This is a genomic window from Shinella sp. WSC3-e (assembly GCF_945994535.1).
Taxonomy (GTDB): Bacteria; Pseudomonadota; Alphaproteobacteria; order Rhizobiales; family Rhizobiaceae; genus Shinella; species Shinella yambaruensis.
On the sequence record NZ_OZ000538.1, the window covers coordinates 57,672 to 113,126 of the forward strand.

A 55,455-nucleotide genomic window follows, 5' to 3' on the forward strand; every position below is an offset into this window, starting at 1 on the left:
ATATACGCAAGGTGCCGTCATCCTTGCCATGACACATGTGCTCCTGCCATTCGCGATCCTGCCTATCCAGGCAACGCTCCGAAGTTTGCCGGCCGATCTAACCAGGGCAGCCGCCAATCTTGGTGCCAGTCCTGTGCGGTCCTTTTTCCTGATTACCCTGCCGCTCAGCCTACCCGGCGTTTTTGCTGGAATGATCCTGTGCTTCGTTCTGGCCCTCGGGTTCTACATCACGCCGGCGCTCGTCGGCGGCCCCAACTCCATGATGATGGCAACACTGATCGGGCAGCAGACACTCGTCGCCGTTGATTGGCCATTTGCAGCCGCTCTCAGCACCGTCCTTCTGACCGTGACGCTGCTTCTTGTCGTCGTCTTCCGCAAAGCGCTGTCGCACAACAAAGGATTCAACGGTGTCCACTAATCAAAGTACACGACGCGCAATCGCCGGTGAACTCGGTCTCCACCGGGAGCCCGTTCTTGAAGCGCTTTATCCGCGGCTCATCCGCCTCGTGGGGTTGGCAGCGGTGGCACTCATCCTGTTTTTCCTCATCTTGCCGACAGTCATCATCATACCGATGTCGCTGAATGAATCCGCGCACCTATCGTTCCCGCCATCCGGCCTGACGTTCAAATGGTATCTGGCTTACCTATCGGACCCTGATTGGCTCGCCGCCACGCTGTTCAGCCTCAAGATCGCCGTTTGTACTGCCGTCACCTCCACGTTCATCGGCACGGCGACTGCGTTGTCCCTTGTCAGGGGTGACCTCCCGTTCAAAGGGTTTGTACAAGCCGTCGTAATCAGCCCAATGATCGTTCCCCATGTGGTGCTCGGCGTTGCGCTCTATCTTGTCTTCGCCCCTCTGGAGTTGACGGGTTCGCTTCCAGGCTTCCTGATCGGTCACACCGTGCTTGCCGTGCCCTTTGTCGTGATTACCGTCTCGGCATCGTTGCAAAGACTGGATCCGGCGCTCGAACTGGCGGCGGCAAGCTGTGGGGCATCACGGATACGGTGCTTCATCCACGTGACGCTTCCAAATATTGCGCCCGGCATTGCCGCCGGTGCTGTCTTTGCCTTCCTTGCCTCGTTTGACGAAGCCACCGTCGCCTTCTTCATCTCCGACATTGGCGGCAAATCGATTGGACGAAAGATGTTCGAGGACATCGACTTCAATCTGACCCCCGTCATTGCCGCCGCTTCGACGGTCATCGTGGCAGCATCCCTCTTGCTCATCGGTATCGTTCATCTTGCCTCACCCTCAAAGACATCTCAAAACAATCAGGAGAAAGAACAATGATCACCAAACTCGGATTTCGCACCACAGCTTTAGTCGCGTTGGCCACTACGATATTGGCGACCACGTGCAGCAGCGCCCTGGCGGGCGAACGTGTTGTCATCGCATCGACCGGCGGCGCATATGATCGCGCTCTGAAGGAAGCCTGGTTCGATCCGTTCACCAAGGAAACCGGCATCGAGGTGGTCGTGGTGTCTGCGACGAATGCAGAGATGCGCGCCAAGGCATCGGCAATGGTGAAGTCCGGCAATGTGACCTGGGATCTTTACCTTGACGGAGAGATCCAGGCTGGGTCCGAAGCGCACAAGGCCGCGACCGAGGATTTGTCGGAATTTTGCAATCCCTACAAGGACCGGGCCGACCTGGTGGCGAATGCATGTGAACCGGGGGGTGCACTGCTGCAGTCGACGGCCACGTTGCTCGCCTACCGCTCCCGAGCAGAAGCGGATGCGACACCTGAGACATGGGCGGATATGTGGGACACCGAGCGTTTTCCAGGTGGCCGGGCGTTCCCCAATTTCGATGATCCATGGCGGGTGCTTGCGGCCGCACTGCTGGCCGATGGTGTGAAGAAAGAGGAGCTCTTTCCGCTCGACGTCAATCGCGGCTTTCGCAAGCTCGACGAGATACGGGATTCCGTTTCTCTCTGGTGGAAGACCGGCGACCAAAGTGTCCAAGGCTTCCGCAACGGCGATTATGACCTTGGGCAAATCTGGCTCACCCGCGCCAAGGCGATGGCAAACGAGGGTCTGCCGATAAAGTGGTCCTATAAGGCCTCCTTCCTTGTCGGCGATCGCATTGCACTCGTGCGCGGCGCCCCGAACCGCGAGAACGCGCTCAAACTGATGGCATTCTGGCTGGATAATCCAGCCGCACAGGCCAAAGCCTGCGATGTCCTTTCCTGCACGCCACCGAGCAAGGATGCCATCGCCTTGATGTCCGATGAAACGCGTAAATCCATGCCCACAGCAGGTGACATTTCCGACTACGTGATCGTGCCGGATGCAGAATGGATCAATGCCAACGCATCGCAGTTGCTTGAACAATGGAACAACTGGGTCCGGTAACCTGACCGCGCGGAAAGATAGGCCCGCGTCGGAACTGACCAATCGCATATCGATATGCCTTAACGCATCCCGACTCTGCAGGTGTCAGGTCTGGGGCACCTGTGGAGTCACCCCATGAACCCTATTGTCCTTGTTGCAACCAAAGATGCGGACTTCTCCCTGTTCCTTACTCATATTCTCGCGTCGGGAGGATTTCGGGCGTTGCCGATTGCGCCCGATATCAAAGAACTGGAAATGAACATCGGTGCGTCCAAAGCCTTGATTCTCGATAGCACCGACATCGATCCGGCGCTTCAACTTTGCCAAAAAGCACGCTCTCGCAGAACAACGGCGAACGTCGCAATGATGGCTTTCATTCGCCCGCAACATGCCGGTTACTATCTAAGATTCCTGAGATCGGGCGTTGACGAGTGTGTCTTGCGGCCGCTGTCTCCCGATTTGATCCTCTATGGTTTACGCGCAAGCATCGAGCGGCGAACCAGGCCATTGGTGGCATCATCGCATGAACAGTGCGAGGAGATCGGCGCACTCTGGCTGGATCGCTCGACACGGATGCTGCGGGGCAGGTTTGGCAAAGCGGCACTCAGCCCAACGGAATATAAGATACTGCGGCGTATGCTGGCTTCTCCGGAACGCGTCCTTACCCGCAGGGACCTTATTCTGGCAGCTTGGCCGCCTGGCCAGCATGTGGAGGACAAGACCGTCGATGCCCATATATCGAATATTCGCAAGGCTGTTCTCAAGGCGAGCGGAGAGAAGATGATCGAGACGGTCAGGTCGAACGGCTTCATCGTTTCCCTTCGAAAGACCTGATCCACGCAGCCCGCTTCGCGAAAACATATTGTTTTATTTGAGATATCTTCGTCGTTTTCTCGACCCGCTCCAGCAATCTTCCCGATGCATCAGACATCGGGAAAGAACAGATGAGCAAAGTCGTACCAGGCAAAACGCCGCAAGTTTCGCTCCGCAACACCTCGACGATGATCGATCTCGCCTCGTCGAGCTTCGAGCATGCCCACTACCAAGGCGTGATGGCCGTCTATGCGACCCCTTCGCATGATCGCCTTGTCCATATCCAGCCTGGCGACCAGGCGGTCATGGACTTTGTGCGCTGCTCCTATCTCGGATTGGACAACCATCCGGATATTCTTGATGGCGCCCGCAAGGCGATCGCCAATTCCCGTGCCTTCCATTGGTCTTGCGCGCGGACCCGTCTCAACTTCGATATCCTTGGGCACCTGGAACGTCAGCTATCCGATCTGTTCAAGGCGCGTGTCTTGACGTTCACCACGGTTCTTGCCGCAAATATGAGCGCGCTTCCGATCCTTGCATCCGGCCATCTGACGGCTGGGAAGAAGCCGCTCGTTGTCTTCGATCGACTTGCGCATGCCACTTTGGCGTTTCACAAACCGGTGGTCGCGCAGGATACGGAGGTCGCGACCATACCACACAACGACATGGCGGCCTTGGAAGCCCTTTGCAAGAGCCATCGCCCGATCGCCTATGTTTGTGACGGCGTCTATTCCATGGGCGGCAACGCTCCGATGGACGAATTGCTGCGCTTGCAGGAACGCTATGGGCTGTTCCTCTACATTGACGATGCTCATGGCATTTCCATTCACGGTGACAACGGATCGGGCTTTGCCCGCTCAGCCATTCCCGACCTTGGCGAACGCACGATTGTTGCCGCATCGCTGGGAAAGGGGTTTGGCGCATCCGGGGGCATCCTGATGCTTGGGACCGCTGCGCAAGAACTCCTGTTTCGTCGGTTTGCGGTTGCGCATGCGTTCTCCGCATCCCTAACGACGGCAGCGATTGGTGCTGCGTTCGCATCGGCTGCAATCCATGCATCACCCGAACTTAGTCTTCGCCAGCAGAAACTTCGTCGAAACCTTGAACTGCTCGATGGGCGCTTGAAGGGTTCCGGACAATCGTCCACCCTTCCCATCCGAACGGTTCGTTTTGGTGATGAGATGATCGCAGTTGCGGCCGCGCGGGAATTGCTTCGACGTGGTTTCTACACGTCGGCGATTTTCTTCCCAACGGTGGCACGGGGCGAAGCAGGGCTGCGCATCTGCCTGACATCGGCACATTCCAGCCAAGATATCGATGCGCTTTGCGATGCCATCGAAGAGATCAGGGCCGAAATCGACAGCAATGGAAGTGATCCTTTGCATTGAGTGGCGGCGTTTTTCAGGAATGCCGCTCGTTCGGACACAATATCAAAACACCACTCGTCGCATTCAATGGGCTGATTGACGGTATATTGACATGGCCGCTCCCCCAGCCGGCAAAGGTTCACGCCACGCCTGATCGCAATCATCCTCCATGGCGATAGATCATTCCTGCAGTTCTCCTGTTCCGTTTTCTGCAGCTTTGCAGAAAAATTGGTTATATTTCTCAAAGCGTTCACCACGCAGGTCCGCAAAATCCTATGATCACCGCACCGTTTGTCCAGACGATCAAATTCCCTCCGCCCCCGTTTTCAGGACCTTCAGACAACTTTGCAAACTATTGTCTACCTCAACGGCGGCAAAAACTTGAGGACTGCCATGCCAATAGAAACTGCGGCTGATCTCGTGCAAATCCTCGCCAATAGCGTTCAGAGCAGAGGCTTGGATGCCCACGCTTTGACGAAACGGACCGGCATTTCGGAAGAACGATTGAAGTTAGTCCAATGCGGCGCCTGGCAATCCCTGACCGTGAAGGAAATTGCGCTTATCATGGATGCGCTCGGGCTTGATTTAGGAGCTCTCTGATTTTGCGCCAGTATCCGATTTGCACCCTGTTCCTCCCTGGACCGGCTTCGCAATTTTACGCGGACGGGCGAGCAATTCCTTGCACGCCGCTTTTTTTGTCGAGACTGGCTTCGGTCTGCCTCATCGCCTCCTGGCGCTCCTGTGTTCGATGGCGGAAGAAAGCACTGTGTTGATTTTCAAAAGGGTTTGATTCGTATTTCCACTTACCACAACTCCACCCGCCGCCCCCTAAATGGTCGCGTACAATGGGTAATTTCGGCGTGATGGCAGGTTGCAGCAAACTGAAAATCTGGCTCAGAATCTGCTGAAATTCAACGCCTATCGGGCAAAGACAAAGGGCAAGGTCGAGCGGCCGTTCCGTTATATCCGCGAGGACTTCTTCCTCGCCCGCTCGTTCCGCAATCTCGACGACCTGAACGCCCAGCTCCGGCACTGGCTGGATAGCGTCGCCAATTCGAGAAAGCACGCCACCACCTTGCTCGTCATCAACGAGGCCTTTGCCGACGAGCGACCGCACCTGCGACCTTTGCCGCGACGCGGTCGTCATTGCGCAAGCAAGGTAGTCGGGTCGACCGAAGACGCTGATCCTTCAAAGGTGGATTGACCAGGCGGACGAAAGCCATGCTGATCTTCGGATGCACCGGCCTGCCTGGCAGCACACGTCTATTTGTGAAATGCCGGATCGCCGAGCAGTCCACACGACGGGTGAAGAGTTGTACGCCATCGAGACGGTCAGGTCGGAGAATATCCCCGATGGGTGCTACGGCGTGCTGCGCGCCATCGGCAATACCGGCAATCTGGAGCCAGCCGTTCTCTATATCCATCGCGACTGGCTGCTGCTCAGCAGCGAGGAGCCAAGGGATTTCCCTCTTTACTGCCAACGCCTCGCCTTCTTCTCCGAGGTGCCGGAGCATGAGACGGTTGCGGAATTGTTCCTGCCGTTGAAATAGGGCGGGTGGATGGCGGCTTGCGCCTCCTATGATCGTTGAAAGCGGGCGAACCGTTGCCCGCTCCCTTACCGACGTTCGCAATAACTTACGCTAAACGACCGTTTTTGGGAGCAAGTGAGTGTTTCGCCAAACTCTGAAATGAAGGCGCCAGGCTATCGGTCCGACACACCCCTCAGACCGCTCCGACGTAGTCTTGAGCGGTTTGGAGCCGGGCGATGTCCTGGCGCGGCGGCGCGCCGAACAGGCGGCGATACTCGCGGCTGAATTGTGACGGGCTGTCATAGCCAACGGCAAATCCGGCCGACCCGGCGCTCACGCCGCTCGCCAACATCAGGCGCCGCGCTTCCTGCAGGCGCAACTGCTTCTGATACTCCAGCGGGGTCATCCGCGTGATCGCCTTGAAATGCTGGTGAAGCGACGAGGGACTCATGCCCGCCGAGGCCGCGATCTCGTCGATCCTCAACTGGGTCTGGAAACTCTTGCGGATCGTGGCGATGGCGCGGTTGATCTGGTTCAGGCGGCTGTCGGCGGACGCCATGTGGCGCAGCAGAGGCCCGTGCGGCCCGGTGAGCAGCCGATAGAGGATCTCGCGCTCGACCAGCGGCGCCAGCACGGCGATGTCATGGGGGCGATCGAGCAGCCCGACCAGCCGGCAGGCGGCATCGATCAGGTCGGGATCGCCCGGATAGACCGCCAGAACCGGAAGATCGTGCCGAGGTGCCGTGCCGCGTTCGTCCACCAGGAGATCGGCAAGCGCCGCCAGGTCGAGATCGATCTTGCAGCAGAGATACGGCATCTGCGGGCTTGCCTCGATCACATGACCGACCAGCGGCAGGTCGACCGAGACGAGCAAATAGCGCGAGGCGTCGTAGACCACGCTGTGCTCGCCCAGCGACACACGTTTTGCCCCCTGGGCGATCAGACAAAGCGAGGCTTCGTAGACAGCCGGCACGGGCGCGCTCGGCTCATTGGTTCGTATCAGCGACAGCCGGCGCATGGGGGTGCCGCACATGCCCGTCTCCGGAGCATGGCGCATGATCAGCTGTGCGAGTTTGGCGATCATCTTCATGCGACATTGATCGACCATGACCGGCAAGACCGCAAGCCTCTTGTGCCATTGTTGGAGGATCGTGCAAGGAGTTCGGGCGATCGCGCTACCGCCATGTGCTCTGGCCGCACCAGAATGATGCCCGTTATCCCAAGCGAAAGGAACGACAATGACGGTAGTCAACGAAAAGATTGTGCTCATCACCGGCGCCTCCAGCGGCATAGGCGAAGCGACGGTGCGCGAACTGGCGGGAGCCGGGGCTAGGCTGTTCATCGGTGCACGCCGGGCCGAGCGGCTGAAGGCCCTTGCCAGAGAGCTCGGCGAGCGCGTCGCATGGCGCGAGCTCGACGTCACCGACGCGGCGAGCTTCGAGGCGTTCGTCGACGCCGCCGAACAGCGGTTCGGAGGCATCGACGTGCTTGTCAACAATGCCGGCGTGATGCCGCTGTCGCCGCTGGCCGCGCTCAAGCGGGACGAATGGAAGCGGATGATCGACGTCAACATCCACGGTGTGCTCAACGGGATCGCCGCAGTGCTGCCGCGCTTCGTGGCGAAGGGGAACGGCCATGTGGTGAATGTCGCCTCGGTCGGTGCGCATCTCGTCCTGCCGACGGCAGCGGTCTATTGCGGAACGAAATATGCGGTGTGGGCGATCACCGAGGGGTTGCGGCAGGAGCATGAGGACATCCGTTCCACGATCATCTCTCCGGGTGTGACCGCGACCGAACTCGGCGACGACATCAGCGATCCGCAGGTCGCCGCGGCGCTCAAGGATTGGCGACAGAAGTCGCTCACTCCGGACGCGATCGCCCGTGCCATCCGCTACGCGCTTGAGCAACCGGACGGCGTCGATGTGAACGAGGTCATCGTGCGGCCTACCGCCGCCAATATGTAGGCCTGCGACGACGTGATCATGAAGGCTTTCGGATGTGCCCGTGGGTTCACCCGAAAGCCACTATGAAGGCGCTTTACCGACTGGTCGGATTAAATAGCCCTAGATTTGTAGACGCCTTCTTTCCTAATTTTGAGGCAAGAAGAGCATCATGAGCAGATCGAATTTCAACGAAGATTTTAAGCGTGACGCTGTGCGTCAGATCACGGAGCGAGGCTAGGCCCTCACGGAAATTTATGGTGAGGCGGCACATTTACTATTGCCGCAACCGGTAATGCCCATAAACTTTGACACAATAACAACCTATTGTCGATCCTGCCTAACGGGCTTAAAGAAATGCTGTCGGCAGACCGTCGCCCATGTGTTCGCTGTGAAAACCGGAGAAAGATATGACGACCTTTTCTTACAAGGGCTACCTTTCGACCCATAACTCGAATGGCAAGGCCACGAAGCTGAAATCGACAAAGCTTGAGGTGGTGGCCACCAGCAAGGAGGCGGTTTTCAGCTATAAGCGCGCCGATGGAAAAGAAGGCATCACAATCACCAGCCCCGCTATCGAGCTACGCATAGACGGCAAGGTTTATGCTCCCAAAAAGCTTGATGCCGACATCACGCAAATCGCGTGGCGGGATGGTAGCGGCACAAAAGGTGTTGCGAATATCCTTGTTGTCGATCTTGGCGATCAGCAGTTCACCATGCAGATATCGGGAAACACCATTCCGACCTTCACCACCGCCGGAAAGTACAATTCCTTCGTAAATTCCATTACCAGTGAGAAACCGCTGACGTTTGGATTTTTCGGCCCCGGCGAAAAAATCCCCCTCGATCGGATTATGAAGCCATCCGTCACGGAAAACGACCGCATTCTAGGCACGAACGGCAAGAACACCTACGATGGCGGCGCGGGGAACGACCAGATTTCCGGTCAGGGCGGCAACGATATTCTTAAAGGTGGTGCTGGAAACGACAAGCTCTACGGCGGCGCGGGCCGTGACGAACTCCATGGCGGAGCGGGCAAGGACGTCTTCATGTTCAAATCGATCAAGGACTCCACGGTCGCATCGTCGGGGCGTGATACGATCAAGGATTTTTCCAGCAAGCAGGGCGACAAGATCGATCTGAAACCCATTGATGCCGACACAACGACCAAAGGCAACCAGACCTTCGAGTTTATCGGAACGAAGGCTTTTTCAGGTGATGCGGGGGAGCTGCGCTACATCAAGAAAGGTGGTGATACCTTCGTGTTCGCCGACGTAAACGGCGACAAGAAGGCGGATTTCTCGATCCTTATCGACGCAAGTCTCACGCTGAAAACCACAGACTTCATTCTATAGCGCTCGCGGTCGAATGCTGCTGTCATTGCTATGCAAAGCTTCCGCTAACATAAGGTGGGCGGAGTCTTTTTTTCATTTCTTCTAGCACTACTTTGGCAGAAGTGTGATTTTTGGGATTCCCTCGGCGTCGAATGCGTGATTCATGGGGAGCCAGCTTTGATGGAGGCTGGCGGTGGATGGGGATTGGCAGAACGATCTGGAGCGTTGGCTCGCGCCGTATCTGAGGGGTCTCGGTAACAAGACACGGCGCCGAATGTGTCCGGCCTATATTGCCGGCTTGATTGGCCCCGGTGACCGCAAGAGCATCCAGCCCATGGCGGCGCGCATCGAGGAGGTCAGCTACGACCGGCTGCACCATTTCATTGGCGCCGGCGTCTGGGACAGCGCGCCGCTGGAAACGACGCTGTGGCAGCAGGCCGATGATCTGGTCGGCGGTGAGAAGGCCTGGCTGATCATCGACGACACCGCGTTGCCAAAGAAGGGCAATGCCTCGGTCGGCGTCGCCCCTCAGTACGCCTCGGCCCTGGGCAAGAATGCAAACTGCCAGACGCTCGTATCGGTGACGTTGGCATCGAGGGAAGTGCCTCTCATGCTGAGCCTGCGGTTGTTCCTGCCGGAAAGCTGGACGGGCGACACTGCTCGCATGATCAAGGCCGGAGTGCCCGAGGAAATGCGGCAGCCCAGGACGAAGCCGGAGATAGCCATCGAGGAGATCGATCGGGTCATTGCCGCAGGTGTGCGCTTCGGCTGCGTGCTTGCGGATGCCGGATATGGTCTCTCGGCGCCATTCCGGCAGGCATTGACCGCACGCGGGCTTTGCTGGGCCGTCGGCGTTCCAAAGCATCAGAAGGTGTATCCCGCCGATGTGCAATTGATCTTCCCGGAGGCGGCCTGCGGGCGACCGCGCTTGCGTCACGTGCCCGACGTCAAATCGCTTCCAGCCCAGGCGGTGCTCGAAGGTGCGAAATGGCGCCAGGTCAGCTGGCGCCGGGGAACGAAAGGGCGTCTGGTCGCGCGCTTCGCCGCCGTGCGCGTCCGCATCGCCGATGGTGCGCCACAACGCATCGGCTCCTCAGGAGCGCAACACATGCCTGGTGAAGAAGCCTGGCTGGTGGGCGAGCATCGTTCGAACGGCGAGCGTAAATACTATCTCTCAAACTTGCCCGCAGACACGTCAATCAAGGACTTGGCCGGTGCGATCAAGGCACGCTGGATCTGCGAGCAGGCGCATCAGCAGCTAAAGGAAGAGCTCGGCCTCGATCACTTCGAAGGCCGTTCCTGGACCGGTCTCCATCGCCATGCACTGATGACAATGATGGCCTACGCCTTCCTGCAGACCCGCCGTCTCGCTCAAGCAGGACGGAAAAAAAAGACCCCTCGGGCCACCGCCTCAGCCCAGCCTGCCGGCAGTTCGCCAGGCTATCATTGACCGCCTCTCGCGCCCACCACCAACCTGCTGCCCTCACTGTGGCGGCAGTCTCTCCGGAGGAGAAATCACACTTCTGCCAAAGTAGTGCTAGCGCTCGTGGACAAAGGCGGCTGCTGGCCTATATCGCAGTCTCCAAATACGGCGACGGCCTTCCGCTTTACCGGTAGGAAGCGATTTATCGTAAGCCCACGGTGAATGCCGCCTTGTGAGGTGGTGCTGAACATCGGAAGTCCTAGTGCAAACACTAGGTTCAGGACCTATTAATTTGGAATGATCTGTGATTCACGGTGTCTGGGAGGATGCCGTGATGGGTGATTTGTTTCTTCTGAGCGAACGCCAGATGGCTCGGATCGAGGCGTATTTTCCACTGTCGCATGGGGTGCCGCGCGTTGATGACCGGCGCGTGGTGAGCGGGATCGTCTACGTGATCCGCAACGGCCTACAGTGGAAGGACGCGCCCAAGGACTACGGTCCGCACAAGACGCTCTACAACCGCTTCATCCGCTGGAGCCGGCTCGGCGCATTCGATCGGATCTTCGAAGGCCTCTCCGGCGAAGGACCCAAACCGGAGCGCATCATGATCGATGCCACGCATCTGAAGGCGCATCGCACCGCAGCGAGTCTGCTCAAAAAGGGGCTGTTCCCTGTCGTATCGGGCGAACCAAAGGCGGGCTGAACTCCAAGCTCCACACCGTCTGCGATGGTGAGCGCCTCCATTGCATAAGTGCGAACCATATCGCGCAATGCGTCAGCATCCCAATGGCTGCGCCCCAGCAGCGATTGCATTCGATAAGGGCGCGCCCGTCCTGCCTGTTCAGCCAGCGGCTTACGCTTATCCAGAAGTCGGAACGAGGACTGCACAGACAATCTGCAAGCCTCTTTCGACAATGTGCTCTCGTTCATGCCTCGTTGATCAACCGATGGCTTTGTACATCTTTGGCAGCTTGATTGCTCTCAAGCAGTATACGCCGATAGTCCGCTCGGAAATGCAGAATTCCCGTGTAGCCCATTGTTTGCACAAAGCGAACGACAGTGCTTTGGGAGGTCATGGATTTCCGTCCGAGCGTCGCCGCGCTGTCGAACGCCATCGCCCAGGGATCCGAAAACAACAGATCTGCCAAGCGAACGAAAGGCGCCGGCATCTGCTTGTGCTGTGTGGCGAGACGCGACAGCAGTTCGGACAGATTTCGGGGTCGGCTTGATGCGTATATCGATTTGTCCATCATTGTCGAACGAGCGTGAAAGCTTGTCGAAACCTTTCGGCGGCGAGCTCGTTGTCTTGCGACGGCCAGGCTTCCAGGCCAATGGTGCCGCGATATCCCATATCGAACAGCGCGCGGGCGATTGCCGGATAGTTGATCTCACCCGTTCCAGGTTCCTTCCGGCCCGGTACGTCCGCCACCTGTATCTCACCCATATAGGGCAGAGCCTGACGGCAAAGCTCGATCAGATTTCCCTCCCCGATCTGTGCATGATAGAGGTCGAGGTTGAGTTTCATTGCCGGGTGATCGACTGCCGAAACAAGCGCCAGGGTATCTTCGGCACGGGCGAAGGGCGTTCCGGGGTGGTCGACCTGCTCGTTCAGGTTCTCGAGTATGAAGACGACACCATTGCGGTCCCCAAGGTCGGCAAGGCGGCATAGCGTATCATAGGCCTTGATCCACATCGGTCCCGTTGCTGGCCCCGGATGGGCGACGACCGGCAAACCCTTGCCGTCGAGACCCGTCCCATGAAGGTTGAGCCGCGGGCAGCCCAGCTTCTTCGCCACCGAAATTGATTCCCGCGCAGTGGCGATCAACTCCTCCGCGCCATGGCTGTCGGCAAGCGTGCCGCGGATGTAGCCGGTCATCGAGGAGAACGTCGCACCCGATCGGGCCAACTGGTCGATGTCATGCCGTGTCCAGTCCCAGATTTCGACCTCGAAGCCCAGGGATGTAAGGCGCTTGAGACGCTCGACGATCGGCAGTGCTGCAAAGACCATTTCCGCGCAGACGGCAAGAGTGAAGGGTGACGAACGACCGGGATGAGAAGATTCCATTTACACTCCGCTTTAAAGGAAAGAACGAAACCGGCGACTATCGCCGTCGTCCGTTCGAAGAAGACAATTTTAGACAGTTCCCTGCAGCTCTTCCGACAGGCGCTGGAGTTCCTTGCCTCCAGCCATAAGTGTCTGCACTTCCTCGATCGAGGTCTCCGCCTTGGCGAAGCTGCCGACGGTGCGCCCGCGGTTCAAAATGGTGAAGCTGTCACCGACGGCGAAGGCGTGTCGCACATTGTGCGTGATGAAGATCACGCCCAAGCCGCTCTGGCGTACCTTGTCGATGTATTTCAGAACCATCGATGTCTGAGCGACACCGAGCGCGGAGGTCGGTTCATCGAGGATGAGCACTCGGGCACCAAAATAGACGGCGCGCGCAATGGCAACACATTGGCGCTCCCCGCCGGAAAGCGTGCCGACATTCTGCCGTGGATCGCGAACCGCGATCCCGATCTTGCGCATCTCCTCGGCAGTCACCGCGTCGGCCGTCCGGCTGTCGAACTGCCGGATCGGCCAGAAACCCTTGCGGATTTCCCGGCCCAGGAAGAAATTGCGCGTGATCGACATCAGCGGGATAAGCGCGAGGTCCTGATAGACGGTCGCGATGCCCGCGTCCAGCGCATCCCTGGCCGAAGAGAAGTTCACCGGTTTCCCGTTGATCGATAGCCCGCCGGCCGTTGGCTGGTAGACACCGGCCAGGGTCTTGATCAGGGTGGATTTGCCCGCGCCATTGTCTCCGAGCAGACACGTTACCTTACCGGAGTAGATGCGCAGCGAAACCCCGTTTAGGGCAATTACGGTCCCGAAGTGTTTTACAAGATCGCGCGCTTCCACGACCGGCGTTTCGGACGTCTCGACAACTGCTTCCATCACCGTTCCCCCGTGACCCGCGCGCGGATGAAATTGTTGAAGAAAACGGCCACCAGCAGCATGGCGCCGAGGAAGACCATGAACCAGTCCGTATCGATAGGCGTATATGTGAGGCCGATCGAGACTGTGCCGAAAATCACGGCTCCAAGGAACGCTCCAAAAACCGAACCATAGCCGCCTGAAAGCAGGCAGCCGCCGATTACCGCTGCAATGATCGCCTCGAACTCCTTCTGGAAGCCCCGCATCGCATCCGTCGATCCGGCTTCCATCACCTGGAGTATGGCAACAAGAGCAGCTGCGCATGCCGTAAAGGCGAACAACGTGGTCTTGACCTGGTTCACGGGAACGCCGCAGTTGCTCGCGGCAAGCGCGTTGCCGCCCGAGGCGAAGATCCAGTTGCCGTAAGCGGTGCGGTTGAGTAGGAAGGCGGCGACAGCAACGGCGACCGCGAGCCAGAGGATCGAAACAGGGATTCCGCTGACGGTCGGCTGGCCGGACGGAAATTTCGCGATGAGGCCGTTGTCTGCGAGCCAGATGAAAAAGCCTTGGAATGCATAGCCGTGGAAGAGGCCTTGCAGAACGCCGTCTCCGGCGGCCTCCCTGATATAATGGAGTTGCGTAGCGCCGCCGGTTGCCCATTTCAATCCGACAAGCGACAGGCCGCGAAGCACGAACAGCATGGCGAGCGTCACGATGAACGACGGCAATCGCGTTTTCACAACGATCTGTCCGGACACAACGCCGATGAGGGCGGCACATGCGAAGGTAAGCAAGAGCGAGAGAATAAAGGGCAGCTCAAAGACGGTCAGGCAGACGCCGAAGACCAGCCCGGCGAAAGCGATCATGGACCCCATCGAGAGGTCGAATTCACCTGATATGATGAGAAGAGCGGCAGCCACGGCAAGGATGCCGACCTCGGCTGCCGGCGACATGATGGTAATAACGCCCGCGAGCGAGAACATGGAGCTATGGGCGTTGAAATAGAAATAAGCGACGACCAGCACGAGTCCGGCGACGGCTCCCATTTCAGGGCGGGCAGCCAATGTGCGGACGGTCGATCTTTTGAGCAGCCGCTCGTCGGTCTGTGCGGGTGTGATTTCCGTATGCGCTGTCATGAGGACTCCTTGCCTAGCGATCGAGGCCCGGTCGCCGCTCCGTCACGCGGGGCGGCGGCCGGGAACGACTTTACCGAATGCCTTTGGAGGCGAGCTCGGCGAGGCGACCCACTTTGTCCTTCGTAATCACTTGAGGGCCGGTGATGATCGCAGCAGGCGGCAGCAGATCGAAACGGATGTAGTTGTAAAGAATGGAGACCGGCAAATAACCCTGAAGGAATTGCTGCTGGTCCATGGCGAAAGCAGCCTCCCCATTGCCGACAGAATCGAGGAAGGCCGAGCTGAGCGAGGTGCTTCCGACAAGCGCCTGAGAGCCGACCTCCCGAAGGGCTTTGGTCGCCGGTTCGGCGCAAAGCACGGTGCTCGTGCAGAACACGCCGTCGATTGTTGAGTCCGACTGAACGGCGGCCTTGACGATGGAGGCATTCGCCGATGGATCCGGCTTGCCGGGGATCACTTTGACCTTGCCCTCGTAGGCGTCGCTCAACCCACGGCAACGATCATCCTGCGTGGCATTGCCCACCTCGTGATTGAGGCAGACGACATTCTTCGCGCCCATGTTCTTGAAGGCCTCACCAGCCATGGTGCCGGTCATGTATTCGTCCTGGCCGACATGGACGAGGGTGCCGACATCCTTATAGATTTTCAGCCCGGAATTGTACGAAACGACCGGGATTCCGGAGGCAACGGCACGATGGATCGAGGCACCGAGCGCCGACACATCCGGGATGGTCACGATCAACCCATCCGGCTGCTGGTTGACCGCCGCATCGATGAGCTGGCCCATTTTCACGACATCGAAGGTCTCGTTGGCGCGATATTCCACATCCACGCCGAGATCGGACGCCGCCTGCATCAGGCCGTTTTTCACGACAGAGTGATAGGGATCGTTTGCCGGCCCGTGGCTGACGACGATGAAACGCATCTTGTCCGCCGCCGCAGCGGTAGAGACGGCACCAGCGAGCACGATGGCGCCGATAGCAAAAAACTTCGTAAACTTGCTCATGACTTCCTCCCAAAAGTACGTGAGATCGAAAAATGAGACCGCCTCCTCGCGGCATCGCAATTCTGCCCGCCTCGACGCACGAAGCGTCGAGGCGGAGCGAGATCAGGAAACGAGGTGACGCACTTCGTACCGGATGGCATCCTGCTCCATCAGGGCCGAATAGAAGCCCATCACCGGCTCCACGCCGCCTTGGTCGAGCGGCCGGCCCCAGCTTGCGCCGGCAGGCCCGTTACAGGGCAGCATCGAGACTTCGAGCGGGATTTTTTCAGCCTGCTCTTTCGTGTCGAAATGCCCCGAAATGCGCAGCTCCACTTCCCGCACTGCGTCGGGATCGATACCCCAGTCGAAAAGCGCATTCACGCCGACATAGTCGGTGCGAACGGAGGCTGCATCGATGCCGTGAATGCTCTGCAGGCGCTTCTTGACCACGTCGGCGGCGAGCTGCGCCTTTCTGTAACAACCGGTCCCGCCATACATGATACGGCCGAGGCCGACATAGCCTTCCCGCACGGCGACGGCGATCTTCGCCTTCTCGGGCCGCGGCTTGCCGGTCGTCCCCTCGATGCGGACGCGATCCTTGCCGACCTCGCGGATGTGCGTGGTTGTGAAATCAACGACACCATCGGCATGGAGGTAGTTGGCGGGATCGCCGATCTCATAGACCAGTTGCTCCTTGCAGGTCTGCGCGGTCACGAGACCGCCCGTGCCCTCCACTTTGGTGATCGTCGCGTCACCGGAGGCATCAACCTCGGCGATCGGAAAACCGAGCGCATCGAGATCCGGCACGTCCTTCCGGCCGGGATCGGCGAAATAGCCACCGGACACCTGGCCGGCGCATTCCAGAAGATGGCCAAGCCCGAGGCCCGCGCCGACCTTGTCCCAATCGTCGAAGGACCAGCCGAACTCGTGGATCATCGGGGCAAGATACTGAACAGAATCGCCCGCCCTGGCCGTGATGACGATATCCGCGCCGGCCGCCAACGCATCGACGATCGGCCTGGCCCCGCCATAAGCATGGGCGCCGTAGAATGCGTTGCCGAACGTCGAAACGCCTTTTCCGGTTTCCCGGACACCAAGGTCGGACTGCCGCGCCTCGTCAGAAACGTCGCCACCAATGGCGTAGGCGATCTTGACGTCGGGAAATCCGAGATCCCGGCAAATCCTGGCTGCATGCCTTGCCGCCGCTTCAGGGTCCAGGATGCCGCCATTGAGAATGATGCGCGTCCCATTGCGCCGGCAGCCTGGCAGCACGGCACGCAGCTTCGGCTCCAACAGCACGTCATAGCAATCAAGGCCGCGCTCGCGCCGTAGATAGGCCTCGCTGATCGTCTTTTCCGAGAGGCAGTCGAATATCAGATAGTCGAGGCCGCCCTTCTCGGCGAGAACCTGCGCGGCATCGAGGTGATCGCCCTCATAGGCGGAACCGCCACCAATGCGAATGGTCTTGCTCATAATCCCCTCCCCTAAGCAGCGCGGCTGATGTCGTCGGTCGCAGGTGCGTCCAACAGGATGTCGAGCATGATGGCGCTGACGCCCTTGCCGTGACCGTCCACCATGAGCGAGCGGGTCACGCCGCCGCCGAGCGCGCCATGTAGTAGAAAGTTGACGGCCGCAATACGCGGCAGTTCGAAGCGCTCGACCGGCCCCTTGATATGAGAACCGAAATACGCCGCTACCGCCTCGGCGGTCAGGTTCTCGACCAGCCAATTGTAGTGTGCGGGATCAAAGCATATGACGCCAACGTTCGCGATGTCGTTCTTGTCGCCGGAACGCGCATGGCACAGCTCGCCCAGCCTTACTTTTTTGGACATTCACTCCTCCACATGTCCACCAGCCTTACAATTGCAATTCTATAACAGATAAATTTTAGAATTCAAGTTCTATTTAGAGCCAATCATTGATTCCGGGAACGGCAGCATCCCTTTGCGCGTCGCGTCCGCGAAACTCTGCGATTCCAATGGCCAACCCCATGGCAATGGCGAACGTGGCAGCGGTGGAACGGAAGCCACCCCAATCGTGCTCAGTCGTTTCGATCCATTCCTGAGACAGCGGAACCAGAGGGGAAAATTTCGAATCCGTTATGGAAACGATCGGCAGGCCTCGCCGCGCCAGTTCGGTTGCCACCTCGATGGTGGCCGATGCATAGGGCGTGAAACTGACGGCCAGGAGTCCATCCTCCGGTTGGCACCAACTGGCGCGTTCCATCAGCAGTCCGCCATTGCTTTCGATCAGCGCGGAATGGATGTCGAGCTTACGCAGCACATAGGAGATGTAAAAAGCGATCGGAAACGAGCGCTTCAAACCGATAATGTAGATTTTCCGGCTATTTGCGAGCAACGATATCGCATTCTCCATCCTACCCCTGTCGATGCTCTCTTTCAGCGCGATGAGGGAAGCCATTGAGACATCGATGAAGCGGTCGACCACGCCGGCAGGCTGGTCACCTTCCGACAGCAGGCGCGTTATGCGTGAGGTGTAGTCAGGCCAGCCGGCCAGAAGTGAATCGCGAAACAGGGCCTGAAACGGCGTAAAGCCTGAGAAGCCGAAATGCTGGGCAAAGCGCACGATGGCCGAGGCATGAACGCCGACACCATCGGCGAGATCGCCGATCTTCGACATCGCCACGATCTGCGGGTGGTCGAGACAATATCGGGCGATTTTAGCCAGTTGCTTCGGCAGGCCCTCGATGCTGTGCTCGATCTGATCCCGGAGATCCTGCAGCGTGGCGGGGTGAACTTTCAGATGCGTGGTCATGATATCTCCAACGTAGAACAAAATAGAACAATAATTCTATTTCATTCTATTATCCAGCGAGATCGACCGCTACCCTTTCCGCCGCCGAACAGCTTCGGCAGTCACGATGTCCACGACATGTTTGTGCCCGAAAAGACCAGTTTCTCGATATCATGCCGCATCGTAGGGACGCGCATACGAAAACGGGTGCCCGGAATCCATCCCTAAGTCGGCAGGAACCAGCGACTGCTGGTTCCTGCCGCACAGGGTTCACCTTTGGCCGGCCCGCCAGCCCGGATTGACATTGTTGCGCAGATGCCCGCGCAGGAGATAGTCCATCACCACCTCGGCCGACAGCCGATGAATGTCGTGATAGCCTGCCTCGGAATAAAAGGCTGCGTGCGGCGATATGGCGAGTCTTTCTTCCAGCCAGGGTTCCCTGTTGCGCCACGCGCGCGCAAGCTCCGGCGGATTGACAAGCGGCTCCTCGGGAAAGACGTCCAGGCCGGCCGCGGCGATGCGTCCCGTCTTCATTGCGTCGTGGAGAGCGTCGAGATCGGTAAGGCCGCCCCGCGCGATGTTGATGACGATGGCATCCTGCTTCGCCTTCGCAAAAGCCGCCCGATCCAGAATGTTCCGGGTCGCATGGGATAAGGGCGCATGCAGACTGACAACGTCCGATCGTTCCATCAACTCATCCAGCGAACGCACGCGTTCATAGCCAAGGCCGAGTTCGTGACCATCGGCATGCAACGGATCGAAGTAGATCACCTTCATGTCGAAGACCGCGGCGCGCCGCGATGCGGCCGTGCCGATACGCCCCATGCCGATGGCGCCGAATGTACTGCCGCGCAGACGCCGGACAACCGGCGCACCCTCCGCCACGAAGTGGAGTGAACCCCTCGGACTGGACCAGCGAGGCGCTTCGAACTAAGCCGCCTGCTGGGCGAGTTGGGCTTCAAATTCTGCTGGCGATCTGTAGCCAAGGGCCGAGTGCAGCCGCTTGGCATTGTAGATATCCTCAATGAACCTGGGCAAGCGTTCGGCCACATCCGCGAATGTCTCGTAGCCGGCGATGTAGATGTCCTCGACTTTCAGGGTCTTCATGAAGCTCTCTGCCTGAGCATTGTGATAAGGGTTGCCGACAGCGCTCATGGATCCCTGCAGATCGGCGGCATCGAGCGCTCGTCGATAGGTCTCACTTGCGTATTGGCATCCGCGGTCCGTGTGGTGGATGCAGCCGGGTGGAGGCTTTCTGTTCTCGAGCGCCGAACGCAACGCTGCCAATGCCAGCGGCGTATCCAGGCGTTTTGACAGGCCATAGCCGACGACTTTCCGGCTGCAAGCGTCGAGAATGACGGCGAGATAGCAAAAGCCGACGGCGATGCGGATGTACGTGAAGTCGGCCACCCAGACCATGTCAGGCCGCGCCGGGATCACATTGCGATAGAGGTTCGGGTAGATCAGTGAATCGTGGTTGCTATCCGTCGTGCGAACATACCGCTTGCGAGGCTTGATCCCGAGGCCATTGGCCCGCATGACGCGAGCGACACGCTTGTGGTTGACCAAGTGGCCTCTTCGCTGAAGCTCGTGCGTCACGCGCCGATACCCATAGCAGGGCAATTCATCCTGGATGTCCTCGATGATCGCAACGAGCTCGGCATCGCCGAGATTCAAAGCCCTTGCCGTGGATCGGTAGTAAAACGTGCTTCTCGGGAGGTCGATCACTTTGCACCCCCGTCTGACGGAGCAGGCCGGGGACCGCTGATGATGGAGGACTTCTCGTTGCCTTCGGCGATCGGCTGGCGCGGAGTTTTTTCACCAGGTCCAGCTCCATCGTGAGTTGGCCGACTTTACGTTCGAGCGCCGCAATGTGGGCCTCGTACTCGGCAATGACGCTCGCCTCCGCCTCTTCATCGTTCAGCTCACCACGATCGAACTGCGTTAGCCACAACTGGATGAGGTTGGCCGAAACGCTATAGGTGCGCTGTGCATCGCGCCGTCCGATGACGCCGTTTCGGATATCCTGGCAAAGCTGCAATTTGAACGGTGTCGAATGTCGGCGATATGGACCTCGGGACTTCATGAGCCTTCTCCGATTAAGGCCCGCAGAGTGTATCAGTTTTTCCGTGTCCCGTGGTCCAGTCCGAGGGGTTCACTCCAATAAGGGGTCAACATTCCGCGCCGGTTGACATACAGCGCATGGCGCACCCTGGAGGGAGCGACCCATCTGGGATGCATGGCCCATTCACGGCGTCGTTTCGTCGAGGCCCTCAAGACAAGGAAGAAAGGCGGCGGCCCGCCGGAGCAGGCGCTGAAGTTCTTCGAGCAGCTCTATCGGGTTGAAAGCCAGGCGCGAAAGGAAAAGCCGGACAAGGGCGAAACACAAGCCGATTGCATTCGCCGCTTCCGCCAGAAACATAGCGTGCCCATCCTCAATGCTCTCAAGGCATGGCTCGATGACATCGCGCCGAAGGTCGTGCCGGATACCAACCTTGGCGATGCCGTGTCCTATACCCTGAACCAGTGGCAGTATCTGACACGCTACACCGAAGACGGCAGGATGCCGATCGACAACAATCTCCTCGAGCGCGACATCAGAATCTTCGCAACCGGCAGAAAATCCTGGTTGTTCAGCGACACCGTGGACGGAGCCCGGGCCAGTGCCATCGTCTACAGCCTGATGCTGACCTGCCGCGCCTGCGGCATCGAACCCTTGGCATATTTGCGCCACGTCCTCACGGAGCTACCACAGCGCAGGGATGCAGCCGACATCAGCGACCTGCTGCCCTTCAACTTCGCCAAGACCGCCGCTGCCTGATCCGATGCAGCCGTCTGACAGCGCGCCCCGTCAAATCGCCCGCGTCAACGCGCATGGAAATGAGCGCTTACGATGAAAGCACCGCCAGGCCACCCTCATTCGAGCCTTGCCGGTTGAGGCGTCCGTGCGCCTTTCGATCTGGCGGGCGCTGTCGGGGACACGCACCTCTCTTCTATAGGGAAAGGAAAGTCTGTCGCCCGCGAATCTGGAATATCTTCCATTTCTGTTCGACCTGCCTCAATTCGGCGCACCAATCCTCCGTGGCGAAAATGCCATTTAAAGGGGCCGGGCCGTCGTAGATCGACCCGTCGTCGAAGCGGATGACCAGCAGGTATCCTTCGAGAATAAACCGGTCTTCCCCAACGCAGCTGCCCACCAGGTTCGTCAGGATATGCTTGGTGTAGAACGTCGTCGAGCGCTGGGCGAGTTCGCGAAGCATGGTGTCGCGCGTCAGGACCTTGCCCATGCGCAGCCACGTTCCCTGCGGATGCATCAAATCCACCATCGCGTCGTAGCGGCGATGGTCGAGGCCACGCAGGAAATGCGTCACCACCTGGACGCAATCCAGATGCACGGACACGAACTCAGCGTCGCATGGGCGACTATCCTCGCTCATCGCCGCACGCTGACCCAGCCGTCCTGGTGTTCCGCCTTCAAAACCGCGTCAACCGCTTGCTGATTTCGCAGCGAGCTCTCGAGCGAGAACGCCTCGCCGCCCGCCGACGCGGCGCGGACGAAGGCTTCGACCTCTAGGCGATATTGATTCACCTCTCCGAAGGAGAATATCTCGCCCGACCTATGGTCCTGATCGGAAATCCGGACGACGGCGTGAGCGTATTGCCGGGCATTGAAAGGCGCCTCCAATTCCACGCACCCCTTCTCGAAATGGAAGAGCATGTACTGCCGGAGAGCCATCTGCGTGGAGACGTAGAAAGACAGATCGAAGGCGCCGAAGTCCATGGCAACGGATGCATGGACGTCTGTCCCAAATACAGCATCTCGTCGGATCGTTGCGCGCACCCGCTTCGGCTCCGTATTGGTCGCAAAGCGCGTCGCCAGGATCGGGTATACGCCGATATCTGCCATTCCACCGCCACCCAAGACTTGGATGTTCCGCACGTTGCCGGGGTCGACGTTGTGGTACGTGAACGCTCCCTGCACTTGCCTCAGCGCGCCAAGCCGGTCGCTCACCACTATTTCCCGAAGCTTTTGCCATTGTGGATGGTAGACGATCATGAAGGCTTCGCTGACGAGCAGGGATCGGCCCTGGCAAAGCACCAGGAGGGACTCGACCTCTGCGGCATCGTTGGCAAGTGGCTTTTCCACCAGCACGTGTTTTCCGGCCTCGACGGCGCGTTTTGTCCAGTCCACATGCATGGAGGTGGGAAGCGGTATGTAGACACCATCGACGTCGGGCGAGGCGAGGAGCTCCTCGTAAGAGCCAAAGGCATTAGATGCGTTAAAGCGACGAGCGAGCGTCTGCGCTTTCGCCAGATTACGACTGGCGATGGCACTCACGACGCCATTTTCCGACTCGGCTATCGCGGGCAGGATCTGCTGTCGAGCGATCGTCGCCGTTGACAGTACTCCCCATCTAAACATCGACGGTCTCCTTTATCTCATTGAAATAAGCCGTCGTCCGCTTGGGCGGGGCAGCGGCGATCATCCAAGCCCATCCCGAAGGACTGAACGGCAAATCTGCAATTAGATGGACACCCGGTACTTCTCCAGGACGTCCATGTTCAGTTCAAAGCCGAGCCCAGGACGATCTGAGGGGGATACCGTTCCATCGGAATTAAGACGCAACGTATTGGTAAGGTCCTGACCCCAAAGCGGATTAATGTGCTGGTCGAAAAACTCGATGCTGAGCACATTCGGAAATGCCGCGCCTATATGGACGTTGATTTCTTGGTTTCCGTGAAGCGATACGGCGACATCGTGGGCCTCAGCCAGCGCCATCACCTTCTTCAATTGGGTAATGCCACCGCCGATCATCGGATCAGGCATGATGATGGCGGGCTTGCCAAGGGTTATGAGGTCGCGAAATCCGAAGCACGTGTATTCATTCTCGCCGGTCGCGACGGGAATCCTAGTGCGCTCGCCGATGATGGCGTGCCCCGCATAATCGTCTGGAGCGACCGGCTCCTCGAGCCAGTAAGGCTTGAGGTGCTCCACTTCATGCGCAAAGCGGATGGCCTCAAACGACTTGCCGGTCCAGGAGTTGCTGGCATCCAGCTTCAGCTCAAAGTCGTCGCCGACTACGTCCCTCACCGCCTTGACGCGCGCCACATCTTCAGACAGGGGCAGTCCTCCGACGCGCATCTTGAAGCTGCGAAATCCGTCGGCGGCCACCTTCTCAGCCTCGGCCTGAAGGCCGCGCACTCCCTTGTTTTTTGCGTAGTAACCGCCCGTCGAATAGGTTGGAATCTTCTCCTTGTATCCCCCCAGCAGCCGGTACACTGGCTGCTCGAGTACCTTGCCGGCAAGGTCCCATACGGCGATGTCGATGATAGACATAATCAGGGTCTCAAGCCCCCGCCGACCGTACCAACGCGGCACCCAGAGCTCGTGCCACAAGCGTTCTGTGTTGAGCGGGTTATGACCAGCCAGTTTCTCCTTGAAGCGGAAGCGTTCGGAAATGTCCCTCGCCGGCAATCCGCCGAGGCCAACGCCGATTCCGACCAACCCCGCGTCCGTGTGGACTTTCGCGACTGTCAACCCGATATGGGACAAAAGATTGCGCTCGCCGCCGAAGAAGTGCGGCGCCCCGCTCCAGACCGGCTCGTCGCGCGGCCAGCGATATGATTCCCAGGTCAGGTCAGTGATCTTAACGTCTTTCATGGTATTTCCCGCTCGATCGGATTGCTATGATATTGGGCGCCTATTGAACCAGAGCCTGCCGCACATAGTCGATGCTGCGCGCGATCGTCGCGCGCGGGTCGGGATCATTGCGAAGGGCAGGCGAGAAAGGCTCGAAGGAAATATAACCATCATAGCCCCGATCAATGAAGTGACGCGTCTGCTCGATCGTGCCCAGCACATCCCCTTCACCGACAAAAATGCGGTCGTCATCGCTCATCTCGGCGGGAGGGATGGTGCGCTCCACGCCGGAAATGTGGATAAGGCCAGTAATCTCCGGATAAGACTCCGGCTCGCCCGCGACGTAATGATGGAAAGTATCCTGGACAAGCCGAAACTCGCTTCCGCCGAGGGCTTTGATCGCGTCTGCGGCAATGCGCTTGGAGCTTAGGGAGCACCGCTCGAAGCCGAGTGGCTCGACAAGACCTATCATGGCGTGCCGACTCAGGATCGGCTGGAGTCCCTTAAACGCCGCATCGAGCTCAGCCCGCACCGTCTCCTCCGGAGGCTTCCGGTCGGTGAAGTAGGGCACAAGGATCACGCCCATTGCCCCGAGCTCCGCGGCGGCGCCGATCACCTCGGCGGCGCGCGTCGCGCGTTCGTCATTCCAGGCGTTGAAGTCCATAAGTGCATTGATGGTGAGGACCTTGACGCCGGCCTCGTCGGCATCGGCGCGCGCCTTGGCGACGGAATAGCCGTTTCCGAGAGCTTGGTCCTTGAGATCGTTACGGATCTCCACTGCATCGACCCCGACATCCTTCGCCACCTGCAGGAATTCCTTCCACGGCAACTGGGGCGCCGACATGTGGTTCAGGGCGAATTTCAACGTGTTCTGTGTCATTGTCATCTCGCTGCGTTATCTCTCGATCGTCGTTTACTTCTTGGCAGCCGCGCGCTTTGGTCGCGAGCTTTCGCATTTCCGTGTCCATCAGATTGAGATCGGTTCCGGTGAGGAAAAGGTTGACTCCCCGCGCCGCCTGCCGGCCGACCTCCTCTGGGTCCGGTGTGACCCACAACATGGTCTTTCCGGCCTTTTTTACCGCCTGGTAAACCGTCTCGCGTGCCTCGTGCACCCGGCTGGACCCATCGTTGGTCTCGCCTGCGGACAGGGAGTAATCCTGATGCCCGAAACCCACCACATCCACGCCCTCGACAGCGAGAATGGAATCGATGTTGGCGACGCCTTCGGGCGATTCGATCAGCAGCCAGACCATGGTCTCTTGATTGCTCTCGTCGGCATAGCGTCGGACGTCGAGTGCGACCTCGGGGGTGGGAAACAGAGCCGTGGCGCTGCGGTCGGTGGTCGAGATGCCGCGCTGTCCGGCCGGCGGGAACTTGGTCGCGGCGACGACTTTCCTCGCCTGCTCCGCCGTGTCGACCTGCGGGACCAGAAGAATCTTCACGCCGAGCTTGAGCGCCTTGATGATCTGATTCAGCGGCGGAGACCCGTCGATGCACTGCTCGGTCCGGAATAGCGGCGTCAGGCCGGCCAGTTCGGCCGCGCGCACCATGTTCTCCACCGATTCCCAGTTGCGTGCGACGTGCTCGAACTCGATATGGGCGAAGTCGAAACCTGCCTGGCCGGCGAGTTCGACCAGGCGCGGATCCCTAATCCAGGTCTCCATGCCGAGAACCAGTTCTCCGTTCTGGAGCTTCTCTTTGACCCTGTTCCTGCGAATATACATTGTGCCTCCTATTGGCCGCTCACGCGGACTGAACAGATTGGATAAGCCCGCGGATGTAACCGAGTGCGAAGGCCCGTGATCGATGGCCCCACGGGGTATCGCCAATTACTTCCGGAACGTGATCGGGTGTGAAATACCCCTCGAAGCCGACCTTCTTGTATTCGAGCATGGCGCGATACATGTCGACCTTGCCCACGTCGGGGAACTGCTCGACGAAATTGCCGCGCGTGCCTTCCACATTGCGGAAGTGCACGTAGCCGATCTTGCCCATCTCGCCAAAACGGCGAATCGCGGCGATCACGTCTTCACCCTCCAGCATCTGGGCGAAGCAGCCCTGACAGAAGCAGGCCACGTTGCTCGGGCTGTCCACGATGTCGAAGGTCCGGAAGAAGGATTCCGCCGACCGGTGGATCTGGGCTATTCCGCCGAGCACGGGCACCTGCGGGTCGGCCGGATGGAGCATCATCTTGACGCCCGCCTTTTCCGCCGCCGGCATGATCCCTTTCAGAAAGTAAGCGAAATTCTCCCAGACTTGATCTTCCGAGAGCGGCCCGATGCCGACGTCGCGGCCATTGTCCACCATCGTCTCGTCAAAGACCGGCGCCTCCGCTCCGCCCCTGACGGGCTGATTGCCGGTCCGCCAGGCCTTCGCGGTCGCACCAATATTGGGGCCGAAGGCGTAAGTGATCGACAGAATTCCCGCCTCACCGAGGTTGCGGATCGACCTGCACCAGCTTTCGATCTGTTCGTCGCGGCCGTCGACGCCTCCGACGATCTTGTTGTAGCGGAATAGCGGCGTGACCGAGATGTTGAAGAGTTCCAGTCCGTGCCGCTCGGCCTGCTGCCGAAGCTCGACAAGGTCCTCCACCTCCCAGTGCTGGCCTGAGCGCAAGCGCTCGGCCGCGGTGCTCCTGGGCATATTCGCCGGTTCGACGGTAGGGCCCAGAACGTCGCCGACATTGACCATAACGCCATCTGCGCCCATCTGCCTGAGAAACTGAAGGTTCTCGTCAGTGAAGCTTTGCGGGTTATCGAGGCTCAGCCTGTCTCCCAATTTCATCCGGTCATCTCCTGTCTGATTGTCTTGTTCGTCTTGATCGATGTCATGGCTTCAGGATCGTCGTGCCGGTTGTCTTGCCGCCCTCGAGCATCGCCTGCGCCTCTCCGGCGCTTACCAGAGGGAAGCTGCGAGGCGGAGCAAGCCCGACTGCGCCGCTCGCTATCATCTCGAAAACGGCCTTGGCCGCCTCGATCAGTTCCTCACGGCTCGACGTGTAGGTCGCGATCGCCGGGCGCGTGACATACAAGGAGCCCTTCTGCGCGAGGAGCCCGAGATTGAACGCCTCGACCGCGCCGGAGGCATTGCCGAAGCTCACCATCAGCCCGCGTGGTCGCAGGCAGTCGAGCGACCGCAGGAAGGTGGAGTTGCCGATGCCGTCGTAGACGACCGGGACGCCCTTGCCACCCGAGAGCGCCTTCACTTTGGACGCAAGGTCCGGATCGGTGTGCAGCAGCACCTCGTCGCATCCGCACTGACGGGCGAATTCGACCTTGTCCTCGGACCCAACCGTCCCGATCACGCGGGCGCCGAGACGCTTGGCCCACTGACACGCGATCGACCCGACGCCGCCGGCGGCGGCATGGAACAGGATCGTCTCGCCCTTCTCCACGCGATAGGTGCGGCGCAGCAGATATTCGGCCGTGATGCCTTTGAGCATGACCGAGGCGGCGATGTCGTCGCCGATCGAGTCCGGCACTGGGACGAGCACGGAAGCAGGAACGTTGCGGTGCTGGGAATAGGCGCCCAGGCTGCCGCAATAGGCCACCCTTTGCCCGACCTCCAAGCCCTGGACGCCGGAGCCCACGGCCTCGACGACGCCAGCCGCCTCCTGGCCGGGCGTCACCGGCAATCCGCCCGGCGCGGAGTAGAGCCCAGTGCGGAAGTAGATATCGATGAAGTTCAGTCCGATGGCGGTGTGACGCACGCGGACTTCGTTCTCGCCGGGCGGCGGGAGACGCACGCTTTCGAGCTCGAGGACCTCCGGGCCGCCGTGGCCGCGGACGATGATGCGGGAGGTTTCAATTGACAAGGGTTGTTCTTCCTTCAAGTGGTTGATCAGGGAAAGCTTATGAAGCCTGGCGCGTGAGCCTGCGCACGACGAGGAGGACGAGGAGCACGATCAGGCTTTGGATGATCGACAGCGCCGCCGTTATCTGCGTCCCCGATACCTCCCAGCTGCCGACGATCGCCGGGCCGATGACCTTGTTATTGGCCGAGACGAGCAGCACCGACGCCGCGACCTCGCGGACGGAGACGATAAACAGCAGCATCCACGCCGAGAGCAAGCCCGGCTTGAGCAGGGGCATAGTCACCGTCACCATCGTCTTCACCCAGCTCGCGCCGCAGACCCTGGCGCTTTCCTCCAGGCTGCGGTCGAGCTGCAGCAGCACGGCCGATATCGCCCTGACGCCGAGCGGCAGGGAAACGGTGATGTAGGCGATCAACAGGAGCCAGAGCGTTCCGTAAACGCCGATCGGGATCACGATCCACGCCCAGAGCAGCCCCAGCGCGAATACGATGCGCGGGATGCCGTTGGGCACCATCACGACATATTCCAGCAGTTCGCGACCTGGTACCTTGGTGCGATAGATCACCCAGCTCAGGATGGTCATGAAGAAGACGCCAATCGTCGCCGTGCCGAAGGCGAGGATGACGCTGTTCTCGATCGCGGTTCTGGTGGCCGCGTTGGCGAACACGACCCGGTAATTGTTCAGCGTGAAGACGGCGTCGGCCAGGATGGTCGTCGTGAAGCGAAGGAACGACGCGTAGACGAGAGCGGCGACCGGCAGGAACAGGGAAAGGAACACGTAGAGGACACCAAAGCCGAGCAGGAGCCAGCGGATGGCCCCGAACTGGATCGTCCTCGAGCGGAACGCCTTTCCGGTGACGGTCACGAAGCTGCCCCCGCGGATCGACCAGGCATAGACCCACACGGCCACGCTGGTGAAGAAGCTGAGCGCGATGCCGAGCGAGGCGGCCGCCGGATAGTCGGCCGGGTAGCCGGCGAGCAACTGGTACATGCGCGTCGTGACGACATAGAAGTTGATCGGCGCGCCGAGGATCAGCGCTGCGGAGAAGGAGCTCAGCATCTCGGCGAACACCAGCGCGGTCGCGCCGACCAAAGCGGGGCGGAGCAGCGGGAAGGTGATGTTCCGCAGCGTCTGGAACTTGCCCGCGCCGAGAACCTGCGAGCTCTCCTCGAGCGACGGGTCCATCGACTTCATCGCGCCGGTGATGATGGCATAGGCGACCGCGCCTTCGTATAGGGCGTTGACCCAGACGATGCCGCTCACCGAGTTCATGTTGACGAGTGGACCTTCCAGGCCTGTCAGCCCCCGCCAGAAGATATTGATGAGACCAGATGTCGGCGTGCCGAGAATGTTCCACGCGAGCGCACCTACGAGCGGCGTCAGGTAGAACGGCATCAGGACAAGCTGGTCGAGCACGCTGGCCATGGGAACGTTCGTGCGGTGAATGATCCAGGCCAGCATACCGCCGGCGGCAACGGCGACGAGCGTGCTGGGAACGGCCACGAGAAACGTGTTGCCCAGCCATCCGAGATTGCGCCAGATATCGCCGTAATTTTCGAAGCCGTAATCGGTGATGACCCGCGACCCGGGATCCCCGACGTTCAGGGAAACCTGGACGACGAAGAAGACCGGATAAAGAACAAGCAGGACTGCGATGAGCGCGGTCGAGCCCATTATCAGATTCTGCATCGACAATCGAGGCATGGCTATTCCGTGATAAAACAATTGAGCAACGGCCCAGCGACAGAATTGTCGCTGGGATATTTGTCAGATGAGGCAAAGCTGCGTCGTCAGGCGCCGCCCATGGCCTTCCACTTTTCCCGCCAGGCCGCCTGTCCGTTGACATATTGCTCGGCGTCCGACGGAACGAGTAGCTTGAGCTCGCTCAGCGGCGGAAGCAGCCTCGGCGGCGCGAGATCAGGATGCGGCGAATGGTTCCCGATCTGCTCCACGAAGATCGTCTGGCCTTCCTTGCTGCAGAAGAAGTCCATGAAGAGCCGTGCAGAGTGCGGATGCGGCGCGCCCTTCACGATACCGCCCTGGCCGAAGAAGGAAGGCACCCCCTCCTCGGGATAGATGTATTCGAGCGGCGCGCCGTTCTGCTTGAAGGTGCTCCAGGCGTTCGGCGAGGCGTTGGCGTTTATCAGGTCCTCGCCGTTGATGATGCGCTCGTACTGCTGCTGCTGTCCCGGCAGGACGATCGGCTTCTGCGCGGCGAACTTGTCCCAGTACTCGGCGCCGTAGATCTCGTACAGGGCCTGGTAGATCGCGTACTGGGCGCCCGAGTTCGAATCCTTAACGTTCATCTTTCCGCCGCCCCATTTGGGGTCGAGCAGGTCGGACCATTTCTTGGGCGCGTCCTCGGGCTTCGTGATGTTGGGGTTGTACGACATCCCGGCATATTGCAGCGCAAATCCGGTCCATGCGCCATCCGGATCCTTGTACCGGGAGTCGTAGGATTCCGCCTCGGGCGACTTGTAAGGATCGAAGAAGCCGCGCTTGGTGAAGTCGATGGCATAGGCCAGTTCCGACTGGTGGAACACGTCGGCCAGATACGCGCCCTGGGTGGTCTCCTCCAGGAGCTTGGGGTAGAGACGCCCGTTCTGGAGCCTCAGATAGCTGCTGACGTCAATCCAGGGATACTTCTGTCGAAAGGCCCCCAGGATGGCAACGACACCCTCCTCAGGCGCAATGGAGGTGTACCACACCAACTTGCCCTCTTTCTTGGATCCTTCGATGTCGGCTTGGCTTGCATGCGCCATTCCCCGCAGGATGGGCGCTGTGGTGAGGACAACACCAGCCGCCGTTACGCTTTTCAGGAGCCGTCTCCGGCTCAAGATCAACTCGCCTATGTTATTGGACATTGCTCTTCCTCCCTTAAAAAACTTCAAGCTGACATCAGTCCACCAGCACACAGTGCTTTGGATCGACCCGCATCCAGATTTCCTCGTACTGCTCGAACACATCTATAGGGGGCTTCATCACGACCATCGTGCCACCCAGCCATTCGACGTGATACTGAACGGCATCCCCTAGAAAGGTCTTGAACGCGATCTTCCCCGGCCAGACGTTAACCTCCTCCTCATCAGTCGGCTTCTCGCGATAGAGCTCGGGATAAATCGTGCGTATCGACATTGCCGGATTTGCCGACTGATTGACCCTCGCGGACACACCTTCGATCAGCTCGCCGCTGGTGGTCTGGAAGTGCGTGCGTCCTTCTGAGGAGGAGTTGCCCGCAAGCAACGTGCCTTCGATGAGATTGGACGCCCCAATGAAATCAGCGACGAACCGAGTTTTGGGCCGATCGTAGATTTCCAGCGGCGTCCCGATCTGCTCGATGCGGCCGCCATTCATGACGATGATCCGGTCCGACGTCGCGAACGCCTCCTCCTGGTCGTGCGTCACGTGGATTGACGTCACACCAACCTGCCGCTGCAACTGGTTGAGCTCGATTCGCATTTGCCCGCGCAGCTTGGCGTCGAGATTGGAAAGCGGCTCATCGAGAAGAAGGGCACGTGGCTTGAAGACGAGGCTTCTGGCAAGAGCGACGCGCTGCTGCTGCCCGCCGGACAGCTGTGATGCCGGCCGGCTCGCATAGTCCTGCAGCCGGACAAGCTCCAGGATCTCGTTTACCCGCTGACTGATTTCCTCGCGCGGCACCTTCCGGACCCGCAGGCCATACCCAACATTCTGCGCCACGGTCATGTGCGGCCAGATTGCATATGACTGGAACATCATGGAAAGATTGCGCTTTTCGGGTGGGAGGTTGACGCGCGACCGGGACGAGAAGACGGGCTCCCCATCGATAAGGATTTCGCCCGAAGTCGGCTGCTCCAGGCCGGCGATGGCGCGCAGCGTGGTCGTCTTGCCGCAGCCCGACGGGCCAAGCAGCGTCAGATGCTCGCCGCGCTGGATGGAAAACGAAACACTATGGACAGCAACATACGCGCCATAGGAAATAACGAGGTCTCTTACTTCGATAAATCCAGTTGTGGTCGTCGGCATCGATGCATTGACTGAGGCCATACGTTGCTTCTCCCCGGCTTCAATAACAGACAACATAAAACAACGCCTCTATTGGGATTAGAAAGACAACTGCCTCCGCCGCATGCCTTCACGCGGCAGACCATTAAAGCTCAAAGAGCAGCGGCCCCATCAAGACTAGTTGCTATCCAATGCTGCGTGGGTACTCCCCTCTCCTCAAGGGGCTTCGCTGAATCGGCTGCCTATCTCCTCAACGGCGCCGGCTATTAGCGAGAGCCGTACCTTGCAATAAACGAACATTGCCGTCAACAGGCATTTTTTGGGTTTGAGTTTGGGTGACGACTCGCAATAATGAAACGGGGCCACCCGCTTAAGCGCATGGTATGGCACAGGAAACTCATCGGTGTTGATACATTGAGCAAAATCGATCTACACGTTGCCGCGTTCAAAGCGATCGCGGAAGCAATCAGAGTGGCCATCAAGTCAGGGAGCCTTCCGGTCGGCCTGGTTCTTCTGGAAGGCCCCCTAGCCCAAGTCTTCAACACAAGCCGTTCGCCGGTTCGACAAGCCCTGTCCGTGTTGCAAGAGGAGGGTATTGTCCATTCATTTGACGGGAGAGGATTAGTAGCCGGTCCCCCGGGTTGCGTTATTCGGAGGGAGCCAATTAGGGCAGAAATGTTTGCTTTCTCGCCCCAAGCCGCAATTCGAGCCCCGCTTTGGCGTCGTGTATTCAACACTGTTGAACGCGACCTTATGTACGCCTCGATATTCGAGCCCGGCAGCAGCATCAACGAAAGCGAAATGGCATCATTTTATTCCATTGGCCGTTCCACAGTCGGGCATGTCCTCAATCGTGCAGAAGTCAACGGCATGGTCGCACGCGACACGATGGGCCGCTGGTCCGTTGTTGGTCTAGATGAGAAGCGCCTTGAACGACTATACCAACTGCGAATTATGCTTGAACCTGAAGCAATAGAAAATGTTGCATGTGCTGCAACCAGGTCCGAATTCACCGAGATGATGGACCGTTTAAAATTTGCCGCAGAGAGATATCCAGACATAACGGCACAACAGCTTAATCAACTTGAGCTTGATTTGCATCTCGATTGCATTGATATTCTAAAAAATGCCGAAGTCGTCCGTGCATTGCTGCACACGGGCTGCACGATGATTGTTAGGAAGTACACTTGGATCGATGCATTATCGCTATCTCACGATAAATTATTTATGACGGAGCATATGACTGTGTTCCAAGCGCTGTTGCGCGGCAACGGCGAGCAAGCCAAACGGGCGATGACCGATCATCTAAGTGCAGATTTGGAACGCCTTAAAGCCCATTTGTCAGATATTCGCACGGTGAAGAAAAAGGTTTCGTTGTCATATCTACAACGCAGAGCGTGAATAGCGCCAGGGCTGTCACTTGTGAAAAATCAGGCGGCCTCGTCATTCAACAGCGGAACGTCGCCTCCTATCGGACGCGGCGGGAAGCGTCGTGCCCAGATTGGGCTCAACAAGGGCGACGCGCCTCACGCGCTGAAGCGCTCCATCGCTTCCATCGCCAGGTCGAAACCCGCGACCGCGAGGTACGTGGGCGCGTCGGGAAGCCCATAATCGGTGGCTAAGCGTTCGGGCGTGATGCACACAGACCTGCGCGAATGGCCAGTTTTCGCGCGAGCATAGACTTAGGTCGCCGCAATGCCTGCTGTTGGTTTTCGCTTTCAGTTGGACGGTTCTATTAACGTAATTTCCGAGGTTTGAACTGGCACTTTGTGCCACGGGGCAGGCTCGGAGTGTTTTAAAGCGGGCGCGATGATTTGCCTTTGGCCCCGGCGGGCGACCTATGCGGTCACCGGCCGCCGTTTCAGGAATATCAGCCGCTTCATGTTGTAGAGGATGTTGGCGAGCCCGATCCTGGTGGTGGCGCGGGCGATGCCGACGGTTCGGATGAACAGGCCCATCCGGCTCTTCTGCTCGGCAAAGACATGCTCGACACGCGAGCGGACCTTCGATTTGAGGTTATTGGCGTGCCGTGTCGCCTCCGGCATCGGCCGCCCCGCTGGCTTCTTGCGATGGATGCGGCTGACGAAGCCGTTCTTCTCCATGAATGTCTCGTTGGCGTTCGAGCGATAGGCCGTATCCGCCCAGACGGTGCGCGCCGTATTGGTCTTGTCGAGCAGCCCCTCACGCCGCCGGGCTCCCTCGTAGGCGGCTGCGTCCGTCGCCATCCATTTGCGGATCAGCCCGTGCTTGCAGTCGATCGAGATGTGGTTCTGGTAGCCGAAGGCGGGAATGGCGATATCAACCGGCGGGAGCGTGCCGTCCGCCTGCGGCTTGGCCTTGGTGAACTTCACCGTCCAGCGAGCGTCGCGGTCCTTGTGTCGGAGTTTGGCGGGCTTGTCCTCCCATGCTTTCGGGATGCGGCCGGCCTTGATGTCGTCCTTCTCCTCCTTCGTGTTGCGTTGCTTCGGCGCGGCCACCAGGCTGGAATCGACGATCTGTCCGGACATGGCGATATAGCCGGCCTCGCACAGCATCGTGTCGAAGCGTTCGAACAGGGACTGGATCGCACCCGCCCTGGTCAACCGCTCCCGGAACAGCCAGATCGTGCGGGCGTCGGGAACACGGTCGGACAGGCCGAGCCCGAGGAAGCGCATGAAGGAGAGCCGGTCGGTGATCAGGAATTCGGTGCGCTCGTCCGACAGGTTGTTGGCCGTCTGGATCACCAGCACCTTCAGCATCATCACCGGATCGTAGGGCGGCCGGCCACCCTGCGGGCCGCTCGTATAGGACAGCGCCTTGTCCAGTTCCGGCCGGAATGCCTCGAAATCGACAACCCGGGCATAGGCCTCGAGTTGATCGCTCAGCCGACGAAGACGATCGTCCACATCGAAAAGTCCCGCATGGCCACGCATCGCTCACCTCGCAAAGCATCAACCCACGGCACAAGGAATCATAAATCCGGGAAAAGGGCGAGGTTAATAGAACCGTCCAGTTGGACTGGTTATGCGTTAAGTCCAAGGCTGTTTCGATATTCGATGGGACTGAGGGCGCCAAGTGATAATTTGATGCGCTTTTCGTTGTACCAATGGATGTAGGCGTCCACCTCGGCGCGGCTGCGCGCAACTTTTCAGCACGGCGCGCGATCTCACCGGCGGTGCGCAGGGCCGCGCCCGTTGCCTCGGTGAGGGCAAGGCAGACGGCCCGGGCGAAGGCCCGCTCGCTCGGGCGCACGCGGCCCCTGCCCCCAAGCGTCTTGAAGGCAGGCCCATAGCGCTCGGCCATCAGGAGCGGCACGGCATAATCCCATTTCAACAGCGCGGCGATCAGCATATCGGCCAGCATCCACGCCAGCGGCTCGGCATCCGGCCGCATCGCGTGGATGGCGCTCACCAGATCCGCAGCCGCAAACGGCGCCGGGCGACCGGATTGCAGCGCATCGTCGGCATGATCGACCGCCGCGGTGAGCCGGTCGTCCCAGGCCAGCCCCAACAGATCGGCAAGCTCAGCCACCGCTTTCGAGGAAAAGGCGGGTTTTCGAACAGAAATCCTTTTGTAGGCCGAAAACATCCGGCCGGCCGGTCCCGGATCGCCGCCAATGGTGGTGAGCAAAAGCGAATCACGCAACGCATGTTCGTCCTCGCTGCGGCCCATCAGCCGGACGGCGACGGCGGCGCATTTCAGGGCCTGCCGGGAGCGCCAGCAGACGGCCCAGACGGGCGAGGTGGAAACGAGGTCGTCCAGCGATTTCAAGGCGATGCCTGCGGCAAACGCAGCGCCGAGGTCGTCCGGCTCGCGGCCGCGCGTCATCGCCCAGCCGGGCAGGACGGCGGGTCGCACGAGGAACGATGCGGGCTGGTCGGCGGGCGAATCCATGATGGTGACCATATCGCACAGGCGCGGTTTGTGCCATATTTGTTGGCAAAACCGCACGGCTCGTTAGCGAGAATAAACGACCGATAAGGTTGCATTATTGTTCGTTTTGTTCTTTATAAAGAGACACCCGGCGCTCCCGGAAAAATCGCCTTCAATCGGTGGAAATTTGCACTTTCACCGGCTGGCAAACCTTGGTACATAGCTAGACAGCCTAGCTAGTTTGGAGCAAATCTAATGGAATGGCAGCTACAGGACGCCAAGAACCAGTTCTCGAAGGTGGTGCAGAAGGCACGCCACGAAGGACCGCAGATCGTCACCCTGCGCGGCGAGCGGACGGCCGTGGTGCTGTCCGCCCACGACTACGACGCTTTGCGCGCCGGCCGGCCAACCCTCGTCGACGACCTGCTCGGCGGCCCGGCATGGGACGACGAGCTCGCCGATGCGGCCCAGGTGCGTGCCAACACCCCCAGCCGCGACGTGGCCTTCTGATGTATCTCGTTGACACCAATATCGTCTCGGAGGCGCGACGCGGCACGCCGCAGGCGGTGTCCTGGCTGCGCTCGGTCAACCCGCTCAGTGTGCATCTGAGTGCGCTGACCCTCGGAGAGATCATGCGCGGCATTGCCCTCAGACAGAAGCCCGATCCGAAGGCTGCGGCCCACCTCGCCGAATGGCTGCGCAAGCTGCGCCACGACCACGGCGACCGCATCCTGCCGGTGACCGACCAGATCGCCGTCGAATGGGGCCGCATCGCCGCGATCCGGCCGCGCGGCGATATCGACGGCCTGATTGCCGCGACCGCGATCGTTCACGACCTGATCCTCGTGACGCGCAACGTCAAGGATTTCGAAGACACTGATGCGTCGGTGATCAATCCGTGGGAGGCGCCAGCATGAGCGGGCCAGCGACAGGCTCGAAACTGCGACACGTCGATCTTCCCGGCCCGGGCGATGCCACGCTCGACACCAGCCCTGCCACCCCTCCTCCCATTGCGGACGCGAGCGCCGCCCTGCCCGCGCACCTCGAACAACTCACCAATCGGGCGCGTGGCTACGTCGAGGCGGCCAGCTCCGCCAACACACGTCGCGCCTACGCCGCCGACTGGAAGCACTTTTCTGCCTGGTGCCGTCGACAGAATCTCGCGCCTCTCCCATCGGATCCGCAGGTCGTCGGACTCTACATCACGGCCTGCGCCTCGGGGACTGTGGGGCGCGGCATGAAGCCGAATCCCGTGTCGACGATCGAGCGGCGCCTGTCGGCCATCGGCTGGAAATGCGCGGAACGCGGCATGGCACTGGATCGTAAGGATCGCGCCATTGCCACCGTCATGGCCGACATTCGCAACAAACATGCCGCCCCGCCAAAAAGAGGCGCTTCTGCCGGAAGATCTGATCGCCATGCTGGAGAGGCTCGATCGCGGCTCGCTGCGGGAGAGACCTGGCTCCGCTTTGCGAAGCTCGCCAAGGGTCCCCTCTTTCGCCGAGTGACTGGCGGGGGCAAGGCTGTCGGGCCGGACCGACTTAACGATCAGGAGGTGGCGCGTCTCGTCAAGAAGACGGCGCTCGCCGTCGGCGTGCGAGGCGATTTGTCGGAGATCGAGCGCGCCCAAAAGTTCGCAGGCCATTCACTGCGCGCCGGTCTTGCCTCCTCGGCCGAGGTCGACGAGCGCCATGTGCAGAAGCAGCTCGGCCATGCCTCGGCCGAAATGACCCGTCGCTACCAGCGCCGGCGTGACCGCTTCCGCATCAATCTCACAAAGGCCGCCGGATTATAGGTGGAACCGCAAATGAGCCGTTCACTCGCCAACGCCAGAAACACCTTCAGACGGGAAACTGCACTTCAACCTGGTCGCAACCGACCCAGGCCTTGGTCAACGCTTCCGTTCCCCATCGAAAGAGCTATCAATATCAGAACAGCGAGAGGAGAGAGCACTCATGTTGAAATCCGTTCTACCGGTAACGCTGCTTCTAGCAATGGCTGGTGGCTTGATACCCGCTCGTGCTGGCGGACCTGACGAAGTTGTTGCGGGTATCTATGCCAGCCACCCTTGGACGGATTTATCTCCGGGCGGTCACGGTGCATGGCATGTAGAACCTGCGGTGGCCTGGGGGCGTGGCGCTGCGGATGCCGGAAAGGCGTTGCTTGTCGGACCGATCACACAACCGGAAAAAGTTGACACGGAGATCGTGGCTTCCGGTGAGTATGAGGCCAGGGTACGCGCTGTCCTTTCCGGCAAGGACGGCGTTACCTACATTCTCAACTTCGGCATGATCGGTGACGACGATGAAGATGACAGATGGCGTATCATGGAGGTGTTTACCGATGACGGCAGATACCTCTCCGAGGTGCTTGCGAACAAATAGCCCCCGATCGATCCTCCCACCGGTGGCACGGCCACCGCAATTCGGCAGGCGAGCGCGGATTGCCGCTCCGGTTGAGGCTGCGAAATAAAACCCGCTCCAGACCCGTTCCCCTTTCGCCGACAGCATCGAGCTTCAGCTCATTTTTTCAGGTTGGGGGTAGTCAATGCGTCTCAAGAATGCCTGCAGTGCCGCCTTGCTTTATACAGTTTATGCGGTCTCGTCAGCGCGCGCGGACACGGCGGCAGACCTCGCTGCCTGTGCCGACGAACGGGTCAAGACGGCAATGCTGCCGATCGAGCAACTGGCCGACGCGGAGAGTTCCTGCACCCGCGTTCTGGAGGATACGGCGAGCGATCCGGACAGGCAGAAGGCTGCATTTTTCCGCGGGCTCACGCGCTTTCTACAGGTGATGCAGGCGGGCATGGTGCTCGATGCCAATGCCGATGGTTCGATTCCGGAATACAAACTGCCGACACAGGAGGACGTGGCCGGCGCCCTGGCCGATGTCCAGACGGCGATCGACCTGGAGGGCCCCCTGAAGGGAGAGGCCCTCGCCCTGCGCGTCACGATAAACCAGACCATCGGGCAGCCGGATGGTGTCGCCAGCGACATCGAGGCGGCGATGCACGCAGCGCCAGCGGACGCGACGCCTTTTGTCCAAAGGGCGCTGGAGACCGAACGCCGGGGTGATCTGGCTGCCGCGCTCTCCGACCTTGATCAGGCTCTCGAGAGGGACGCGCGTTCCGGACCGGCGCTGATTGCCCGCAGTCTTCTGCTGCGTCGGGTGGGACATCTGGCGAAAGCGCTGGAGGATCTGACGGTGGCGATCGCGCTGGGGCCGCCTTACCGGCGGCTTGCGCTCATCCAGAAATCGGAAATCGAATCCCGCACGGGCGATCTGCGGGCCTCGTTCGACGACATGCTCTCGGCGGCTCGTGAAACCGACGACATGTCCACCGAGGATGCCCACGCGATGAATATGGACCTGTTGCTTCGCGCAGGGGACCTAGCTCTCGACAGCCTGAAGGACCCCGCTGCTGCCGAAGGCCTTTACAACGAAGCGGCAAAGCTTTCGCCCGGCGACTGGCGCTGGCAGCTCGGGCTGGGACGCGTGGCCGAAGCGCGTGGACAAAAGGAAAAGGCCATCGAGATTTACAATCGAATCCTCGATGGAACCCGCACGGTCCCGAACCTGCTGGAGCGGAACGATGCCGCCTGGCGCCTTAAGCGATTGACGCAGCCTGTCCTGCAGCGGCGCGCCGGAGAATTTGCGCCCGGCTTCGAGTTCGGTATCGTACCGGAAAATCCGTCGCCCGATGGATTGAAGCGGCTCGCCTTCGTCATCGGCTCCGGAAACTATACCGCGCTGTCCAGCCTGCCCAATGCCCGGCGTGACGCCGCGATCGTCGCAAACCGGCTGGCCGATATGGGATTCGACACGGTCGAGATCGCGGAGGACATCGATAGCAAGAGCATGACCAATCTCCCCGCCTATATTGGTGAGCGAGCGCGGGATGCGGATATCGTGGTCGTGTTCTATGCAGGCCATGGTGTCGAAACCGGTGGCGTCAATTATCTCGTGCCTGTCGATGCTGCCATTGGAAACGAAACGGATCTGCAAACAACGGCGCTGGCGCTGCAGGACCTGACGGCGGCGGCAAGCAAGGCGCGCCAGGGCGCGCTCGTCATCATCGATGCTTGCCGCGACGATCCGTTTGTCGAGGCGAAGGCGGTCGCGTCATCGCGCGGCCTTGCCCGTGTATCTGCGGATTCGGTGCCCGAGCGCATGCCCATGGGCCTTGCCGTCTCTCCCACGCCCGCGGCCAACAATGTGGTTCTCCATTCCACCCAGCCCGGAAAGACGGCAGCCGACGGCAACGGGCTGGACAGCCCGTTCGTGATTGCCCTCCTCCAGACCCTTTCGACGCCGGGCCTGACGATGGACGAGGTGGTCCGGGAAACCGCGGCGCGCGTATCGGATCTGACCGACGGCAGACAGATCCCCACGGCCTATGGCGACGCTTCCTCCATCCGGATCCTGCCCGGCGGCGCACAGCAATAACCGCCCGCCCTTGTCTTTCGGGCCGCATCCGGATGAAGCGGTTGGCAGATGGATATGGAGCGCCGCCGGCTATTCGTCGCTCGATGTTCGAACCACCGAGATGGCCGCGTCGAACATCATGGCGGAGCCGACATGCCATGCGGTGAAGGGAAGCCCCATTCTGCCTTGCACCGTCACCTCCTTGCCGACCGCATCACTCCAGCGCGCGGCTTCGTCATCCTTTGGCGCCAGATGGATATCGCGAAGGACGACATCCGCATGATCACCGTCCACGTCCTCTATAGAAACACATTGCCCATCCTCGACAAAGACGACAAAAGCCCTGATGGACGTCCCGTCAGGGTGTTTGCTTTCGACAATACGCAACTGCCCCGAAATCGTCGATGGCGGGGCAAGGCATTCATTCGCATAGGCCGGTGCGAAGCCCGCCAGAAGCGCACCACCGAGATATCCCATTCTCACAAGCATCCTGCCTCCCGATGTCGCCCCGTCAGAGTACTCGTGCATGGCGCTTCTTGCGCAAGCGCCCCCCGGATTACCCGGCCTTTCGATAGGTGAAGGGCCATACCGGGGCATTGTCCTCCTGCGGCAACTCCCCCATCGCCGCGGGATTGCAGGTGCCGATCGCTGTCAACGCACCGTCAACGCTCCTCTGGAACGGATGCACCGTTACGCCGAGATCTATGCGGTAGAATTCGTTCTGCTCCGCATGATGGGCCAGGAAAACGTTCGCGTCGGCCTGCTGCACATCCAGCTTTCCGGTGTAGGTAATGAACCTGTCGCCGCCTTCCGCATGCTCCTGCAGCTCTCCGGTCTCCGTATCGATCCAGAAAAGAACCGGGTTTCCCAGTTCCTTCTCGGCGGCGGATATCGTCAGGGGTCCGGACGTGCCGACTGATTCTGTGACAGCAACCGGAGCGCAAAGCAATGTTGCCGCATGAATAGGCAAGGCGGAGAGAAAACCGGCTGCAACGATCAAGCGAAGAACACACGACATTATGGACTCCCACCAGGCACCGCTATCCGCAGTCTAGCAGGCGAGACCAAAGCCGCAATGGTTGCGCGCGTCTGCATATGCGAAACGACAGTCGTCTGTGGATCGCTATAGTCTCAATCGTCTCAGACCGTTAGGGAACGGAAAGAGACGATTGAGACAAGCGCATACGCAAAACTCAATGCGCTCACCAAACCCTATCGCAGGGTATCCAAGAAACTGTAAACGAGGTCACCACGATGGAAACTGTCACGATCGAAAATCGCAGCGATCTGGCACAATGGGCAATCGAGCGGGCAAAGGCGATCGTTGCGGAGGAAGGCGGCAATCTTTGCCTTGCGGCGCTCGACCAAGGTGACGAGCAGATCGCTGACGCGGCCAATGCCCTTGGCCAGGCCATCGTCGACGCCCTGCTGGAGGTTTTCGACGGCCTGACGCAGGATTAAGACGGGCCCTATCGCTCCGCGCCATCCCGGTCATTGCCGCACTGGCGTTCCTGCTCGGCTTGCCGGAGGATCTGCTCGCGCTGTTCGTCCTGTGCATTTTTGGCAGCGCCGGCCTGCTCACGCGCAACGCGCGCGGCGCGGCCGGCGGCGATCGCCTGCTGCTGTGCGGCAATGGCAGGATCGACATTCGTGGGCGTCGTACGATCGAGGGCCTGGCTGTCATCGGCGCGCGCCGCCGTCTGCGTTCCCTCTCCCCTGCCCGCTTGCATCGTCGACGGCATCTGCTGCATTTGAATATCACGGCGCTGTTCTTCGAAAAGCGCCGCGATTTCCTTGCGCATGTCCTCGACTGCCTGGCGCTCGGCGCCACTGTCGACCATCCCTTCGAGGCGATCCATCGACCTGTTGGCGCGCGCAACGCGCTCGTCGAACTGTTCGAGCGATAGGGTCACAGCGTTTTCCTTCTGCTGTTTGAGGTCTGTCAGTGTCGTCATCACGTCCGCAAAGGCGTCGCCGGTTTGGCATGCGCCCGTCGCCGATGCGCATCGAAGCGGTTCTGCAACCACGCCGTCGGCGCACCATCTTTTCCCGAGTCTGCGGCTTCCACTGTCACGGCCGCCTTCAATCCCGCCCGTAGCAGGCGCGCTTCAGCGTCACGAGACACCTCCTGCATCTCGGCGCTGGGCCCGAACTCATCGGTCTGCCGGGCCAACTCTCGCTCGACCTTGCTGACGCTCACCGAGGTGGGCATGAGAACCGCCACCATGTTGCCGTCCAACAAGACGGAACCACGGCCCACGCCGATGGCGCTCAGTATCCCTGTGGCCACCTTTTCCTGATCCTCCGCTTGCTCGACCGCAACCCGGAGAAGGACGAACCCCTTGGCAGGTTGGGCAGCGGCCGCAGCGAAGCGATCCGCTGCTGCGATGACCGATGGCTTCGCCCCGGCCTCTTTCAGTGCGATGGCCGTCGCCTGCCATATCGGGGCAAGGGCAAGATTGCCGTTGGCGAGCGTTGCATGATCGGCAACGCCTGCCCGCTTGCGCTCAACACGCTGGTTGACCGTGGCCGACTTCAGATAACGTGGATCGGCGCGGCCCCGCTCATAGGCGCCGGCCTGTGCCTGGCTATAGGGCCGCGTCGCCGCAACATCGGCGCGACGCGTGGCGACCATGGCTATGCCGTGCTCGCGCGCCTTCGCTGCGAACCCCTCCCGCCATGCGTAAAGTTCCGGCTTCGTCAGCCGCAATGCCTTGCCGACATCGTCACGTGCCGAGATCATCGCGTGGACATGCACATGACCGGTACCGGGGTGAGGGGCGGTGATCCAGCGATGACCCGCCACCTGCTCGCTGAGGAAGTCACGAACGGCGTGCTTCATCGCCTCCACATCCGTGCCGGCACGGGCCGAGAAAATCACATGGAAGGCGTTGCGCGGTTCGACGGTGCGGATGTCTGCAGACCAGCCGCGCCAGATCCCGTCGGCAACATCCTTCACCGCTGCGCCACGCTTGACCGCCTCGCCGGCGCTGGTGACGACGTGCTTCTCGCTTCGGAGAAACCTTTCGAGAAAATACCGGCCCGATTTCTCGGAAACCGCGGCGCCGACAACCCGCACCTCGGCAGACACGCCGGCATCCGACATCCTGCCTGCGATATCCGCTTCGGCCTTATCGAGCGTGCGTGCCGGCCCTTCATCCTTTTCGCGTGCCCTCAGCGCGCCGGCGATCTTCCTCGCGGGCAAGCTCGTGACGGCATAGACGGAGACACTTCCATCCTGGTGACGAGAATAGAGAAAGGGTTTGGCGCCGAAGGCTGCATTCAATGCGTCGTGCAGTTCTTCGTCGCTGACCGCGTCCGCCGGCTTGATCGACAGATTGGCAACAGCATCCAGGGCGTAGGGTTCGCGAAACTCCGATACCCAGGCCTGAAGGGCAGCGGCGCGTTCCTCGCGGCTGGCAATTGCGGCCCCGTCCTGGTCGAATATCGGAATATCCGCTTTGCCCTTCTCACCACTTTCCTTCTCAACCTCGCGCGTTCCCAGATAGGTCATCAGGCCGGCGGCCGACGCCCTGCTCGAAACCGTCGACGTCACCTTGATCACCACGGGCTGCGCGCCGGCTGCGATCGCCGCCCGGCTCGTGCTCTCGGCCGACGCCTGTTTCGCGGCGGTCGGCCGACCATCATGCGATCGGACGAAACTCGGCCCCTTGGTCGATCCCCCTCCCCCGCCGCCTTGCCTTTGGAGCTCGTCATCCATTTCCGGGTTCGCGCCCGCACCGAGAGTCCCGACCAAAGCAATGATTTCCCGAGGTGCGCCCTGCGCTGGCTGCAGGATGGCGTCGATGGTCGTCTCATGGGCGGCGACGGCCGCCATTCGGCTTTTCCTGCCGATACCGGAAGGCATGGACAGCGGCTGTGGAGCCTCAGCGGTCAAGGCGATTCTCATCGCTCCTGCCCGCCGGCGACGCTCGTCCTCCTCATCGAGAAGGGATTTCGCCCGCTGCACCGTAAAGCTCTCGATGTCCCCGAGCAGGCCGGACCAGTCATAGGCCATGGCTGCCCCTCCTGCGCTCCTGCCGGCTGATCCGCAGCATCAGATCGACGTCCGCCCGCAGACGAAACACACCCTCAAGGAGGCGACGTAGCGCAGCGTCGAGATGCGGTTCGTAGCCGACGCGGCCTTCATTCATCGCCCGGACCGCCTGGTTGAGATTGATGCCGATGCGCCGAAGCTCCTCATTGGTGCCGCGCAAGGCCAGTGCTTCGGCCGGTCCGACCGGGAGCGGCAGACCGGCCTGGTCGCGAAACAGCAGCCGGATCACGTCGCTGGCGGTGCGATCGTGGCCGCAAAGGTCCGCCAGAGCTTGCCGCTCCTCCGGCCTCAGACGCACCCTGACCACCTCGCTGCGCATCGTCTTCCTTCCTCTTGCCAGGTTGCCGGAGGCGACCCCGGAGCGCCACCCGCGCGAACCTGAGCCCTGCCGGAGGCGGGGCGACGTCGAGTTTGTACCACAAACTTGACTATCCTGCCACCTAAAACAGAACTATATTTTATTCCAAATTCATCATCACAGCACAAACACCCTTGCCGAAGCTCCCACCGCAGCAACTCACCTCCGACGCCACTCGGTCCCGTTAGCAGTTGCCCATTGTTCATGCGATCATTGCCAGTCGCACTACTGGCAATTGCCAATTACCCATTAACCACTGACAGTTAACCCCCATGCGGTTGCTCATTGTCAACGGGCAACTGGCAATTGCCCGTTGGTCATCACCCGTTGTCGGCGGTCAATCATCAATCATCAACGGTGAACGAACAATGGGCAACGAATGCATTGCGGAAAGAGAGACGAGGAAATAACTATAGTTTATTCGCAGAATGAAGGAGCCATCATGATCGTCACCATCGCCAACCCGAAGGGCGGAACCGGCAAGACCACCCTCGTCCGCGCGCTCTCCGGCACGGCCGCCCATGCCGGTAACGACGTCTTCCTGATCGATGCCGACAGCCGCGCCAACACGATGCGCTGGGTCACGATGTCGAAACAGATGGACGTCTGGCCCGACCGGCTGGAGGCCGAAAGCTGCCTCGACCCCAACCAGATCTACAAGCTCGCTCTCCAACATCAGCAGGAGGGCAAAATTGTCTTCGTCGATGTCGAGGGCACGACCAACGAAAACCTGTTCGCCGGTCTCTACTGTGCCGACATCGTTCTGATCCCGTTGCAGACGACCCAGGACGACGTCGTTGCCGGCATGCAGCTGGCGCTGAACCATGTTCCGGTGGTCGAAGAGGATCAGAAACGCAAGCTCCCGACGATGATCGTCATCAACCAGCACGATCTGGTCACCGGCCGCGCCAAGGCGCATGAACCGCTCCGGGAAATTTTGCGCGAAAGCGGTGTCGCTCTGGCCAGCCAGCCGATCGCGCGCCGCGCGTCCTATCAATCGATTGGCGCCGCCGGCACGCTCCAGACATCCGCGAAGCCGGATCCGAAGGCGATCGCGGAAATGGAAACCCTCCTTGGCGAGCTGCTTTCCCTCTACCGGTCGAAGACCAGCGAGGTAAAGCAATGAGCGAGGGCACAGACAGCAAGAACCTCGTCCTCGGATTGATCTCGACGGGCCGCGACCGCCCCGCGGTTCGAGAGAAGGTAGCGCCCGCTGCAAAATCCGCTGCGGAAGACCAGGCGCCGGCACCATCAGCGAAGCCGCCATTGGCGCGCGGACAGCTCCGTGACATGGTGGCCAGGGGCGAAAGCCGCGACCCGGTCGCCGGCAAACGCTTCCGTGACACGGAAAAAGTCACGACCGGCATCCATATCCGCGCCGAGGTCCACAAGAAGCTGAAGATCCTCGCCGCGATCGAGCGGCGGAAGTTCAACTCCTACATCGAGGAGGCGATCGACGACTATCTCGAAAAAATCGCCGAGCGGATTCCCGATATTTCCTGAGCGGGAAAAGGGAGAGCTGCTACGCACTTCGCTTCGCGGCCTCCCCGTTCGCCCTGAGCGCCGCCATCAGCATCGGACCGAGGCCAAATTCACCGCGCTCCGCCTTTCGGGTGAGGTCGCGCAGATAGCCGCCGGGCGAGGTGATATGCTCGGCGCGCTCCAGGATGCAGGCGACCGCAATCGCGGCATTTTCCGGCCCCATCACCTCGCACGCCTCCTGGTAGGCCGACGGACTGACTCCGAGCGCCGATCGGACTGTTACGGCGGCCGTCATCAGCTCGCGCCAACTCTCGATGCGGCCGCCGGCCGCGTAGTCGGCAATTTGCGGGCAGGCTCTCAGCACCAGTGGTAACGGGTAAGCCTTCAGCGGCTCGACAATCCGGTTCGGTTTTTGGCTCGACATCTCGCCCTGCTCTTTTTCAGAGCGAGGTTCAAATTCATGGAAGGATTCGGGTTTTGAATTCTGTATGTGACGACCGTCATGGCTGTCATTGACGTCCGTTTTTTCTGCTTTTACCTGAATTTCCAGACGGTTGATGACTTCCTCGCGGAGAAGCTCCATTTCTTCGAGCACTCCGTCGACATCTTCGCGACGAGGAGAGCGTGGCAGACGGGCCAGGAGCGCGATGTACATGCCCTCGATCGTCGCCCAATCGCCATCCGCGCCCTCGTCCATGGCGGCCGAGATCAGCTTGCGAACGTCGCGGCGGCAGAGCGACAACGCCTCTTTCGCGCGCTTGAACTGAAGACGCTCGGCAGCGAGCCGCTGTGCCAGGCTGGCCAACTCGCTCGCACGGGCGAGCAGAGGCGCGAGGCTGAAGCCGAATGCAGCCTCGATGTCCCCTCCCCTGCCCCGATGTGCATAGCGCTTGCCATTCGGGCTATCGCGGCGTTCGATCAGGCCGGCGTCGACCAACGCGGAAAGATGCCGGCGCAAGGTCGTGCCGGCGATGCCGTGGGCGCGCTGAGACAGCTGGTTATTCGACGGGAAAACGATCAGGCCGCCGCTCTCATCCGAGAGTTCATCGTTCGGATAAAAGCTCAGCAGCGCCTGCAGCACCGTTATCGAACGATCCTGGAGGCCGAACACATCCTTCGCCTCGCCGACGTCGTTGAAGACTTTCCACTTATTGACCGCCTTGCCCGCGTCGCGGTCGGCGGTTTCGAGCTGGCCTCTCACCAAGGCAAGCGTCATCGGCCGCCCATGGGGCGTTGTCACACGTCCAATCTGCATTTTCTTTCACCTTTCAAAGGGCAAAAGAAATCCACTCACCAAAACGGTGCCAAAGACTCTTGACTGTGATTCGTGGAAATGCGATTCTCGACCTTGTCACAGAATACGAGAGAGGCTTCCACGGTTTACCGATTGGGGGCCTTTTTCTTTTGCGATATGCTCCTACTTGTTCTCACTCGTGGCATTTGCCTCGGACGCGGCAAATTCTTCGTAGATATCCGGCAATTTGCGCAGCAGGAATTGCGCAAATTCCCCAGTATGCTTCGTCGGGATCGTCAGCTTCACGGCACGTTTGCTGCTTTGCGCGGTCGCAATTTTGCGCCCCTCACCCGTCTTAATGATCTGTTCCTCGGACGCCTTCTCTTTGCGCACGGAAACGGTTTTCAGCGCACTTTCGAAGCGAGCATCGCTGGAAAGAGCTTGGAAGTTTTCCCTGCTGATAAGCTCGCGCCAACTCGCCTCGTGACCAGGATCGGCCAGCAGCTGCGCCAACGCCTCCCAGCGCGGTCGGCCAATCGACGGTGCAGAACCAATAGCTTCGATCAATTCCGTCGATAGGGAACTGGCAAGTGAGATCATGCCGGACAGAACTCCTTTGGACGAAATGGTCAGGGCGTCCATTATGACTTGCCGACGTACCCCTTGCTGATCGAGGCGCAATGCGAACAATGCCTTCTCGATGAAGGAAAGATCCGCTCTGTCTGTGTTCTCCTTACCCTGTGCGCGGATCAAGTCTTCGTCGGAAAGATTGCGAACGATAGCCTTGACCCTACGGCCGAGCTGCCGAAGCGCTTCGACGCGCCGATGTCCAAAGGCGAGCTGGTACTCCCCCTTCAATTCGGGATGGGGGCGCACCAGAACCGGGATGATCTGTTCGGAAGTCTTAAGCCCTTCGCGCAGTTCGATGAACTTCGGATCGGTAAAGGCATCGAGTCGATCTTTCACGAAAGAGCCATGAATAATCTTCGGTTCAAGCTCGACAATCGTCTCGCCGGCTTCAAGCTGCATCCGCAAGGACTCCGCCTGATCCGCTTCGGTCGCAAGATTGGCGATAGCCTGATTCATTGAATTGAGGGCACCAGACTGAACGGCCGGTTTTACGCGCGGGGACGGCTCCGCTGAAGGCTGAATCGGAGAGAGAAAGTCTTTCAGAGCGTCGCGCCTCTTGCTCATACCGTTCGTCCCCACGCCTGCTTCACCAGCTTCTCAATTTCCCCATTGACGCTGTCGAGCGATTCCATGGCGCGATCGTAAGTCACGCGATGGAAGTTTTCGCGGCCGACTTCGTAGAGCGTCTGCTTGGTGATCCCGGCATCTGAGATCGCGGCAGACTTCAGCACCGCATTCGTCAGCACGCGGTCGCCGAAGAGGCTCTTGAGCAACCCGACGATCTGCCCCTGTGGGCCGTCGGCGGGCTCGTAGCGTGTTACGACATAGCGAAAGAAGTCATACTGGGCATTGCCGCCTGCCTTCTCAACGACGCCGAAGAGGCCGGCGGTCATATGGAGAAACTGCGACATGGAGGCAACATCAAGCATCTGCGGATGGATGGTGACGACGACACTTCGCGCAGCGCATAGAGCCGAGAGCGTCAGATATCCGAGCGACGGCGGGCAATCGAGGATAACGACATCATAATTCTGCTCTACGGATGCCAGCGCTGTCGCGATTCTGGTAAAGAACATCTGCTCTCGATTACGGCTACGCTCACTCAGGACGCGGGGGGTGTCGTGCTCGAACTCTTGAAGTTCGAGGTTCCCAGGAACGATGTCGAGTCCGGAAAAATAGGTTTTCTGAATGATGTCGCTGAGTTGGCGCTGCTGCGCATCGTAGCGGATCGCCCCGTAGATCGTTTCGTTCGGACCGAGGTCAAATTCGGGTTGAATGCCGAAGAGCGCCGACAATGAGGCTTGTGGATCGAGATCGACAGCGAGCGTCCGGTATCCTCGCAGCGCGAAATACTGCGCAAGATGGGCGGCGGTCGTCGTCTTTCCTGAGCCGCCCTTGAAGTTCGTGACAGCGATAACCTGAAGCGCTTCGTTTGCGGCCCGGTTTGGCGAGTAGCCTTTTTTATTCGAACTCAGATAGCGCCGGATATCGTGAATCTGATCAAGCGAATAGAGACGGCGCCCTGCCCCGTTCTTCTCTGCTTCCGGGATGTTGCCCTCGGAATTCAAATGGCGAAGATAGGCATCGCTGATTCCGATTAGCTTCGCAGCCTCGCCGGCCATGAATTTGCGAAGCTCCTTTTGCGCCGTAGGAGGGAATGCGCGCGCACGCAACTGCTGAAGTTGCGCGCTGAGTAGATCGGCGTCAGCCTCGATAAGGCTCGTTAGCGATGGGATCGCCGATGCGCGTGCCTGAAGTTGAGTAGCGACTGATTTCATTATAAACGCTCAATCTGGTGAAATCGACAATTGAGCGTAAAAATGATCCGAGTCGGTGACTCGGTCAAGGAAAATTGAGTTAACAAAAGGTTAACGGATTTTCGACCGAGGAAAAGTTCTCAGCTGAGAACTTTCCGTCAGATTCCGGACGGCCTCAGACAAACCGCCGCGCTTCAAGAGCTCCTCGCGTCATCACCGATGCCACTCTATCGAAAGTTCTCAGCTGAGAACTTTTTCGATTCTTGGCGCTTAAAGTGCCGGAGGCTCGGCAGGCATTTGCCGATGGAATCATCCCCAAAGTGGCGGCGCAGCCGCCCTCTGGGGAGAGGAGGAAGGGGGCGTTGGGGGAAGGAGGAGGAGGGACACCGTCCCTCCTTCCCCCAAGGGAGGGTTCAAGGGAGGGGCTTGCCCTTCCCTTGGGGTGGGGGTGTGAGGGGGCGGGGCTCTGCCCTGCCCCTTCATGGGTGAGTTTGAGAGGGGCTTGCCCCTTTCATTAGCCATGGCGGCCGGTCGAACCGGCTGACGTGGCTACCTTGCTTGCATGAGGACGAGAGGCAACCGAAGTCGCCCCTCGTCCTCATGCAAGCTCGTCACATCGGGTAGAACCACCCATCGTCCTTGACGTCACGACCGAGACTTGCCTCCTCCGCCGGCTCCGGTTCATTGGCATAGGTGTTGAACCGAACACCCGTTTCGACGCGGATCATGTCGATGATGGCGCAAAGGCCGTTCAAGTGGGCGTTCCCAATCTCGATCCGCGGCGGCTCGCCGTCCGCGACGAAGTGCCACCGCCCGGTGCGATGATCGAACCATTCCTTCGTCGCCCAATCGACCGAGATGTCGTTGGCGATAAGATCGATCCCATCCAGATCGTCGCTATCGTGGGCCAGTTGCCGTTCCACCACCCAGATTATCTCACCGAGATCCTGAACGTCGGCATCGGCGTTCAGCGCGATCTCGCGCTCGGCGGCGACGGCGCGGCGCGACGAGGCGATAAAGCCATCAAGTTTCTCCACCAGCTTGTCATGCACGGCGCGGCTGAAGTCGTCTTCGCAGGCCAGGCGGTTTGCAAGGACCATGATGCGGAAGCCGGAGAAACTGGCATAGAGTTCGAGATGATTGAAATCAGACATAAGAAGTCTCCTTTTCGATACTGACGAAAAGGTGTCCGCACCGTTGACGCGAGGGGGTCAGGGACCGCTTTAGCGGCCGCCAGCGGCGGCAAGTGGGGGAGCCGATTTTCCGATGGCGCCCACAGGGCGTCAGCAGAAAATTGGGGGAACCGCTCGTCCTTGACGCCGGAGTGTCTGGTGCAAAATAGGAAGGTCAGTAGAGAGGCACCCGCGGCCCCGACCAGGGGCCGCGACCGAATGGGCCGGGGAGGTTTGGAGGGGGTGTCACACCCCCTTCATGGGTGGGGGTGTTTGAGGGGGCGGGGCTTTGCCCTGCCCCTTCATGGGGAGAGCATGAGAGGGGTGGCTTGCCCCCCTCTTCATAGCGCATTCGGCCGGTCGAACCGGCCGAATGCGCTTACTCAACAGAGAAGAGACGGCAGGCGGGTTGCCCTGCCTGCCGTCCTGTCACCAGCCTGCTCCCACTGGCCTTTCGTAGATTTCGGGCTCCAGCTCACTCGCGCCCTGTGGTCCTATGTGCGTGCTGCAGAGATAGACGGTAAAGCGGAAGCCGGTTTCCTCCGCGATCTGCCGGATGATTGGGCCGAGGCCGTCAAGATCGTCGTCGCTCACCGTCATCGATTCGGGGATCGCTCCCCAGCACCAGATTCCGTTGACGGGATGGTGATAGCCGCCGAAGTCCGGATCTCGGTTGATGTAATCCAGCAGATGCCACGGGAAGGAGCCTCGTCCACCGCACTCAAGATCGCTCAGGCATTCTCCGAGCAGGTCGTACAGGCCATCCTGCACCACCATGTCGCACTCCATCCGTGCGAACGTTTCGTATTCCATCGCACGGCTACACGTCTTCGCGTGCATGTCGAGCACATCGATCAAGCGATCATGGACGACCCGTGCAAATCGCGATGTCGCCCCCGTCCGGTTCGCGCGAACCAGGAGTTTGAAACCGCAGAGCTTCGTATACACGGTGAGCAAGTCGAGGTTGGTCATAAGTGTCTCCTTTCGTTTTGACGGAAGGTGTCCACGCTGTAGCCCAGAGGGGTCCAGGACCGCGGAACGCGGCCGCTATGCGGCAAGCGGCGACGGCATCTTGTGCAGTCCGCGCAGCGGAACAACTGCACAAAATGTCTGCGGCGCGCTGTCCTTGACGCCGGATGGGCTGGCGTACACTGGAAGTCACAAAGAGAGGGGTAGTCACGGCGTCGACGAGACGCCGTGTCCATATGGATCGGGGAGGATTGGAGGGGGTGGACCACCCCCGCCATGGGTGGGGGTGTTTGAGGGGGCGGGGCTTTGCCCTGCCCCTTCATGGGGAGAGCATGAGAGGGGGCAAGGCCCTCTTTCAAAGAACATACGGCCGGTCGATCCGGCCGGATGTTCTCCCACTTCCACCCCAGAAGAGATTCAGATGAAGGGAAACCACCGCCCCCGGCTCCCTTCCCGCCCGTGATCTTTGCTCGCGCGAAAGGTCACGGGGCGAGCTCGCCGATTAAACGCGTTCAATAAAGGGAGACGGCCGCGGCCGCCTCCCAAGGAATGCGCTGGCCGTCATTCCCGCCGCCCGTCGCGTTCGTCCTGTGCGGCAGTCCATGCCAAAAGCGCATCCTCGCTCCAGAAGAAGCGTTCGACAATAAAGTCGACGTAGAACGTTTCCCCCACGCGGGCGATCAGCGCGGCAAGGTCGCCGAGTTCTTCGGCAGGCACCGCGACCCGCTTCGGATAACCTTCCTCTACGTCATACCAGCGGTTCTTCATCACATTGAATGCCCGACCTGGTTTCGTGAACAGCGGTGGGATTTCGAGCAGCGTCCTTCTCACGGAGAAATCCGCGAAGGCTTCGTCGTCGCTCTCCAGAGGCCCGAGGACGCTGTCGTCATGCGCCCGCTGGCTCTCCGTCGTGCGCTCCAAATAGGCTCGGGCGACGTCGAGTTGCTCCCGCTCCTCACCGATCATCACCTCGATCTCGCCAATCAGGTTGCGGCGGACCTTGCGCGCCACGGCGCTTTCCTTCGAACGGCGGCCAAGATAAGCAAGCCGCAGGAAGCCGTTCAGTGTTGCGATGCGGTCGAGGTGGCCTCGGATAATGTCTTCGATCGTCATGTCTAATCTCCTATCGTTACGATGACGGAGATTGGCCCGGGCAAGTCGTGTGTCGGGTCAAGGACCGCGAAACGCGGCTTGCGGCGGGGGAGCCGATTTTCTGTCGGCACCCTCTTGGGTGGTGGCGGAAAATTGGGGGGACCGCCAGTCCTTGAGGCGATGCGCGCGGCCCGTACAATCGGCCGGCTGAGTGATGTACCCCACGGCGCAAGGCGCCGTGTCCGTTTCCGGCGATCAGCCGGCCCCTTTGCCCGTCTCTCCCTCGCGACGGCTAAGGCTGTCCGCAGCGCGGGCCACATCGCGAGAGGTTCGTCACCCGCATGGGCCGAAACCGCAAGGCGGGTTCGGTGAGCACAGCGAATAGAGCCGTGCCCCAAAGGGGTCGAGCCCAACCCTTCCCTTTTCCAAGCAATGACGGTCAGGAATTTGAGGAAGCAGTTCGTAACCCATGCCGGCCTATCCTGTCTGAGAAAGAACAATCGAGGCTGCAGACAATTGACGAAGATCGTCCCCTTTAACGGCAATGCCAGGAACCGAAAATCGGCCAACGGCAAAGAGCGTGGCGGTTCACCATCCAGCGGCAACTGGCCCAGGCGACGGAAGAGACACAGGCACCGGATGCAATGGGGCTGGGTTATCGTCGCCATTATCGCGGCCGGTAGCTATGCCGCGGAGCGCTATCATATGGGAGACAGGCTTCTGCTCGCCGTCGCTACGCCAAAGGTGGATACGCTCAACGCGTCATTTCCTTTTTGCACCGGGAGCACCCGGACAACCTGCATCGTCGATGGCGACACATTCTGGCTGTCGGGCGAGAAGATCCGTGTCTCCGATATCGACACGCCGGAGCTGAGCCCGCCGCGCTGCGAGGCTGAGCGGGTGAAAGGGGAGTCGGCCAAGCGCCGACTCCAGCAGCTTCTGAACGCAGGACCGTTTTCGGTGGTCGCGGGATGGCGTGACGAAGACCAGTACGGCCGCAAGCTGCGCATGGTGACGCGCGACGACCGCTCTATCGGCGAGGTGCTGGTGGGGGAGGGCTTGGCCCGCCGTTGGGAAGGATCGCGGCGGAGCTGGTGCGACTGATCAATTGGCTCGGGAAACAGCGCGGGCTGCGCGATCAACGAAGCGACGCCAACGTCGACGGACGTCAGCGAAAGCGGCTGACCTCGGTGAACTCCTTTCGCCGGGCGATAAAGGCGCGCAGCAGCGGCAGGAAGAATGCCTTGCTGAAACGGCCGATCGGCGGGTCGGGCTCCAGGTAGAAGGAGTGGCCGACACGATCGGTATTAAACTCGTCGAGGATGATCCAGAGCCTCAGATCGGTGTCGAGGCCGGCGCGGCGTTTCTCGATGGCGGGAATCTCGGCCGAGAAGCGCGCGGGCTCTGGCTGCTTGGTGCTGATCGGAAAGAAGAGCACGAGATCGCCGTCGGATCGGGGAAGGCGAACGCCAACGGCGACCGGCCGCTCTTTCCGGCCCTCGGTCTCTCCCTTGTGCGCTTCCCTCGCCCAGAGGTAGGGATAGCGAATGACGGAGGCGGTCTGGATATCGTCATAGCTCATGACTTCCCGCCCTCGTCCTCGGCCGCATAGGCGTCGACGGCGTTCTCGAAATCTGAGAAAAGGTTATCTGACATCGACTCGATGGTGCCGGCGGATCGCGCATCCGACTGGCGCATCAGTCGCTCGTAGTCGTCGATGTTGAGGAGGACCAGGCGCGGCTTGCTGCGCTGGGTGATCGTCACCGGCCGGCGCAAGGCTTCGGCGATGATGTCACCGGACTTCCGGGAAAGGTCGCTCGTCGTATAGGAACCACCCGAACGCGGCATGGCGCCCTCCTGTAATTGTTGCATTTGCTGTAATATACAGCATCTACAGCATTGCTGTAAACAGACCGTTGCGAGCATGGTGAAAGCCTCCCTAGAAGGGAGGCTCGCTGCCGACGCGGCCCTCCTGTTCGGCAACGAGAACCGCAAGCTCGGCTTCCGCCTGTTCCAGCTCCGCCTGGATCTGGGCGCGTTCGGCCGGATCGCAATGGCGAAGCTCGGCCCGCAATTCCTCAATCGTGGTTACGAGTTCGTAGGTCATCGTCGTCTCCTTGACGTTTGTGAAAGACGACGCCGGGGGTCATGGGGGTGGGCAGGGGTCAAGGATCGCGGAACGCGACCGCCAGCGGCGGCGCGTGGGGGAGCCGAATTTCTGGCGCGGCCCGCAGGGGCGGGACAGAAATTTGGGGGAACCGCGCGTCCTTGAGGCCTGACCGCCAGCATGGCACCCTCGGACGGACTGAGCAGACAATTCCTCTCCGTATGGCACCCCAAAAGCCGGACACGGCTCGATGCCGTTTCCGACTTTCCCCAAGAGGCGAGGGCAGGGGAGGGGAGAGGAGGGGGGCGGACTGCCTAGAGAATGAAGCCGAGCCTTTCGGCGATGGACGG

The 55,455-nt window shown here is 60.2% G+C and carries 56 protein-coding genes and 8 pseudogenes (2 of these 64 running past the window's edge); 23 read left to right on the top strand and 41 right to left on the bottom strand.

Annotation, left to right across the window (positions count from 1 at the left end; all coding sequences use genetic code 11):
- From AABF56_RS36445 to AABF56_RS36480, 8 genes and pseudogenes are all read left to right on the top strand, one after another.
- A protein-coding gene (locus AABF56_RS36445) for an ABC transporter permease (RefSeq protein ID WP_272809612.1) crosses the window boundary here: on the top strand, positions 1–418 show its 3' end. It extends 476 nt beyond the left edge of the window; only the last 418 of its 894 coding nucleotides appear in the window; its start codon lies off the left edge, out of view; it ends in the stop codon at positions 416–418.
- Between the two features lie 79 nt (positions 419–497).
- The gene (locus tag AABF56_RS36450) at positions 498–1,292 is read left to right on the top strand and encodes an ABC transporter permease (RefSeq protein WP_272809690.1); all 795 of its coding nucleotides are present in this window, start codon (positions 498–500) and stop codon (positions 1,290–1,292) included.
- The gene (locus tag AABF56_RS36455) at positions 1,289–2,356 is read left to right on the top strand and encodes an ABC transporter substrate-binding protein (RefSeq protein WP_272809611.1); all 1,068 of its coding nucleotides are present in this window, start codon (positions 1,289–1,291) and stop codon (positions 2,354–2,356) included. Before AABF56_RS36450 ends, AABF56_RS36455 begins: the two co-directional genes overlap by 4 nt.
- A gap of 114 nt (positions 2,357–2,470) precedes the next feature.
- Positions 2,471–3,169 (top strand): response regulator transcription factor, encoded by a 699-nt coding sequence (locus AABF56_RS36460; protein ID WP_272809610.1) that lies wholly within the window; start codon positions 2,471–2,473, stop codon positions 3,167–3,169.
- 110 nt (positions 3,170–3,279) lie between these two features.
- Entirely contained in the window at positions 3,280–4,536 is a 1,257-nt protein-coding gene (locus AABF56_RS36465; protein WP_272809609.1) for an aminotransferase class I/II-fold pyridoxal phosphate-dependent enzyme, read from the top strand.
- A 372-nt stretch (positions 4,537–4,908) separates the two neighbouring features.
- Positions 4,909–5,115: a hypothetical protein gene (locus AABF56_RS36470; RefSeq protein WP_272809608.1), complete on the top strand. Its 207-nt coding sequence runs from the start codon at positions 4,909–4,911 to the stop codon at positions 5,113–5,115.
- A 319-nt stretch (positions 5,116–5,434) separates the two neighbouring features.
- Positions 5,435–5,647: pseudogene (locus tag AABF56_RS36475) on the top strand (IS21 family transposase); the annotation flags it as partial.
- Between the two features lie 214 nt (positions 5,648–5,861).
- Positions 5,862–6,065: pseudogene (locus AABF56_RS36480) on the top strand (GyrI-like domain-containing protein); the annotation flags it as partial.
- A gap of 172 nt (positions 6,066–6,237) precedes the next feature.
- Here the strand turns inward: AABF56_RS36480 and AABF56_RS36485 are convergent.
- Complete coding sequence (locus AABF56_RS36485) at positions 6,238–7,134, bottom strand: AraC family transcriptional regulator (RefSeq protein ID WP_272809607.1); 897 nt, start codon at positions 7,132–7,134, stop codon at positions 6,238–6,240.
- A gap of 148 nt (positions 7,135–7,282) precedes the next feature.
- Here AABF56_RS36485 and AABF56_RS36490 point away from each other — a divergent pair, with 148 nt between their 5' ends.
- From AABF56_RS36490 to AABF56_RS36505, 4 genes and pseudogenes are all read left to right on the top strand, one after another.
- Positions 7,283–8,008: an SDR family oxidoreductase gene (locus tag AABF56_RS36490; RefSeq protein WP_272809606.1), complete on the top strand. Its 726-nt coding sequence runs from the start codon at positions 7,283–7,285 to the stop codon at positions 8,006–8,008.
- A gap of 386 nt (positions 8,009–8,394) precedes the next feature.
- A complete protein-coding gene (locus AABF56_RS36495; RefSeq protein ID WP_272809605.1) occupies positions 8,395–9,339 on the top strand; it encodes a M10 family metallopeptidase C-terminal domain-containing protein in 945 nt (314 codons plus the stop codon).
- Between the two features lie 172 nt (positions 9,340–9,511).
- Complete coding sequence (locus tag AABF56_RS36500) at positions 9,512–10,768, top strand: IS701 family transposase (RefSeq protein ID WP_445190526.1); 1,257 nt, start codon at positions 9,512–9,514, stop codon at positions 10,766–10,768.
- Positions 10,769–11,075: 307 nt separating this feature from the next.
- Positions 11,076–11,470, top strand: a pseudogene (locus AABF56_RS36505) (IS5 family transposase); the annotation flags it as partial.
- On the opposite strand, the pseudogene AABF56_RS37895 reads toward AABF56_RS36505, so the two are convergent.
- The 12 genes and pseudogenes from AABF56_RS37895 to AABF56_RS36560 form a co-directional block, all read right to left on the bottom strand.
- Positions 11,456–11,587: pseudogene (locus AABF56_RS37895) on the bottom strand (IS701 family transposase); the annotation flags it as partial. The pseudogenes AABF56_RS36505 and AABF56_RS37895 overlap by 15 nt on opposite strands.
- A gap of 80 nt (positions 11,588–11,667) precedes the next feature.
- Positions 11,668–11,994, bottom strand: coding sequence for a hypothetical protein (locus AABF56_RS36510; protein ID WP_272809693.1), 327 nt, complete (start codon positions 11,992–11,994; stop codon positions 11,668–11,670).
- The gene (locus tag AABF56_RS36515) at positions 11,991–12,806 is read right to left on the bottom strand and encodes a TIM barrel protein (RefSeq protein WP_272809604.1); all 816 of its coding nucleotides are present in this window, start codon (positions 12,804–12,806) and stop codon (positions 11,991–11,993) included. The genes AABF56_RS36510 and AABF56_RS36515 overlap by 4 nt, the downstream gene beginning before the upstream one ends.
- Positions 12,807–12,875: 69 nt before the next feature.
- Complete coding sequence (locus tag AABF56_RS36520) at positions 12,876–13,676, bottom strand: ATP-binding cassette domain-containing protein (RefSeq protein WP_272809603.1); 801 nt, start codon at positions 13,674–13,676, stop codon at positions 12,876–12,878.
- Positions 13,676–14,791, bottom strand: a complete 1,116-nt coding sequence (locus tag AABF56_RS36525; RefSeq protein ID WP_272809602.1) for an ABC transporter permease — start codon at positions 14,789–14,791, stop codon at positions 13,676–13,678. The genes AABF56_RS36520 and AABF56_RS36525 overlap by 1 nt, the downstream gene beginning before the upstream one ends.
- Before the next feature lie 70 nt (positions 14,792–14,861).
- Positions 14,862–15,797, bottom strand: a complete 936-nt coding sequence (locus AABF56_RS36530) for a sugar ABC transporter substrate-binding protein (RefSeq protein ID WP_272809601.1) — start codon at positions 15,795–15,797, stop codon at positions 14,862–14,864.
- 102 nt (positions 15,798–15,899) lie between these two features.
- Entirely contained in the window at positions 15,900–17,249 is a 1,350-nt protein-coding gene (locus AABF56_RS36535; protein ID WP_272809600.1) for an acyclic terpene utilization AtuA family protein, read from the bottom strand.
- An 11-nt stretch (positions 17,250–17,260) separates the two neighbouring features.
- On the bottom strand, positions 17,261–17,608 hold the full coding sequence (locus AABF56_RS36540) for an AtuA-related protein (RefSeq protein WP_272809599.1): 348 nt from the start codon (positions 17,606–17,608) through the stop codon (positions 17,261–17,263).
- A gap of 73 nt (positions 17,609–17,681) precedes the next feature.
- A complete protein-coding gene (locus AABF56_RS36545; RefSeq protein WP_272809598.1) occupies positions 17,682–18,551 on the bottom strand; it encodes a MurR/RpiR family transcriptional regulator in 870 nt (289 codons plus the stop codon).
- Between the two features lie 249 nt (positions 18,552–18,800).
- On the bottom strand, positions 18,801–19,415 hold the full coding sequence (locus AABF56_RS36550) for an NAD(P)-dependent oxidoreductase (RefSeq protein ID WP_272809597.1): 615 nt from the start codon (positions 19,413–19,415) through the stop codon (positions 18,801–18,803).
- 45 nt (positions 19,416–19,460) lie between these two features.
- A complete protein-coding gene (locus AABF56_RS36555; protein WP_272809596.1) occupies positions 19,461–20,258 on the bottom strand; it encodes an IS3 family transposase in 798 nt (265 codons plus the stop codon).
- Complete coding sequence (locus AABF56_RS36560) at positions 20,155–20,616, bottom strand: transposase (protein ID WP_272809595.1); 462 nt, start codon at positions 20,614–20,616, stop codon at positions 20,155–20,157. Before AABF56_RS36560 ends, AABF56_RS36555 begins: the two co-directional genes overlap by 104 nt.
- Before the next feature lie 108 nt (positions 20,617–20,724).
- Here AABF56_RS36560 and tnpC point away from each other — a divergent pair.
- Positions 20,725–21,351: pseudogene (tnpC, locus tag AABF56_RS36565) on the top strand (IS66 family transposase); the annotation flags it as partial.
- Between the two features lie 172 nt (positions 21,352–21,523).
- Here tnpC and AABF56_RS36570 read toward each other — a convergent pair.
- From AABF56_RS36570 to AABF56_RS36615, 10 genes are all read right to left on the bottom strand, one after another.
- Positions 21,524–21,931: a nuclear transport factor 2 family protein gene (locus tag AABF56_RS36570; protein WP_272809594.1), complete on the bottom strand. Its 408-nt coding sequence runs from the start codon at positions 21,929–21,931 to the stop codon at positions 21,524–21,526.
- A gap of 32 nt (positions 21,932–21,963) precedes the next feature.
- Positions 21,964–22,953: a Gfo/Idh/MocA family protein gene (locus AABF56_RS36575; protein WP_272809593.1), complete on the bottom strand. Its 990-nt coding sequence runs from the start codon at positions 22,951–22,953 to the stop codon at positions 21,964–21,966.
- A 102-nt stretch (positions 22,954–23,055) separates the two neighbouring features.
- A complete protein-coding gene (locus AABF56_RS36580; protein ID WP_272809592.1) occupies positions 23,056–24,192 on the bottom strand; it encodes a mandelate racemase/muconate lactonizing enzyme family protein in 1,137 nt (378 codons plus the stop codon).
- A 40-nt stretch (positions 24,193–24,232) separates the two neighbouring features.
- On the bottom strand, positions 24,233–24,976 hold the full coding sequence (locus tag AABF56_RS36585; protein WP_272809591.1) for a TIM barrel protein: 744 nt from the start codon (positions 24,974–24,976) through the stop codon (positions 24,233–24,235).
- Entirely contained in the window at positions 24,936–25,895 is a 960-nt protein-coding gene (locus tag AABF56_RS36590; RefSeq protein ID WP_272809590.1) for an HpcH/HpaI aldolase family protein, read from the bottom strand. The genes AABF56_RS36585 and AABF56_RS36590 overlap by 41 nt, the downstream gene beginning before the upstream one ends.
- 19 nt (positions 25,896–25,914) lie before the next feature.
- On the bottom strand, positions 25,915–26,955 hold the full coding sequence (locus AABF56_RS36595) for a mannonate dehydratase (RefSeq protein WP_272809589.1): 1,041 nt from the start codon (positions 26,953–26,955) through the stop codon (positions 25,915–25,917).
- 43 nt (positions 26,956–26,998) lie between these two features.
- Positions 26,999–27,979 (bottom strand): quinone oxidoreductase family protein, encoded by a 981-nt coding sequence (locus tag AABF56_RS36600; RefSeq protein ID WP_443021361.1) that lies wholly within the window; start codon positions 27,977–27,979, stop codon positions 26,999–27,001.
- 43 nt (positions 27,980–28,022) lie between these two features.
- A complete protein-coding gene (locus AABF56_RS36605; protein ID WP_272809587.1) occupies positions 28,023–29,675 on the bottom strand; it encodes an ABC transporter permease in 1,653 nt (550 codons plus the stop codon).
- Between the two features lie 101 nt (positions 29,676–29,776).
- Entirely contained in the window at positions 29,777–30,850 is a 1,074-nt protein-coding gene (locus AABF56_RS36610; RefSeq protein ID WP_272809586.1) for an ABC transporter substrate-binding protein, read from the bottom strand.
- A 34-nt stretch (positions 30,851–30,884) separates the two neighbouring features.
- Positions 30,885–32,012, bottom strand: a complete 1,128-nt coding sequence (locus tag AABF56_RS36615) for an ABC transporter ATP-binding protein (RefSeq protein WP_272809585.1) — start codon at positions 32,010–32,012, stop codon at positions 30,885–30,887.
- Positions 32,013–32,384: 372 nt separating this feature from the next.
- Between AABF56_RS36615 and AABF56_RS36620 the strand changes: the two genes are divergently transcribed.
- Positions 32,385–33,371: a GntR family transcriptional regulator gene (locus AABF56_RS36620; RefSeq protein ID WP_272809584.1), complete on the top strand. Its 987-nt coding sequence runs from the start codon at positions 32,385–32,387 to the stop codon at positions 33,369–33,371.
- Between the two features lie 437 nt (positions 33,372–33,808).
- Here AABF56_RS36620 and AABF56_RS36625 read toward each other — a convergent pair whose 3' ends face one another.
- The 3 genes and pseudogenes from AABF56_RS36625 to AABF56_RS36635 form a co-directional block, all read right to left on the bottom strand.
- Positions 33,809–34,882, bottom strand: coding sequence for an IS5 family transposase (locus AABF56_RS36625; RefSeq protein WP_272809583.1), 1,074 nt, complete (start codon positions 34,880–34,882; stop codon positions 33,809–33,811).
- Positions 34,883–34,971: 89 nt separating this feature from the next.
- Positions 34,972–35,073: pseudogene (locus AABF56_RS36630) on the bottom strand (IS3 family transposase); the annotation flags it as partial.
- Between the two features lie 59 nt (positions 35,074–35,132).
- Positions 35,133–35,855, bottom strand: a pseudogene (locus tag AABF56_RS36635) (DUF1403 family protein); the annotation flags it as partial.
- A 222-nt stretch (positions 35,856–36,077) separates the two neighbouring features.
- On the opposite strand from AABF56_RS36635, the gene AABF56_RS36640 reads away from it, so the two are divergent.
- From AABF56_RS36640 to AABF56_RS36660, 5 genes and pseudogenes are all read left to right on the top strand, one after another.
- Entirely contained in the window at positions 36,078–36,332 is a 255-nt protein-coding gene (locus AABF56_RS36640) for a type II toxin-antitoxin system Phd/YefM family antitoxin (protein ID WP_272809582.1), read from the top strand.
- Entirely contained in the window at positions 36,332–36,739 is a 408-nt protein-coding gene (locus tag AABF56_RS36645; RefSeq protein WP_272809581.1) for a type II toxin-antitoxin system VapC family toxin, read from the top strand. The genes AABF56_RS36640 and AABF56_RS36645 overlap by 1 nt, the downstream gene beginning before the upstream one ends.
- Positions 36,736–37,617 (top strand): annotated as a pseudogene (locus AABF56_RS36650) (tyrosine-type recombinase/integrase). The gene AABF56_RS36645 and the pseudogene AABF56_RS36650 overlap by 4 nt, the downstream one beginning before the upstream one ends.
- Positions 37,618–37,777: 160 nt before the next feature.
- Positions 37,778–38,206, top strand: a complete 429-nt coding sequence (locus tag AABF56_RS36655; RefSeq protein ID WP_272809580.1) for a hypothetical protein — start codon at positions 37,778–37,780, stop codon at positions 38,204–38,206.
- A 163-nt stretch (positions 38,207–38,369) separates the two neighbouring features.
- Entirely contained in the window at positions 38,370–40,268 is a 1,899-nt protein-coding gene (locus tag AABF56_RS36660) for a caspase family protein (protein ID WP_272809579.1), read from the top strand.
- 69 nt (positions 40,269–40,337) lie between these two features.
- Here AABF56_RS36660 and AABF56_RS36665 read toward each other — a convergent pair whose 3' ends face one another.
- Positions 40,338–40,724 carry a hypothetical protein gene (locus AABF56_RS36665; RefSeq protein ID WP_272809578.1) on the bottom strand — a complete coding sequence of 129 codons (387 nt, stop codon included), beginning with the start codon at positions 40,722–40,724 and terminating at the stop codon, positions 40,338–40,340.
- A 79-nt stretch (positions 40,725–40,803) separates the two neighbouring features.
- Positions 40,804–41,247 carry a hypothetical protein gene (locus tag AABF56_RS36670; protein WP_338341964.1) on the bottom strand — a complete coding sequence of 148 codons (444 nt, stop codon included), beginning with the start codon at positions 41,245–41,247 and terminating at the stop codon, positions 40,804–40,806.
- Positions 41,248–41,501: 254 nt separating this feature from the next.
- Between AABF56_RS36670 and AABF56_RS36675 the strand changes: the two genes are divergently transcribed.
- The gene (locus AABF56_RS36675; protein ID WP_272809576.1) at positions 41,502–41,708 is read left to right on the top strand and encodes a hypothetical protein; all 207 of its coding nucleotides are present in this window, start codon (positions 41,502–41,504) and stop codon (positions 41,706–41,708) included.
- 8 nt (positions 41,709–41,716) lie between these two features.
- Here AABF56_RS36675 and AABF56_RS36680 read toward each other — a convergent pair whose 3' ends face one another.
- The 3 genes from AABF56_RS36680 to mobC are packed head-to-tail and all read right to left on the bottom strand — an operon-like array spanning position 41,717 to position 44,623.
- A complete protein-coding gene (locus tag AABF56_RS36680) occupies positions 41,717–42,202 on the bottom strand; it encodes a hypothetical protein (protein WP_272809575.1) in 486 nt (161 codons plus the stop codon).
- Positions 42,202–44,265, bottom strand: coding sequence for a relaxase/mobilization nuclease domain-containing protein (locus AABF56_RS36685; protein WP_272809574.1), 2,064 nt, complete (start codon positions 44,263–44,265; stop codon positions 42,202–42,204). The genes AABF56_RS36680 and AABF56_RS36685 overlap by 1 nt, the downstream gene beginning before the upstream one ends.
- On the bottom strand, positions 44,255–44,623 hold the full coding sequence (gene mobC, locus AABF56_RS36690) for a plasmid mobilization relaxosome protein MobC (protein ID WP_272809573.1): 369 nt from the start codon (positions 44,621–44,623) through the stop codon (positions 44,255–44,257). The genes AABF56_RS36685 and mobC overlap by 11 nt, the downstream gene beginning before the upstream one ends.
- 481 nt (positions 44,624–45,104) lie before the next feature.
- Here mobC and AABF56_RS36695 point away from each other — a divergent pair, with 481 nt between their 5' ends.
- Together AABF56_RS36695 and AABF56_RS36700 are read left to right on the top strand one after the other, a co-directional pair.
- Positions 45,105–45,788 carry a ParA family protein gene (locus AABF56_RS36695; protein WP_272809572.1) on the top strand — a complete coding sequence of 228 codons (684 nt, stop codon included), beginning with the start codon at positions 45,105–45,107 and terminating at the stop codon, positions 45,786–45,788.
- Positions 45,785–46,165, top strand: coding sequence for a hypothetical protein (locus AABF56_RS36700; RefSeq protein WP_272809571.1), 381 nt, complete (start codon positions 45,785–45,787; stop codon positions 46,163–46,165). The genes AABF56_RS36695 and AABF56_RS36700 overlap by 4 nt, the downstream gene beginning before the upstream one ends.
- A gap of 19 nt (positions 46,166–46,184) precedes the next feature.
- On the opposite strand, the gene repC is transcribed toward AABF56_RS36700, so the two are convergent.
- The 6 genes from repC to AABF56_RS36730 form a co-directional block, all read right to left on the bottom strand.
- Positions 46,185–47,399, bottom strand: coding sequence for a plasmid replication protein RepC (repC, locus tag AABF56_RS36705; RefSeq protein WP_272809570.1), 1,215 nt, complete (start codon positions 47,397–47,399; stop codon positions 46,185–46,187).
- Between the two features lie 162 nt (positions 47,400–47,561).
- Complete coding sequence (gene repB, locus AABF56_RS36710) at positions 47,562–48,572, bottom strand: plasmid partitioning protein RepB (protein ID WP_272809569.1); 1,011 nt, start codon at positions 48,570–48,572, stop codon at positions 47,562–47,564.
- A complete protein-coding gene (gene repA, locus AABF56_RS36715) occupies positions 48,569–49,786 on the bottom strand; it encodes a plasmid partitioning protein RepA (RefSeq protein WP_338341965.1) in 1,218 nt (405 codons plus the stop codon). The genes repB and repA overlap by 4 nt, the downstream gene beginning before the upstream one ends.
- Positions 49,787–50,376: 590 nt before the next feature.
- The gene (locus AABF56_RS36720) at positions 50,377–50,919 is read right to left on the bottom strand and encodes a hypothetical protein (RefSeq protein WP_272809689.1); all 543 of its coding nucleotides are present in this window, start codon (positions 50,917–50,919) and stop codon (positions 50,377–50,379) included.
- Positions 50,920–51,366: 447 nt separating this feature from the next.
- Positions 51,367–51,909: a hypothetical protein gene (locus AABF56_RS36725; RefSeq protein WP_272809688.1), complete on the bottom strand. Its 543-nt coding sequence runs from the start codon at positions 51,907–51,909 to the stop codon at positions 51,367–51,369.
- A 558-nt stretch (positions 51,910–52,467) separates the two neighbouring features.
- Positions 52,468–53,019 (bottom strand): hypothetical protein, encoded by a 552-nt coding sequence (locus AABF56_RS36730; protein WP_272809687.1) that lies wholly within the window; start codon positions 53,017–53,019, stop codon positions 52,468–52,470.
- Between the two features lie 495 nt (positions 53,020–53,514).
- Here AABF56_RS36730 and AABF56_RS36735 point away from each other — a divergent pair, with 495 nt between their 5' ends.
- Positions 53,515–54,102: a thermonuclease family protein gene (locus AABF56_RS36735; protein WP_443021360.1), complete on the top strand. Its 588-nt coding sequence runs from the start codon at positions 53,515–53,517 to the stop codon at positions 54,100–54,102.
- 64 nt (positions 54,103–54,166) lie between these two features.
- Here AABF56_RS36735 and AABF56_RS36740 read toward each other — a convergent pair whose 3' ends face one another.
- From AABF56_RS36740 to AABF56_RS36755, 4 genes are all read right to left on the bottom strand, one after another.
- Positions 54,167–54,580: a hypothetical protein gene (locus tag AABF56_RS36740; protein ID WP_272809686.1), complete on the bottom strand. Its 414-nt coding sequence runs from the start codon at positions 54,578–54,580 to the stop codon at positions 54,167–54,169.
- A complete protein-coding gene (locus tag AABF56_RS36745) occupies positions 54,577–54,846 on the bottom strand; it encodes a type II toxin-antitoxin system prevent-host-death family antitoxin (protein WP_272809685.1) in 270 nt (89 codons plus the stop codon). Before AABF56_RS36745 ends, AABF56_RS36740 begins: the two co-directional genes overlap by 4 nt.
- A gap of 91 nt (positions 54,847–54,937) precedes the next feature.
- A complete protein-coding gene (locus tag AABF56_RS36750) occupies positions 54,938–55,105 on the bottom strand; it encodes a hypothetical protein (protein ID WP_272809684.1) in 168 nt (55 codons plus the stop codon).
- Between the two features lie 314 nt (positions 55,106–55,419).
- Positions 55,420–55,455 carry the final stretch of a hypothetical protein gene (locus AABF56_RS36755; RefSeq protein ID WP_272809683.1) on the bottom strand. Its footprint extends 273 nt past the window's final position, so only the last 36 of its 309 coding nucleotides appear in the window; the start codon falls outside the window, past its right edge; its stop codon occupies positions 55,420–55,422.

Excerpts from the sequence above, each read along its gene's own strand:
- repC (WP_272809570.1), bottom strand. The coding sequence starts at position 47,399 with ATGCAGATTGGACGTGTGACAACGCCCCATGGGCGGCCGATGACGCTT.
- AABF56_RS36680 (WP_272809575.1), bottom strand. The coding sequence starts at position 42,202 with ATGACGACACTGACAGACCTCAAACAGCAGAAGGAAAACGCTGTGACC.
- AABF56_RS36675 (WP_272809576.1), top strand. The coding sequence starts at position 41,502 with ATGGAAACTGTCACGATCGAAAATCGCAGCGATCTGGCACAATGGGCA.
- mobC (WP_272809573.1), bottom strand. The coding sequence starts at position 44,623 with ATGCGCAGCGAGGTGGTCAGGGTGCGTCTGAGGCCGGAGGAGCGGCAA.
- AABF56_RS36655 (WP_272809580.1), top strand. The coding sequence starts at position 37,778 with ATGTTGAAATCCGTTCTACCGGTAACGCTGCTTCTAGCAATGGCTGGT.
- AABF56_RS36745 (WP_272809685.1), bottom strand. The coding sequence starts at position 54,846 with ATGCCGCGTTCGGGTGGTTCCTATACGACGAGCGACCTTTCCCGGAAG.
- AABF56_RS36730 (WP_272809687.1), bottom strand. The coding sequence starts at position 53,019 with ATGACGATCGAAGACATTATCCGAGGCCACCTCGACCGCATCGCAACA.
- repB (WP_272809569.1), bottom strand. The coding sequence starts at position 48,572 with ATGAGCAAGAGGCGCGACGCTCTGAAAGACTTTCTCTCTCCGATTCAG.
- AABF56_RS36525 (WP_272809602.1), bottom strand. The coding sequence starts at position 14,791 with ATGACAGCGCATACGGAAATCACACCCGCACAGACCGACGAGCGGCTG.
- AABF56_RS36510 (WP_272809693.1), bottom strand. The coding sequence starts at position 11,994 with ATGATGGACAAATCGATATACGCATCAAGCCGACCCCGAAATCTGTCC.
- AABF56_RS36700 (WP_272809571.1), top strand. The coding sequence starts at position 45,785 with ATGAGCGAGGGCACAGACAGCAAGAACCTCGTCCTCGGATTGATCTCG.
- AABF56_RS36685 (WP_272809574.1), bottom strand. The coding sequence starts at position 44,265 with ATGGCCTATGACTGGTCCGGCCTGCTCGGGGACATCGAGAGCTTTACG.
- AABF56_RS36610 (WP_272809586.1), bottom strand. The coding sequence starts at position 30,850 with ATGTCCAATAACATAGGCGAGTTGATCTTGAGCCGGAGACGGCTCCTG.
- AABF56_RS36470 (WP_272809608.1), top strand. The coding sequence starts at position 4,909 with ATGCCAATAGAAACTGCGGCTGATCTCGTGCAAATCCTCGCCAATAGC.
- AABF56_RS36665 (WP_272809578.1), bottom strand. The coding sequence starts at position 40,724 with ATGGGATATCTCGGTGGTGCGCTTCTGGCGGGCTTCGCACCGGCCTAT.
- AABF56_RS36490 (WP_272809606.1), top strand. The coding sequence starts at position 7,283 with ATGACGGTAGTCAACGAAAAGATTGTGCTCATCACCGGCGCCTCCAGC.
- AABF56_RS36625 (WP_272809583.1), bottom strand. The coding sequence starts at position 34,882 with ATGCGTGGCCATGCGGGACTTTTCGATGTGGACGATCGTCTTCGTCGG.
- AABF56_RS36530 (WP_272809601.1), bottom strand. The coding sequence starts at position 15,797 with ATGAGCAAGTTTACGAAGTTTTTTGCTATCGGCGCCATCGTGCTCGCT.
- AABF56_RS36720 (WP_272809689.1), bottom strand. The coding sequence starts at position 50,919 with ATGTCTGATTTCAATCATCTCGAACTCTATGCCAGTTTCTCCGGCTTC.
- AABF56_RS36725 (WP_272809688.1), bottom strand. The coding sequence starts at position 51,909 with ATGACCAACCTCGACTTGCTCACCGTGTATACGAAGCTCTGCGGTTTC.
- AABF56_RS36520 (WP_272809603.1), bottom strand. The coding sequence starts at position 13,676 with ATGGAAGCAGTTGTCGAGACGTCCGAAACGCCGGTCGTGGAAGCGCGC.
- AABF56_RS36545 (WP_272809598.1), bottom strand. The coding sequence starts at position 18,551 with ATGACCACGCATCTGAAAGTTCACCCCGCCACGCTGCAGGATCTCCGG.
- AABF56_RS36540 (WP_272809599.1), bottom strand. The coding sequence starts at position 17,608 with ATGTCCAAAAAAGTAAGGCTGGGCGAGCTGTGCCATGCGCGTTCCGGC.
- AABF56_RS36605 (WP_272809587.1), bottom strand. The coding sequence starts at position 29,675 with ATGCAGAATCTGATAATGGGCTCGACCGCGCTCATCGCAGTCCTGCTT.
- AABF56_RS36560 (WP_272809595.1), bottom strand. The coding sequence starts at position 20,616 with ATGAAGTCCCGAGGTCCATATCGCCGACATTCGACACCGTTCAAATTG.
- AABF56_RS36640 (WP_272809582.1), top strand. The coding sequence starts at position 36,078 with ATGGAATGGCAGCTACAGGACGCCAAGAACCAGTTCTCGAAGGTGGTG.
- AABF56_RS36580 (WP_272809592.1), bottom strand. The coding sequence starts at position 24,192 with ATGAAAGACGTTAAGATCACTGACCTGACCTGGGAATCATATCGCTGG.
- AABF56_RS36740 (WP_272809686.1), bottom strand. The coding sequence starts at position 54,580 with ATGAGCTATGACGATATCCAGACCGCCTCCGTCATTCGCTATCCCTAC.
- repA (WP_338341965.1), bottom strand. The coding sequence starts at position 49,786 with ATGAAATCAGTCGCTACTCAACTTCAGGCACGCGCATCGGCGATCCCA.
- AABF56_RS36590 (WP_272809590.1), bottom strand. The coding sequence starts at position 25,895 with ATGTATATTCGCAGGAACAGGGTCAAAGAGAAGCTCCAGAACGGAGAA.
- AABF56_RS36615 (WP_272809585.1), bottom strand. The coding sequence starts at position 32,012 with ATGGCCTCAGTCAATGCATCGATGCCGACGACCACAACTGGATTTATC.
- AABF56_RS36535 (WP_272809600.1), bottom strand. The coding sequence starts at position 17,249 with ATGAGCAAGACCATTCGCATTGGTGGCGGTTCCGCCTATGAGGGCGAT.
- AABF56_RS36645 (WP_272809581.1), top strand. The coding sequence starts at position 36,332 with ATGTATCTCGTTGACACCAATATCGTCTCGGAGGCGCGACGCGGCACG.
- AABF56_RS36485 (WP_272809607.1), bottom strand. The coding sequence starts at position 7,134 with ATGAAGATGATCGCCAAACTCGCACAGCTGATCATGCGCCATGCTCCG.
- AABF56_RS36515 (WP_272809604.1), bottom strand. The coding sequence starts at position 12,806 with ATGGAATCTTCTCATCCCGGTCGTTCGTCACCCTTCACTCTTGCCGTC.
- AABF56_RS36660 (WP_272809579.1), top strand. The coding sequence starts at position 38,370 with ATGCGTCTCAAGAATGCCTGCAGTGCCGCCTTGCTTTATACAGTTTAT.
- AABF56_RS36460 (WP_272809610.1), top strand. The coding sequence starts at position 2,471 with ATGAACCCTATTGTCCTTGTTGCAACCAAAGATGCGGACTTCTCCCTG.
- AABF56_RS36465 (WP_272809609.1), top strand. The coding sequence starts at position 3,280 with ATGAGCAAAGTCGTACCAGGCAAAACGCCGCAAGTTTCGCTCCGCAAC.
- AABF56_RS36595 (WP_272809589.1), bottom strand. The coding sequence starts at position 26,955 with ATGAAATTGGGAGACAGGCTGAGCCTCGATAACCCGCAAAGCTTCACT.
- AABF56_RS36575 (WP_272809593.1), bottom strand. The coding sequence starts at position 22,953 with ATGTTTAGATGGGGAGTACTGTCAACGGCGACGATCGCTCGACAGCAG.
- AABF56_RS36495 (WP_272809605.1), top strand. The coding sequence starts at position 8,395 with ATGACGACCTTTTCTTACAAGGGCTACCTTTCGACCCATAACTCGAAT.
- AABF56_RS36455 (WP_272809611.1), top strand. The coding sequence starts at position 1,289 with ATGATCACCAAACTCGGATTTCGCACCACAGCTTTAGTCGCGTTGGCC.
- AABF56_RS36695 (WP_272809572.1), top strand. The coding sequence starts at position 45,105 with ATGATCGTCACCATCGCCAACCCGAAGGGCGGAACCGGCAAGACCACC.
- AABF56_RS36750 (WP_272809684.1), bottom strand. The coding sequence starts at position 55,105 with ATGACCTACGAACTCGTAACCACGATTGAGGAATTGCGGGCCGAGCTT.